Origin of the sequence: Ruminococcus flavefaciens, from assembly GCF_900143025.1 — a bacterium.
Taxonomy (GTDB): domain Bacteria; phylum Bacillota; class Clostridia; order Oscillospirales; family Ruminococcaceae; genus Ruminococcus; species Ruminococcus flavefaciens_I.
The window spans coordinates 115,343-173,013 of record NZ_FRCT01000004.1; the positions used below are offsets into that span (position 1 = coordinate 115,343).

Below are 57,671 nucleotides of genomic sequence, written 5' to 3' on the forward strand. Positions count from 1 at the left end.
AATCCATATATCTTCCTTGAAGCTTTTCTGCCAGCAAATCTGATTATTGGATGAAATTTAGTTTGAATAGAACCATTTTCCGTTTTAAAAACTGCTTCTGACCATGGCATACCATACCATGTAACAGACTTATCGATTACTGCCACAGGATTCATTGAGAAGCTATGTTCTATTGCAATAGAGCGTATGCTTAAAGGCAGTGAAGAACGTTTTTCCGCACGAATAACTACTTTAACATTGTTTTTCTTTTTCTCGTCTATTATCCGTATCAATTTCTCATAAAAGGCAGTATCGTTCATCGGTTTATCTGGAATATCAATATAAACTAATTTATTTGCTGCCGATATATCATCAAGAAAAGCATCCCCTGCATTAGCCTGTCTGTAAAACTTAAGGCAGGAATCAACATCTGTTTTGAAATATTCAAGTGAATATCCATCAACACCACTTTCAACTCTTGATTTTGATATGAGTTGCCCAAACATCAGATTTGTTTTAACACCTTTATCTATCATATACTTTGCATTTGTAACGGCTACAAATTTACCCCTTGCTCTTGTCATGGCAACATTAAATAGCTTGTTGGCATAATTGTCCTTTGTGCTTGTCAGTAGTATTCCTGGATAAGTCTGCCTGTAGCAATCGGTTGCATCATAAACAATAACGTCCTGCTCTGAGCCCTGAAACTGATGTACTGTTGCACAAGGGATAGTTCTTTTTTCACCAATCTTTTCCGCCATATCAAGTGCCATGCTGTTCAACAATCCTGCCTGAGATGTATATGGAGCAATTATACCGACGTTAAAACCGTTATTATATGCTCTTTCAGCTAAAGCAAAAGAAATAAACGCACTTAATATATTTACTCTCGAATGGTCTTTCATAGGAATACAAGTTGACATCATATAGCTTAAATCAGCTATACCATAAGCCTTCTTCAATTCTGGAACGGCTTCTTGTATTTCATCACGTTTTTCTTTTATTCCACTTGCAGTTTTTAAAAGTCCATGGTACATTGTTACACTAGCAAAATTGGCAATTTCAGGATGCATTCTATATTGAATATCTAGCATACATAGCCATTTATGTCCACAGTTTCGTTCAACAGCATCACTTATACCGCAATATCTAAAAATATCAACAGAGAGACTTTCAGAACGATCTCCTTGAACTATGGGAGGGAGCTGACAATAATCACCCATACAAACGAAATGCTTTTTTGCAAGGCTTGCACCGAAAATGATTTGAGGAATATATGACATACTTGCCTCATCGAATATTACAACATCAAATGGTATCTCGGTGAGCTTTTTATCAACAACAGCTTTGGAAACGGTTGTTGCAACAAATCTAGCTTTTTTTATGGAATCAATTTCTTTTTCAGCAAGCGCCTCTCTTATTTCGCGAATTTTCTTACTTATTTCTTTACGCTTAGGATCCGTCTTACCATACTTTTTACTTTCATTCATTAAATCCTTACGTTTTTTCACAAGTTCCGGGCATAAATAAAGAGCAAAGTTGAAAGATGATTTGAATTGACTTTCATTAATATCATTATCCTTCGGATAACCATATCTCAGGATATCACCGAGATTTGATTGAGGAAATAATTTAAACACTCTTTGTATAGCTGCATCTACAGATACATTGCTGTACGAAAGCATTAGTATTTTATTTCCTTTTTTTATGTGCTGAATTGCAATTTTAGCAAGGGTCTCGGTTTTTCCACTTCCAGGAGGTCCCCAAATGAAAGTAATTGGTTGTTTTAATGTCATATCAACCGCTGTTTCTTGACCGGTAGATAATTTAGCACCATATTCAATTTGATTGAAACCCTGAGTTACTAATGCATCAGTGATATAATTATTCTTATTCCGCAGTAAAACAAGCCTTTCGTTTAGAGTATTTAACAAACGCCAACTCTCAACAGAAAATTCCAAGCTTGATATTTCTGTGTCTTCAGAATGTCCAAGATCAGCGTCTGTTGAAATAATAACTGTAAATTCACTACAATTTTCAAGTATTCCTTTTACTTCCACTTCTCCTTGAACTGAGTCTTTTTTTAATGAGACATATAAAGTTATCTGAGTGCCATCTGGATAGTTTAATTCTGTATCTGTATCGAATTCATAAGAAAAACGAAGACCTTGTCGGCTTAAATATCGTCCATCATAGACTGTTATTCGTTTGCCACCGTTTCGACGTAAAAAGGCAACTTCTGATGCAATCTTTTGAGAATAATGATCACAAAATTCATTATACGATTTAAACCTTATAACAGGTGTATCTTTTACTACGCTTCCTTTTGTTTTTGAACGATTCATTTCACTTATTATACGATTATTTTCTCTTTGAATTCGCTCGTTTTCTTTTTTTATTTTTTCTTGTTCTATTTTGGAAGCCGTATCAAATTTGACCTTTTCAATTGCATCTGAGTTCTCAAGGGTTAAGTATGTTTTAAAGCAATCCGGATAAAGGAATTTCATTTCATTTCCATTCTCTTTAAACTTGACTATGATGATATTGCCTTGATGCCCTGTAATAACTCCGTTTTTAAAAGTTTTATGTACAACTTTCAGACCTATAAGTTCCATATCCCCATGTCCTCTCATAAGTTTTATATAAAGATAATAATGACAAGCTCGCCCTTAATAGGCGAGCTTAAGATTCATTCAATATATTGGCTAATACTTTATTACATTAACATTATATTTTCCAGCATTATATTCTTTATCCCTGCATAAATTACGGAAATGTCTTGGGTTTCCACCCTTGGTCAAACTGTTAATATGTATTAATCTCATTTTCTTTTCTTTAGCTTTATTCAATATTATGGCAACCTGTTCCTTAAAATCATGATTTTTTAATATATAATCTCCCCACGATAAAAGAAGATCGCCTCCTTTACAATGTTCAAATACCGAAGATATATACTTTAAATTAGCTTCACATATTTTTCTGTCAAATTCTATCGGTAATTTTGAAGGGCTGTTACATATTAATGGATAAGGATTAATCATTATGCACCCATCATAACCTTGTTGACGTGAAAACTTGATTAAATCATTCATAGTATTATCTGATGTATCTGCGTCGGCAGTATTAGGATTTATCCCCACACATACCAATGTCTTTTTTCCATAATTCCCTAAAACAAAACGTAAATTATTCGTTCTATCATATTCATATATAGTTGGTTTATAATCGACATATCTTCTGTTTGACATATAATTATCCTCCGTTAAGATATTTAAATACATGAGATCATATTGATTGGTATCCCAAAACGATGTCAACATTAATGTCTAATTTTAATAATCTGCTTTAAACTATTTAATATTTCTGAAATATCGCCTTCGTTACATTGTTTTCCAATGGAAACTCGAATGGTTCCCAAAGCAAATTCTTCCTTTAAATTGATTGCTTGTAGCACATGTGAAATCTCATCATTGTCACCATTACAAGCAGCCCCAGTGGATATAGCAATACCTTTAAGATCAAGCCTATGTAACATGGTCTCGCCGCTCTGATTCATAAACGATAAGCTCAACAAACCAGGAAGTATAGTATTTCCACCGTTACGAACATACTGAACTCCTGATTCGTTCATAGCTGTAATAAGCTGATTTTCTAACTCATGAATATGTTCTATATTTTCGTTTAAATGGTCACAGTTTTCCTTTAAAGCAGTTGCCATACCAACAATAGCGGCAACATTCTCAGTTCCGGCACGCAAAGCATTTTCCTGTGAGCCACCGTCCATAAACGACACAATGGATGTTCCTTGACGAATATACAAAAAACCAATGCCTTTAGGCCCATTAAACTTATGTGCTGAAGCAGACAGAAGATCTACGCCTAATTCTTGAACATCAATTGGAATATGTCCTACAGCCTGAACAGCATCAGTATGAAATATGGTTCCATGCTTATGCGCAATTCTAACAAGATCCTTTATAGGCTGAATTGTGCCAATCTCATTATTTGCAAACATAACCGACACAAGGCGAGTATTATCTGTTATATTTTGCTCTAGTGTTTCAGGTAAAACTGTTCCATCTTTATTTACAGGCAAATATATAACAGGATAGCCTAACCGTTCAATAGCTTCACAAGAGCGTAGCACTGCATGATGCTCAATCTGAGATGTGATCATCGCCCTATGCTCAGTATCAGCAAATGCCGCCCCCTTAATCGCCCAATTATCGCTTTCCGTACCTCCTGACGTGAAGAATATCTCTTCAGGTTCAGCATTAATACACCTTGCAATTAAACTCCTTGCTTCTGCAATAGCTTTTTTGGCTGATCTAGCGAACGAATATGGCTGCGAAGCATTAGCGTATTCCTCTTTCAACCATGGTAACATAGCCTCATATGCAACAGGATCCAACTTAGTTGTTGCTGCATTATCAGCGTAAATAAACTGTTTCATTTAATCACCTACGAAAACAATTTGCAACCGTCATTTATGAAGTCCTCGATTTTAGCTTGCAATTCTTCTACAGTCACATCCAGTTCTTCAGCTAAACAAGAAATACAGTAAAACGACTTTGCCTTCTGATTGATCAATTTCTTTGTCAATCCTATTTCGTTTTTGGAAAGCGGTTCCTTACCGCAAACATAGCATATTTTCTGGTTCATATCACATTGTATCCATTCCCATTATTTTGAAAGATGGCAGATCCTTACCCGCATACTCACTATCGAGCAATCCCAATTGATATTTGATCGTATCACGCATTCTTCTAGCTCGATCAAAACAATAGCGTTTAAACGCTCTTGGTGAGATATCAGAAACACTCTGAGCATTAGGAAACAAGAGTTTCAGATATGCAGTTGCTATACGTTTTACAGCTTCTGTATCTCGTGTATCTGCTCCTTCAGGAACTATAATAAACTCGTCCACAATGCTTCTATAAGTCATATCATCACGAAGCTCATGCATGATTGAGCAGAAGTATTCAGAGTTGAGAGCCCATCCGTTTACTTTAAGATCATCCTTCATTCTAGGGATATTCCAGCCCTTAATGAATCCGTGAAAACGTTCAATCAATGCAGATTCATGAAACACTTCGGGAAGCTCCGTAAACATATTGCTGTATCCATCAGCATCCATAATCTCTTTTCTGATATTTCCACAGAGAATCATACCGGCATTAGCGACGCCCTTATAATCTCCAACTGTGAAATATCCTTGTTCCAGGTAACCTTTAAGAGCTGCTCGCATCTCGTCAGTATCAGTAAATGAGATTGTTTGAACTTCATCCAATGTGACAAAATCACTTCCTGCAACTAATCCTTCACGTCGCTTTGTCTGATCGTAAAACATCTTCGCTCTACTCATTACTCCACCACTGGACAGCCAACCATAGCGACTTACATTACCAAAAAGATATGATTTTCCAGTTCCTTTCGGTGCAAGCTCTATCAGATTCAAACGCTTTTCTACAAAAGGAAGAAGCCTTGTAAGCATTGTGAGTTTCTGTTCTTCTGTTTCGTAACCAGCTGCGTTATAATCAACTGCGCCAAGAATCACATTCATCCACTCGTCAATCGTAAACTCTTTTCTTGCATCTTTATAATCTTCTAGGTCAATATTATATGGGCAGAAGTTCTTAAACGAAAGAAGTTTGATTTTTCCTTCCTTTGAACTCTTGGCTTTTGATGACTTCCGTTCATATTCAAATGAAATATCGAAATCATCAGGAGAACGATATCCAAGCTCAACCATTCCCCATATATCTCGGCCTTTTACCAAATCATCCTTGCAATCATCCCAGACATCATTCTCAATGATAGTTTCTTTGAAACTGAGTCCAAAATCTGGTAACGAAAATGATACTTCACTTGTTTTAATATCAATATTGACTGAGATCTTAGCAAGAAACTTCACTTTTTTTCCTTCGATAATGATATCATTCTTGATTGCATTCCAATCATCCTTGCGCGGAATGAATTTCTTCACAAATCTTGCAAGATCTTCTTTATCGAAATTACCATCTTCGTCTTCAAACTTTTTTAAAAGCCAGTCACGCATAAATGCTGGCAGACTTAGCGTCGAGAAAAAGTTGGTTTTCTTAAGGTCTTTAAAAACGACCATTTCATCAAAATTATCTCGCAATTTCTCTGACAATTCCATTGATTCTCTCCTTATCAAAACAGACTATCAAAGTCATCATTTACTGTTGCCGTCTTGCCTTTAACCGTAAACTTAATTGTACCAATTAGATTTTCAGAATCATAGACATCAACAGTATAGTCTTTTGCACGTTTGATATCTGTCATATCAAATGTAAAATGCTGACCATTAATAGTACTTCCAGCATATCTTTTATCATCTAAAACAACAGATATATTGTTTGAAGACGTTTCAGAAATATAAAGCGTTAAAGACACGCCTTTCCTTCTATCGAGTATTATATTATCAGGCTGAACAACTTTTATCTGAACAGATACGTTCTTCTTCAGTGTAAGTGTAATTACAGGAACAACGACTTCTTCGAGTGTTGCGCCTCCATGAACCTCTACATTTGCAGCCCTACTCTTTTTAAAACGGCCATAGTCTGACAAAACAATATAGTTGTTCTCGACAACTTTATACGGAACATCACAGCCTTCAAAGTATGCACAGCATCTACCGGAATGCTCTCCTTTTGTATCTGTCTCGTATGGAATCTCCTGTTTTTTTAATACAGCAAGGCGTGAAGCACCGTGGTCACTTGCAATTATAAATGAACGGCATTTTCGCATTGTCAATTCAATAGCCGCTGTATTGATTGCACGTTCAATAACTGACAATTCAGCTGGGATATGAATCGGATCCTCATCATTTGTAAATAAGTATCCGCCTTCCTGCTTGTGTTTTATATCATCAAGCATCTGTTCCTTGTATTTCATTTCACCCGGCCAGTTATCGAAGAACTGTTTATTGAGCTTTGTAATCGTTGGAAGATCTGAACGAGTAATATCAATATGAATGGATAATCCTTTTTTCTTAGCTAATGCCTCAATATATGACAAGTACTCAACACCAAGTGCATCTATCCAATACAAATATGCATTTTTCTTATCTTGAATAGATTGAATCGCACTGTCTCTAGTCGGAAGTTGAGCATATAGGTAACTAGAGGCATAGTCTTCAACAGTCTTCACAAACTCAGTATTGAGCTTATTTGAAACTTTTTGGAGCTTATACGCATAGACGTATTCTGTGAGTTCCTTGGATAATACCGGGCAAGTAAAGGTGTATTTCTTCAAGTACGCAGCCAGAGCCGGATAAACATATTCTATAGCATCAGATATTCCATGATGCGCCACCCACTTGACAACAGCCTTACGTTCATAAGAAGTGTTATCAGTATAACGATATATGCTTTCTTCTGGATCGACCTCGTTTGCCTTAAGGAAAACTGCAATATCCTCTTCAGGGAATTCACGTACTAATCGCTTGCGACAGTCATACATTTTGCGGAATTCAGGATCAGTATGAACAAATGAAACGATCATGGTCAGTATATTATCCTTAAAATCTTCGTAATTTACCGTTTTTTCGACCACATATCTAAGGTAGGAGTTAGCTATCTTAGACTGGTGGTACTTGCAGTAAATAAAGGCAAGCCAGTTCTTGAATTCAATACCTGTAATAGCTTCATGTAGATTATCAAAGACGCTATCATCGATATAGAATCTATCAAACAACGCATCTAAGTTTCTGCCTGCATCATTCGCTTCTTTCAGAAGACGTGACCACTGCTCGTTTGTTCCTATCTCATTTTTCAGATTAAAACCTTTGATTGTAGTATTCAATATCGCATACGCATCAAATAAACTTGTAACTGGAAACAATGATTCTTTCATATTCAATGATGTAGCAACATTAACAGTCTCACATGCACCATCCTCAAGCTTGCGGAGAAGGTATTTAATTCCTACATCCTTAACCAGCCCCGCTTCCGGGGCTATGTTCATTATTCTAGCATTAGTAATGATATTATCAGAAATATAGGCTCTATTCTGTGATCTCATCCTACTGTCATCTTCAATTATCCGACAGGCTTGTTCTGATACACCACGAAGAAGAAGAATTACTCTTGCAGTCCCGAGTGTAGTACTTTTCAGGCGACGAAGTTCCTTGTCAGCAAACATAGCTCCTTTAATTGCAAGAAATTCACCTAACCCAATCACGACAAACTTGTTGTCACGATAATCTATATCAGATGTTCTGAAATTGTCAATCAACTCATCTATACTCGGAAACTTGTCGTCTTTAAAACAGAAATCGCTCATCCGTACAACAGAAACACCTTTCTGTTTCAATTCGTCCAGAACGGAAGCATAGTCTTCGTCGCCGACAACATAGAAAAAAGGGACGCCCTTTGCAGAAGAGATATAATTCAAAACTTCATTGCAAAGCATACTACTTACCCCTTTCTGTTATTGATAATCTTTACTCCTAAGCCCATATCCTTCTTAACAATCTCTGTCAGCCATGTACGTAATTCAGAGTCATCCATATCAGCGATTTCTTTAACCACATGATCACTTCCGCCTGCATTGTACTCTTTATGTGCCAAAGCTGTAATTTGATCACGTACACGCGGATTGTCATTCCATTCATAAGCGCTTATGGCGAGATCTTCAAGATTATCTCTTACAGCGTTAAGATCTGTTAACAAGCAGCTGAAATCACCAACTATTGCCTGTGAAAATCTTTGATCTCTGAAAGAAGCATCTGCAATATCAGTAAAGAAATTCGCATTCTGTATAAACTCAAGCGCAAACTTGATATCCGACTCACTTGAGGTATTACTATTTAAGATTGAAAATGCCTTTTTCGCATCTGAATAATCAGCAGAATTCACACAAATCAGTATCGGTGTACGGAAATGCTCTGACCAAGAGCGCGGATTCTTTGTACCGCCGGCTTTTTCTTTCCAAAGAGCAAACAACTGTGCCTTCAACTGATTCTTTCTGAAATCTTCTGCCGCTTTTTTGACAATTGCATTGCTTGAAGTTGCGGTTTCAATAAACAACTCGGATTTTATTGAATGCTTGATCTCTTCGCATTCCGATTCTGTGAATCCCTCAAGATACGGTGCGTAAACATCCATGAATACTGTGAGAGAATGATTGAGAATTTCTCTGATCTCAGCACTATGATTTGTCATCTCCGTAAATATGGTTTTCATATCGTCCGGAAGAATGTCATCATAATTAGCAATTTTACGGAGTTGATTGAAGAATGATGTTAATTCCGGATACTTTGCACAGATAGACTCGCAAGAGAAACCTATAAATTTAAGAGTATCTCTCCATGCACTGAAAGCACCATTTTTTGAATGCTCGTGAACATTAAGCATGACGTTTGTCATCTTAATCACTTCATACTCAGTTGTCAGTTTTCTAAGCTCGTCCTCACCGGTATTACCGTTCCATATTGCGGAATACTCTACACTGAAAAGGTTTTTGATATCAGTAAAAACAACATCCTGAGCTCCGATCTCTTCTGTTAGAGAAAGCAGCTTATTATTTTCGAACCGCTTCAGGAATAGCTCCATGCCCTTCTTGCAGTTGTCTGTTGTCAGAAGTTCCTTCAGATTCTGTGCAGAAGACTGACGCTGAATAGCAATCTTGCCTATTCTATTTGCAATGTCATGCGCATCGTCACCCTTGCTTTGAACAAGTTCCATGTACATCTTAACAAGATCATATACACCCTGAGTATCGACATCTTCCAGACACCAAACCGGGTATGAAAGTGTTCTCATTTTCTGAAGCACCATAGAACTTGCATGACTGGGAGAAGAACACGAATTAGGCTCAATGCTCCATGCTGACTCGGTCAGTTCATAGAACGCTTTTTCCTCTTCTGTAAGACTAACAATATAGCTTTGCTTCTTTTTTGCACCGAAATTGTTGCCTATCATTTCAGATAACTTATCAGGCGTCATTGAATCCCGATGTCCTTCGGCATCCATACAGCGATATGGTTCGGAACTATACTCCTTCAGAAGGAATCCAGTAAGAAAACATGAAAGATTGCATTCAGAGAAACCAAATGTTGATTCTAGGCAGTCATAAATTGAACCGATAGAGATTTTTCCGCTCTCTTTAAAACTGTCTGCAATCATCTTATTGATTGCTTTCTTAATAATAACTATAGGTTCGTCTGAAAGTGAATCTTCACTCCAATAATCTGGGCGCTCCCAAACTTTACCAAGAACGCTTTTTTCGCAGCCAGCTATTAAGCCTTTGACATCAATACCGCCAATACCATAACGTGCTATCTTTGTTGGGGTAGAGAGTTTGAGCTGCGATTCACTCAAGCCTTTAGTGAAATCCTGAACATATCTGTATTTATTAAGAACAATTGTCTGAAGGATAGTATGTACAGCAGCTGCACCAACAGCTTTTTCACCATCCTGATTAGCATGAGTATAGACAATAAAATGTCCATCATGAATCCTGTCTTTCCATGTCTGCTCCAATACATCTTTTGCCTGTTTATTCTGTTTCTTTGACTCTTGGTTGTTGTTGCCGCTGTAATACAGAGACATGGCTGAAAACTCCACATATTTTTCATACAATTCCATTGTAAGCGGAGTTGATAGTGCATCAATAACTACAATGTTCTGATAAACAGGATCACTGATTGTACTCTTGATAAGAGAGCGAAAACTCATTGCTTCATCTTCATTCTTTGCTACGGCAAGAACTGCAAAGAAGTGCCAACTTGAATCCTTGTTTTTTAGAGCATCCATCTGCTTCTTAAAATCGGCTATTGTTACAACAGGCAGCTTACCTGATTCAACATCTACTGCATAGCGAAGCTTCAGTGGAGGTGTAAGATTGAGTGCAGAAGCCAGGGCAGGTCCCTCATAAACCAGCTTTGCAGTTGTACCTTGAGATGTACGTATCTCTTTCTTGTAGTTTTCAATTTTGACACTATCTCCTGCAAGAACAGCAGCTGAGTATGCTTTCTTATTATCAGCTATAGGGTTCTCAATCAAGATTCCCTTTGTTACAAGCCCTTTGGCAAGGCCCTTACATTCGTTTTGTAGCTCTTCGTCTCCATCAAAAACATAGCTGATATTCTGATCAGTTGGTTTAAGTATAGGCAATGCTCCGCCAAGGCGAAGATCTATCGATTGAAGAATCAGAATAGCTTTCAAGACGATTTCTTCTTTCTCTGTAAGCTGTTTCTGCTGAGAGAATGTATCAAGGATCAATCTGATATCTGATGTCAGATAGTCTCGTCCTTTCTCGTAGAAGAAGTCCCATAGCATATCAACAGTCAAAAAAGGTCTGTCGTCATAAGGACTTGTATTCTGAATAAACCATTGAAAAGCTTTTACTTCCAGATTCTTTGGAGTTTTTATAAAATCGAACATACTACGCTGATTCGACTGAAAAGCAGATGCGATATTTTTCAGCACAAGCGCAGCCATCGGATGAAGCGGAAGTATTTCCCGCATAACAGTTTCACTCTTTATACTTGCTGCTTTAACAACCGCTGAACGTGCATTATTATCATATGAATTAAGCTCGTCTGTCATAGCCTTCCAATTATCCATAGCAGCAGGCTTAACTTCAAACGCATGACCGATAAGGTCGAATGCTATATTATCAGGTAAAGTAATTTCAACCTTATCAAATCGCTGCTGCACAACTGTCCAGGGATTCGTTTTATCATTAACAGATCCATACTTCTGAGTCAAAGAAGAAAGCGGATGAGTTACAATCATAAGATAGAACGGTGCTTCCTGGCAGATAGAAACGAGTTTCTGGAATTCACCAAGTGAATCACCATTCTGGCGGAAATAATCGCTGAATTCATCCCATATAAAAACTATCTTGATATTGTTTTGCTGAATAATATCAATTATCCAGTTACGAAGCGAATCAGATGTCAGATTCAGGGCTGTGATACCCTCAGTTGCAGCAAGATCAAATATATTGCTCATAAGAGAAGATACATCTGAACTTTTTTTCAAGCTATTTACAATTTCTTCCGCAGTTGACTGTGAAAAGGTCGACTCCCACTTAGGCCTTTTAAGTAGAGCATCAACAAGATTTGCATGAATATCGTCTTCAAGCCAGGCTATAACACTTTCTTTCAGAGAATTCTCACCCTTATAAGCACAATCACTTGCATTCAGTGCATTCTTAATGCTTTCCTGAACTGCAAGGAACAGCTGTTGTGGTGTTGTGATACTACCTGAAGCATAACGATACGCTGTCAGAATACCTTGCTTCTTTTGACCAATAATCTTTTCAAGCAAAGCTGGTTCCTTTTTAAGAGGCTCGTATTTTCCCCAATATGCTCTAACTTCCTCTTCCGATACTTCTAAAAGCTTTTTAAGAGCAAAAGCACACTGAGACTTACCGGTACCATATGCACCATGAATCCAGATTGAACGGTTAGTGCTACCGCCAAGCATAGCTTCAGTATTTTTTAAAAGCGAAATAAAAGTATCATGAGGGTACGTAGTATCCCATTTTGCACCGCTGTTGATAGCGGATTCGTCAATACATGGGAAATAATCTTCATCAATATCAAAGTATTCGCAATACTTCATATACTTTGTAGCCATGGTTTAGTCCTCCCGGAAGAGATTTAATACGTCATCTGATGTTTTATCACGAAGAGTAATTGTCTTCAGATCATTTGTAAATGTTGCATTGATATATTCCGGATAAGCTGAAGACAGACCGAGCAGAATAGATTTCAACTCTTCCTCGTCATAAAGGCCGAATATCCTAATTGGACTTACGCCATCCCTATCGATGGTATCATCCATAAGGTATGACACATGGAACTCCTTATCCATATTGCATTTTTCAGCAAACTTATATAGAGCATAAAGAATTACACGATTGTCACTTACTGAACACTTCGCGCGTACCATGTCATCATCATCGGTAACATAACCAAAATTCAAGCTGGTACCGAATGGAGTGTCAGTTATTCTTTTATACGCTTTAACAATTGATTTTGCATCCTTAGGTTTAACATCTAAAGCGATAAGACGTTCTTCTATCTGATTTCGCTCATAGAAGTATCCAATATCCATATTATTGATATACCAAGCTATCTGTGGATTCTCCATTGCTAAGTTTACAAGCATTAGTCCCAGTGCTGTATCGGATTCCCAGCCAATCTCGCTTATCAGTTCAGCAAATGGTGTAAAATGATTCTTTTCATTTAACCCAGCATCTCTCAAAAAGCGTCTAAACATGTCATACATCATCGGTCCAAGCGTATGCTCTGTAAAGAAATCTTCCTTTAAATCAAAGAATGCAACAAGCCAATCACGCTTAGGTGCATGGTCGGCAAAAGAATTGAGACTTTTCATAGCTCTTCCTCCTCCTTGTGGATGACGCAGCGAATGGAATAACAAACATCCACTGTCAATCATATGGCACTGATAACAATGAATGCAATCTGTAATGGTCAGTTTTCCATCAGTAAACTTTATACAACCATTTCTACAGTTTGTTTCACAAACCTGACAAGCTGCGCAATATGCAGATTTTCTGAAAACCTGCTTGAACATCTTTGAAAACTTTGGCTTTTCAACTACGATTGAATCAGGGATTGATACAACATACCCATTTTTTGTTTCTTTAACTTGAAAATGGATTGTATCCCCCTCAAAACGAATAGAATAATCTTCTTCATTTACACTAAGCATTCCAAGTGTTTTAATCCATTCTTTCCAGTCTGTAGAAGGATTAGTAACAGTAATTGTCAAAATATGCTTTGTTGTGCTTTCAACACAACGAAATTTATTATCGCGAAGGTCTCTTCCGTTTTTACGCGCGCTCCACCCGCCATTTGTAATATATGATTCTACCTGCTTCGGATCAGTTGAATTGTATGAATCTTTTATATACGAAATGTATCTATCAATTTCTTTTTCATAGGAACAATGACGAAAATAATCACTTGCACCTCCACCCATAGGGCAAAACAAACAGCCAGCACGAGCATTTCCTTTACGGTATGTATTATTAATATAAATCTTGTTATAAAACATATAAAGCCATATTTCAGCTGATGTCCATTCAAGAATCGGATTAAAGCTGTATTGACCTTTTTGTTTTTTTCCAAAATTTTCAAACTCGTATTTGCTTCTGGCAAGGCTTTCATGTGCGCGTACTCCGACAAAATCCATTCCGATATAATCGTCTTTGCCTGTTATCTCGCGCATTTTCAATGTTTGCGGTGTACTTTTATGAACACTACAGCACCAGCGAAGAACCCTTGCAGGCGGACCGAAGATTCTCCATGAATCATGTGGATCAAAATGAGATCGTGCTGTATAAAATGGTGTTCCATCATCCGCACATTGTTGCTTTGTATATTCTACCGCTGCATATGTATCAGGAAATTCCATACCGGTATCTCCGAAGATGACGATAAAACTGCCTTTAGGTAATGCTTTCTTAACCAAATCGAGTAAAACGGCACTATCTTTTCCTCCGGAAAAAGCAACATGAAAGATATCAAGTTTCTTATTGAATTTTTCATATTCTTTAACGATCATCTTAACCGTTGAATCTTCGATGACAGTGAGCAAGTCTTTGTTTTTTTCACACATTGCTTCGATGTCAATCGGTCGAAGAATATTTCCCTTTTCACGACTATATGGAATACTGCCATCCTCTTCTATCACCGGCTGTAATTCTGGTGCATTATATAAGTCACCACCTTTTATTCTTGCAATTAAAGTGCCACGATACCAATACGCAGTAGACTCTGCCCAAAGATAAGGGATTTCTTCTTGAGGATCAAAATCCCAGTAGTTACGAAAACCAAGCAGTTCCATTTCCGGGCTGTATACCGGTCTGGGTTCTTTTGAAAAATTTGTTGGGGTTGAATTAAGTAAAATTCCTCCTGTTTGTGTATCAAAGGAATATGAATACATGAATCAAAGATCCTTTCTAAGTGTTTTCGCCATTGCCGCAACCTCATCCAGTTGCCCGAACTTACTTTTGGCGGCATATCCATTCTGAAACAGATAAGCACCTATTGTTTCGGGAGTCAATTCCAGATCTGTCTTTGCAGCAGCAATTGCAAGCATTTCTATATAGCTTTTCCCGAAATCTTTTTCGGAAATAATACCTGCATTCTTATCATTAAAATTTATCAGACATAAAGAATATCGCTTGCTATACAGATAGCAATAGCTCTCAAGCAAGTAATGGTTCCAACTTTGTCCACACATCGGGAACAATGCAAATGAAGTGATCTCCTTTATTGCACAGAAATGATCAGTAATCAGCCCCGAAAGAACCCTATCTATCTCCTCTATCGGAAACTCAACATAGCCCGGAGCTACAAACTGGTCAACATCAATTCGCACCATACTCTCATACAATGCCTGAAACACGTTCTTTCTATTTGGAACACCTGTAAGTTCAATATTCTTCTCTGATAGTTCATCAAATGTACAGCTCTCTTTTTTAGCAAGGTATTGTTTAAGCAATACTATTGAATTCAGCTCAGAGTTCTCCTTTGTTAGGATTCTTCCGTTAAGATTGTACTTTGAAGACAGTAGTCTTCCATATATTGCTGATTGGATTGTAGAAAGAGGGATCTCATAATTAGTTTCTTCCACGCTATCAATAGGTAGATCGCCCAATGACGCAAATCCCTCCTCTTCATAAGCCTTATCAACATATTCAATTATTGCGCTACATTCTTCCTCTGTCATGATCAGTTTATCATTGAGAAAATACAAGCCTTCTGATACTCTCGTAAAATTCAAACTACCAGAAATAGCTCGCCATATATTCTCAGTAGGAATATACGGTAGATTCTCACCGAGGCTATCTACTGTTCGAGTGACTGAATCTCCCCAGATTCTCTTTAATTCTGATGAAACGCATTCTTTTTCCGTTTGCTTTTTCCCATTTATCATGAAGCGCTTTGCATGATAGCATTCAGGAAATTGTTTTTGCAACAGTTCTTTCAGCATTTCTTCTGAAAGAATATGCTGCTTATTCATCCATTCTGAATGATGCTCTAACAGAGCTTCATAATAGACTACAGCATTTCCATCATTAAAGATATCCTGTACTATTTTCTGGAGCTCAACAGACAGATCTTTATTTTCTGCAAACAATTTGTCATTTATAAACGTGCCAGCAGAAAGAATCAATAATCTTAATTCATCATCTTTCTCTGGTATGCTACCAATATCCTCTTCTTCTGCAAATTTTCTAAAGCGTATCAAATCACGCATTGAATCAATTTTGAAACCGTATGAAAAACGCTTGTCAAGAAGAGCGCGAATACTGTTTAAAATGTCATCGGAACAATCTTTGACAGTCTGACTTTCTTCAGCATGATTATCAATACTGGTATCAGCATGATTATCCGTTCCATTATTTCTTTGAAACGAATCATCAAACATTGTTTTAGCTGTACCAAGAATTCTCTGATACTTCTCCTGATTATGCTGATAATAATTTATCATAATACGGAAAAGTTTTGAGGTGTTCTTTATTCCAGTTTTACCTCCAGTAAACAAATATCGTAATTCTTCAAAACGCATGCTGATGCCATTCTCATTGCGATAGGTATCATCAATATCGATTCCTTGGTTGACAGCATACTGACGAAACATTGATGATATATCATAAACAGCTTGTTTCTTTGTGATTTGGCCGTTCTCTATACGCCAATATGCATCAATCAAAAGAGCAACTTCAAATGAGCTCCAAATAGGTTGTCGCATACTATCATTCCCTTCAAGCTAGAATCCTGTCATTTGCTAATATGTTAGCGCAAAAGCACCCTATATTTTAACACAAATCCGCAAAAAAGTCAACGAAATAGCCTGTTTAACATTTTTAATTCCCGCTGTTTTCATGCCATTTCTAAATCGACAACTGCTTTAAATAGAAAAGCCAAACGCAAAGAATTATCTTATTCTAACAAGACGAGATTATATGCAAAATACAGCAAAAAAATTTAAAATCAATTGACTTTTTTGTGACTCTTAATTGAATTATATCACACGACAAATCATATTTCTATGTTAAATTGTAAATAATTAGTTTTGATGGTAAAAAAGAAGAGCCGCCCGAAGGCGGTACCGAAATATCAATCATCAAAAAGTTTATCTGCCACGTCAAGATCAAGAAGATAATACTTCCGACCTTTCTGGCGGTTTTCAATCAGAAAAGTATCGGGTATAAGTTTAAGCCTGCTCCGTACAGTATTCTCTGAGAGTTAAAAAGATAAGAATGTGTGTTCATAGAAAGTTTACGAATCCAGCCGCACATTTTACCTTCATCATACGTTAAAGCCTATAAGACTAAAGTACAATTATCTCTTGCATTCAGCGAGATATCGCTGTATAATGAAATAAAGCAGTTATATACTGTAAATCAGAAGAATGGCAGGTGAATATTATGAAATTCAAGAAGATAGCTGCTGCAATTGCCGCTGCTGCAACCGCAATTATCCCTTTTTCTGCAGATAATGCAGATGTGAGCAATACATCAAAAGTATATGCAGAAGAATTCATGACAGAAAGCTCTATTCCTGACTGGATACCCACAACCTTTGAGGAAGCTGTCAGCTTCCGCAATAAGTACGGTGCAACTCACATCGGTTCGGGAAATGAAAGCAATCTGATCTGTCTTGTTTTCAAAGAGCAGTATCGCAGCCAAGCAAGGTATGAGATAAAAACTTCAGGAGCATTGGTAACCGAATACTGCCATGATGTATTTGTTAATGAAGACATCGATGTTGCATATGAAGTTGTGGTATATAAAAGCGCATGGAAAACGCCGCCTGATTTCAAGGTCAAATTCAGTCGTGATTCTGTATTGCAGCAGGAATACTCCTTTACAAGTTTCGGAACGCAGGCTGTAGAAACCGATATCTACGGCTGGCTTCCCGACTGCATCGAGGAATACATGGAGTATGAAAGTATTAATTCCTGTATATCAGCAAAAGACAATTATGTTGTATTCTGCCTTGATACTGATATCGGTACAGGGCATTACTGGATCCTTAACCGTGAAAGTGATTATGATAGTACTGTCATATCGTCTCTGTGCTCAACAGATTGCAGTGAGGAAACAACCGAACCCCTGGACGGCGGTACAAAACATGAGATCCGGGTATTTCAGGCTGAAAAAGACGGGTATGCAAAGATAGCGTATGACTATACCGAAAATTACTTTATTTCCAATTCACCCACTGCAATAGAAAAGACATTACTTGCCGACTGTGTGGTTATAGATGATGCACAGACCGTACTGCTTAAGGGAAATATGAGATATACACTTGTTGACTATGATACCGGCAAGCCTATTTCTGTTCCCGAAGATGACGCTCCTTATATATGGACAAATGTAAGCTATGACACACCTGAAGGCGAGTGCATTATGAACCGTCAGCCATTCTGGCTTTATACAAATCCGGCAATTGACAAGAGCACAGGTTTTCACCTTGACGCAGATAATTTTTCATTCGGATTGAGTGATCCGCCAAAAGGATATTTGATCCCTGAAACGGCCGATCCTCATCCGAGATATGAAAATGGCAGAATAATCCCTGAAGATTATATGACCGTCACAAAATACGACAATGGAACTGCCGATGTTGTAATAAAACTAAAAAGCCGTAAAAAGACCACATCATATTCAACAACTATCACTCTGTATGATAAGGATACAGGTGAACTGATCGGTATTCCTGAATGTGATGATGCGTTCCGCATTATGAAGGTCACTGCAAGCGGTAAAACAGAGTATTATGGTATAACGTCAAACCCCTGTACAGTCGATGATATAAACGTATACGATCCCGACAGCTATTATTACATCATATCTGATATGGCCGGAGGCGGCTATTGCGAACCTGAGTTTGAAGTCGTAAATGAAGGGAACAACAAGGTCGAACTGTCATGCAAACTGGAATGGGTACCGAACGGTGATGTCAACGGAGACGGCTGTCTCACTGTTTCAGATGCTTTGATAATGCAAAAGTGGCTTCTTTCTGCATCAGATATCACACTTTTCAACTGGAGAGCAGTTGATTTCTGCCGTGATAACAAGATAGATATATTTGACTTAATAATGATGCGAAAAGAACTCATAAATCGGAATGCTACAGAATATTTAGAACCTGATCAGCGCAGTTTCGGCGGACCAATACGTACTGTTACAGATTGTCTGAGATTATATCTTGGCCCGGATGAGAGCTATGAGAATGTAGCAATTATTTATAAAGGTACTCATCTCTCAGAATTAGGATATCAGGATAATAACGATAAATGGATATTTACCGAATACTGCGGTCAATATGGCTGGATCAGAACAGTAGAAGACGATGGCAAAACTCCGACGATCGTTTACGAGGTATACATGGATAAGCCAGTCATCTATCTCTACCCCGAGAAAGAGACCGACGTTCACGTTGAGCTTGAACTGACTTCTTCAGACCTTTATACGACCTACCCAAGGTACAACAACGGCTGGGACGTAACAGCATATCCTAACGGCACACTCCTGAACAAGGTTGATGGTACACATCATAAGTATTTGTTCTGGGACGCAGTAAACTGCCGTACAAGATTCGACTTCTCGAAGGGCTTCTGCGTCGCAGGCAGCGATACAGAGAGTTTCCTCAAGGAAAAGCTCTCATATATGGGACTGACCGAAGATGAAATGAACGAGTTCATAGTATACTGGCTGCCTTTAATGGAGCATAACAGGTATAATCTCATTTCTTTCCAGAGCGATGCCTATACTGATTCTGCCAAACTGAACATAACACCTGCACCTGACAGCTTACTGCGTGTATTTATGGCATATGTTCCGTTGGATGAGGCAATTGATATCGAACCGCAGCAGTTATCGACCTTTGAGCGAACAGGTTTTACAGTCGTTGAATGGGGCGGCAGCAAGATACAATTAGAAATCATATAAAATGAAATTCCGCCCGTCATGGGCGGAATTCTTTATAGTTATACTGAGGATACATATATACACATCATCAGTTACAGTATCTTCTTTCACAGTATAGGATATAGTATCAAACAACTGATCTTCACATTACAGGAAGACACTTTATATTCATTATATACAACATTAATGACATACACTTGTACATTACCACAAAACAGCAAATCTGGTATATTGTTAACAAAATATCCTTTAATGCATCGAATTAAAATGTTATAATTGTCTTATATGATAAATACCATGACGATGAAGTTTAATTTAGTATATAAGGCTATCCTTTTCATCTCGCATTTAATTCATTAAATATCTGAACAGGAGGTTTCTTATTATGGCAGGTAGTCAACCACCGAAATTGATTATACTTGACATTCTTCATATTTTACAAAAGCACTCAGACATTGATCACAGACTCTCTCAACAGCAGATACAAGATCTTATAGAATCAGAATATGGAATGAATGTCGCTCAAAAGACCGTTAAACGCAATCTTTCAAAGTTGATCGAATTTGGTTTTCCCATAAGATATCGTGGCAGCGAACATGAAAATGATACTATAATCCGTAAAGGTAAAAACGGAAAAAGCGAAGTGATATTGACAGATTGGTATTATGTTCATGAGTTTATGGATGGAGAATTGCGTCTGCTTATCGACAATGTGCTTGCTTCTGACGGAATTTCACAGAAAGAACGCCTCAGCCTAATAGGTCGTCTTGAAGGCTTATCAAGCAAGTCTTTTCTCTCTACTATCAAGAATACAGATATGGAGATTTGCGATAAGGTAATAAACAGAGAGATTTATATTACACTCGAAAACATTGGAAGTGCTATCGCAGACGGAAAACAAGCATCCTTCCACTACTGTGATTGCGGGATAGATGGTAAGCTGAAATATAAACTTGACAGTAGCGGTAAAAAGAAGCTTTATAACGTCAATCCATATCAGATAGTATCCAGGAACGGCCACTCGTATCTGATATGTAATCTTCCGGAGCACGATGATCTTACACATTTCCGTATTGATCGTATCAAGGACTGCACCAAGAACGATGAGCCTGCAACTCAACTGAGAACGTTGAAAGGCTTTTCGGCAGGTATCAGGCTTTCCGATTACATAAAAACGCATCCGAATCTGTGGAGCGGTACTCCCGTACATATCACATTTCAATGCAAACAGTATATGATGAACGATGTTGCGGATAGTTTTGGCACGAATAACAGGATTGAAACGCTGCCTGACGATATGATGATAGTTCACGTTGAAGCAAGCGAAGCCTCAATGCTACACTGGGCAATACAATTTGCAGACGCAGTAGAGGTACTTTCACCTAAAAACTTGCGTGAACAAATAGCCGAAACACTAAGAAATGCTCTCAGCAAGTACGAAAAATAAGTAAGTCAATAATGTCACATACGATGTGATATAATAATAAGGAGGAAAATTATGAGTACAACTTTTTTATCAGAAGATATGACAAGATACTATGAGGATATGTGGATTGCTCACCAGTTGGAAGCGTTGTCAAATGGAAAATATCGTTTCCTCAATAATTTAGAATTTGGAAACTATAAAAACGAATTTTGGAGTATTATTTCTGCTGATGAATGGTCTAATATCAGTTTCCATTTTGAATTGAATTGGAAAAGAGGACTACCAATAACAAATGTATCAAAAATCAATATACCTATTCATTTGGAAACCAAAAAAGGTCATGAAGAATTATATCGTAAGGCAAGAGAATGCTTTGAAGCGCAGGGTTATAGCTTTATTGGTGAAAAAGAAGGAGCTATTCTTGCGTCAGACAATTCTAAATTTCATGAGTCGATAACTCCTGACTTTTCTTCCGAAGAAGCGGCAAAGGCGACTATTCGTGAAATAATCAAGATTCTAGATTCAGAGTCTTATCAAAAGTGTGCTCATATCATAAATGAGTTTATCCGTGAGCAACAGAATAAAAATTGATATTATAATTAGGCTATAGGACATAAGGCAGTAACGCCCTATGTCCTTTGCTATAATATGAAATAGAAAAAGCACGAAAATAATTATTATACCATGCAGGCACAAGTTCATTTATACTCATCCTCCTTTGATATAATATAATCACAGTAAAAACATAGGCACTTCACAGAGCACATATACATTCTGCACATTTTGAGTACTGTCAATCTGTGCAAAAAGGAGATTTTTCTATTCACCCCTCTGAATCTTCGGGTTTCAAATTTTTGAGTAGTATAATGAAGAAAACCAAAACCATGACTTTCTTTCAGGAGGTAACATATGGATTATTATACAAGACCGGCATGGGTAGAGGTATGTCAGAAATTCTTCGAGGCTTATGTCGAGTTCCGAGTTGAGGGTACCGAAAAAAACAGAATAGAACACAACTGTCGTCAAATAGAAATTGCTTTTTTTGACTGTAATGATTTAATTTCAGTCGAAATGTATTGCCCAAACATTATGAGAAGTGTGAGCGGATGCTATGACGGCTCAGCTCAAAATACAGAAAAACTGATAAGAATGATACTTTGGCTCGCACTTGATGTCGAGGAACTGGAAATTTTCAATATAGAAGCGATCGAATCTAAAGAAGAATATAGTGAGTTATGGGATATACTTGTAGAAAAGTATTGTCGTTGCTATGAGGATACCATTGAGGAGCGTTGGAAAGGAGCAGGCGAAGAAAGCTTTATATTCAAACTTCATGATCGTCAAATCAATGTATACTTTTATCCTCATGGTATGTGGGAGGATAACGGATGGATCTGTGTAAATCTTTACTGCCTTGACACAGGATTTAACATCTCAACGATTGTTGACCAGACAGATGATGATACTGAGTATCTTATCAGCTTGATACAGGACATGACCTTAGAACCAAAGATCATCAATTTTAGTATTACAGATTCCGTAAGAGAGCATGATCTTATCAGAGAAGCGTTAGTAGGCAGGCAGACAGAGAATGGGCTAAATCGATTAAGACATCCTTTTTCAAATCCGAGCTTAATTTGGAACAGTGATGTGTTTGTGGATCGATACTTAACTCTTCATAACAGGGATATCAAAGTACAATATGAGAACAAGTGCAATCACATAGTAATTATCCTTAGTTGCCTCACAACAGGTAAATCTTGTTCTTTAGCGCTTTCCAAGCATAGCAATAGCAAGGAGATAGATGATGTTTGCGAGGAAATGATCTACAAGATACAGGAACTCGCATGGGAAGTTGTTTAACTGGTGTTGGGGCGGAAACGCCCCATCCTCTATGATATAATATAATTACAGAAGAGAAAAACACATATTCATTGTCTAATTTTAGACAGGAGGTATAGTTTATGGCGATAAGACCAGTTTATTCTACATCAAACGGTAAGGTCATCAAAAACGAGTACGAGTTTCAATGGTTCGCAGGCTTTTCTTTGGCTCAGAAGCAAAGATCCATTGTCGCACTGCATAATGCAGTAAAAACAGCCAATAAGAAAGCAACTCCTCTGGAAATAAGTACAAAGGGGATAATTGACCTTGGCGTTAAGCTGAGTGCTTTCAATCTTAAGCTTAACGGATACACATTAGAGAATATTTTCCAGAGTTCAAAAGTTTTTTCAAACGGAGGTCCATATCGTGATTTGTTGGACGTTAGTCCCAAAGAATCAAAAAGAGACGATAGACTTCATATTTCAGGAGCTCTTTTGGGTTTCAATTATTCTGGTATAGATTTTCCGCTTGAGCCCAAAACCGTTTTCTACGACTATATTTATATCAATGCCGTTAAACAAACACTCCTTCCCGAAGAAATCGAAAAAATCAAAGGGTATACTCATTTTACGGATATCGAATTCAATCCTCAAAGGAGCATCAACACTCAAGCGAAATCGGTAGCAATTATCCGTCTTATGCTTGAGCTTTATAACGAGATACCTTCTTTTGACGTTTCAGACTTTATACGTTTCCATAGCGAAGTGGTAAAGTGCTAATGGCATATACGACATAGAGCGGTTTTGACCTATGCCCTGTGATATAATATAATCACAGAAGAAAAACGTATTCATTGAGCTGTTTTTAAGTCAGGAGGTAAGTATATGTATCAGTACACTTGCGATGCGAAATACTGTGCGACTTGTGCCTGCTGGTCAGGAAGAAGAATTGTTTGTGACCGTTGGGGGTCGAGGTTAGAGGTCATAAGCCCTATGGATACAGGGAAATGTCAGAATCAAAATTCAGGATATCGGGGACAGACAAAACAGGCGAACGGAGGATGCTCTGCATTTGTAAAATACGGAGCGCTGAAGTAACCGCCTTCAGTTAATAAGTATAATAAGGCTATTTTCAAGGAGGAAATACTTATGTTAATTACATCCGCAAAAGCAGCGAAGATGCTGCGTCAGCTTAACGACGAACTGCGTACATTACAGGTTCGTGAGGGAAAAACAAAGACCTTTGTTGCTGCGCTTCAGGAGGACATCGAATCTGTTCGTCCAAAGTATAACTTCAAGGAAATGCGTGATGCTCAGGCAGAAGTTGAGAGGAAGATACGCAAACTCAAGCACGCATTAAATATATTCAACACAACAACTGTTGTTCCAGAATTTGATATGACCATCGACGAGATGCTCGTATTTCTTCCGCAACTCAACAAACAGTGCTCTTTACTTAGCGGAATGAGGGACGCTATGCCCAAAGTCCGCGTAAGTTCAGGCTATTCCGGTAACAGTGCGATTCTCGATTACCAATATACCAATTACGATATAGAGGAAGCCAACAAGCGTTATATCGAACTGTCCGATATGCTTGCCAAGGCTCAGACAGCACTCGATCTCATTAACAGTACCGTAGAATTTGAGATAGACATCTAAAGTGTTTTCCGTTTACAGTTCTTACACTTGCCTTTTGAATATGAACGGTTAATGTTCATGTTCAGTGTTATAGTTTATAGTTATTATTATCAGTTATTGGTTTAGGTCAGTGTTCAATGTTTCTGACTTTAATTGATGAATGATAACAGGTGTGGGAACTGTAATAAAAACTTTTTTGTCAGCGGAAGTTCGGTTTCAGGCTGGCAGATTATAAATCACAACTTAAAACACACATTTGTTTTTCGGGAGGTATGTTTATGTTAAATTACGAGGTTTCAAAAAAAGGCTACGAGCAGTTCAAAAAGGATCTCAAAACCAACAACGAAGCTTTCCATTGGTTCAAGAGCGAGTTGGATTTTCTAGACAGCTTCAAAATAAAAGTAGATTGTGAGACAGCATTGCAACAGATAAAAACAATAAACTCAAAGTATTCCACACACTTGTCTTTTGGAAAATCAGAATTGGCAGACGAGAGCAGAGAACTTGCAGCCTTCATAGCTAGCAAGAGTTTTCAATCAAGAATAGGAACCAAAGATATAGATGTTGCAGCAGCTCTTGTTATCGATTTAGCAAAGGCTGCTAAAACAAGAGGACGATTTCTCCTATCATTTGCTTCGAAGTATTGTCATCATTGTTATCCAAATATGTTTCCGATTTACGACAGCATAAACGCAATATACTTAAAGGAGAATTATTCCTATAAAGATAAAAAGGACTACGGCGAGTACATAGATGCCTATAGTCGATTCTGCCAAAAAATAGATGTTAATTTAGTAACTGTCTCCAACAGGTACGAAGGCTTCTATGTCGATAAGTTTATAAACAACATTGACAAAAATACGAAGTAACACACAAAATCTGTCTGCTTTAGAAGAGACAAATGCGCAATAACGTTAAATTCTTCGGCTGCCTCATAGGCGGGGTAGCCGGTGATGCACTGGGATATGCAGTGGAATTTCTGCATAAAGGTCAGTTTTTTATATAAATGCTGATAAGCCAACAACGCCATATATGTGCTGTGCACGGAACGGAGATTTGTTATGAGAGTATACGAAGGTTATGGAACTGGTCATCCTGTTTACACGATTAACGGAAATGAGGTCTATCAGTGCTATGGTACTGGACGTCCTGTCTACACAATTAGTGGAAATCAAATATACCAAGGTTCTGGAACGGAACATCCAGTTTTTACAATAAGAGGTAATCAGTTATATCATGGCTATGGTACAGGGCATCCAGTCTATACAATTAAGAACAATCAGGTTTTTCAGGGATATGGAACAGGCCATCCTGTATACACAATAAGGGATTATTGATAAGGAGGTCGAATTATGCAGGAAAATAAGAAGGGCAGCAGATTCACATTTGACAGCTTTGAGGTCAACAAAACAAACAGCCAAGCTTTTGATAAAGCGAAGCAGTTTGCCGAAAATACTGACTCAAAGCCGCTTGCAATATTCGGCGGCACAGCAACAGGCAAGACTCATCTGCTATATGCTGTTAAAAATGCGATTGAGCAGAATGCGTATGAGCTTAATGTGATTCTTACAACAACAACGGATATGGTTTCCTCTCTTACAAATATAATCAGCAATGGCGGTTCAGCAGAGAAGTTCCGTGAGAAATATTTGCAGGCAGATGTTCTTCTTGTAGATGATATACAGGAACTTGCAGGAAAGGAGAAAACGCAGGACGAGCTTATACTTCTTTTCAATGCGTTTTACGAATCTAGCAAGCGTTTCATGATGACCTTCTCACAGAAAGAAGCACATGATGGACTTAAAAAACGTTTGTTTAGTCGTGTTTTCTGGGGTGATTTTGCAGAAATCACAACTGCGTATATTAACAAGCTGATTTAAATTGAAAATATAGATAATCAATCGAGGGCTTTGTAGAGAAAATATGGAGGGTTTCGATGACCGTAACTGTATATTCAAGAGAAGTAATCGAGCGTATTATAGCAGAAGGATCATTTCCAGCTAATACTGTTGTAATCAGCTTCTACGATCCTGCTATTAAGCGTATCGACAAGGACTATACCCATGTGGATTACAGCGGAGTGTGCAAGAACGTATTCTATAGCGAGCTTGAGGATCTTGATCTTGAGGTTCTCAAACGCAAGGGATATACATACGATATTTATTTCCCAGAGGCAGATGATATGGCTATGTTCATTGTAAAAGCCTACAATAGCGGTAAGGATATCATCTGTCAGTGCGAATACGGTCAGAGCAGAAGCGCAGGCTGTGCTGCGGCTATTCTGGAATACTTCTATCACACTGGCATTTCGATTTTTTCGAATTATAATTACTATCCTAACCAAGTCGTATATCACAAAGTGTACGATGCCATAGAAAGGCAGAGACGCTATTACGATAATAAATACTATTTTGCTGCAGATGCAGATGTAATAAAAAAGAACATTGAAAAACTTAAGCTTCCTGACACACTTCTTGACGGTTATCAGCCGGAAAACAGTCATTCAGTGGTAGATTTCAAGATAGAAATCGAAAGGCATTTATCAAAGCAGAATATGCTTTACCATACTCAGGAAGAGATTTTAAATGCCGTGAAAAAAAGCAAACAGCCTATATATGCTTCATTTAGTGTATCTAAGCTTCGTTACTTGTATTTCGCATTGAATCCTGATGGAGTCGGTACACGTTTCAGATATGGCTACGAGGAGATAACGGTTTACATTTATTTCAACAAGTATTACTTCAATAATACAGATCATAAGTTGCCTGTACATCGCCGAAGAGCAGAGAGTAATAACGCATTCATATTAGGTTCAAGAGGTCATTTCAACTCCTTATCATTTTTTGGAAAACTGTCATGGGACAGTGAAAGGAAAATGATAGATGCAGTTCCATTTATTATTACAAATCTCAAATGATTTATTCTGTTATCAAAATATACGTAAAAGAACACCGCCACAGAAGGCGGTGCTTTCATTATGAATCTTCAAAAATTTTATCAGCCGCATCAAGGTCAAGAAGATAATACTTCCTACCTCTCTGGCGGTTTTCAATAAGCAAATTAGCAGGAATAAGCTTTAACCTGCTTCGCACAGTGTTCTCTGACAATTGCAACTCATTAAGAAGCTCTTCACGAGAGATACCGATATTGGAGAAGAGAGCTGCCTGGATAAGCAGTTCGTACATATGAGAGATATCAGTCTTTTCAGCATTTGGTAAGCTAACGATACGCTGGCAATAGTAATCCCACTTAAACTTCTTATCTTCAAGAGTCTCCAGCAACTGTTGTAACGATATCTCAACTAAATTCAAAAACATCTCCACAAACGGCGTTAGTTCTGCCTTGTTATGCGGATCATTACATACTTCAAAAGCCTTATAGTACTTGGATATGTTTTCTTTTATCGTATATGATAATCTGAATCCTATCAGAGGATTGAGTTGTCTTGAAAGAAGATAGCTGCTGATGAAACGACTCGTTCTACCGTTTCCGTCATAGAATGGATGAATGTACCCGAACAGGTAATGAAATACCGATATTCTGATGAAAATGTCGATATCATCATCATTCAGCACATTCAGACTCTGGTTCATTGAATCGATTATCTTACTTTCGGGCGATATTCCTTTATGGATAACCTTCTGAGTAGCTGACTGAACTTCGACACCTGAACGACGGAACAATTCACCATCAGGCAGATTATCAGGATCAGTTGCCTTTATCTCTTCATAGAAGATATCGTCATAGACCTTGCGTATATCCTGACAGGACTTAAAAGACATTGTGTGATCATCTTCAAGAGCTGCATACTTAGCAACAAGACCAACGAACCTGTTGCGTTTATCACGAGTTGATAGATCCTGAAGAATTTCACCGATCTCTTTTCTGGTACTGTGAACACCTTCTATGTTGTTGGTCAGGAGTATTTCATCAATAAGACATTTGGATGTGAACTGAGATATTACAAGCTGAGGCAGTGTATTGGTCAATGATTCAACACCTTTATCCAAACGCTCAATCGATATTATCTGTTTGTATATCTCAGGGGTCTGACAAATGAATGCAGCATTCTCTCCGATATTTACAGATAGGTGAATAGTATCAGCATCATTATATCTGTTATCGTACTCTGTCTTATACTCTTTAGCTCCCATATGGAATAAGACTTTTAACGTTTTCCTTGACATATATCTCATCTCCTTACTGCCTGTAGTGAGTATTATTGAACACTCTGAATCAAATATGCATTGAGTATGTATATGAATAATCCACTGTGCAAAACGCAAATACATATCACTTTTGAGTTTTACACCTTGATTATATCACATCTAAGCGCAAAAGTCAATAAGAAACGGAGATTCCCCAATGACGAAGAGGCCATAATAATTCTTACTAATTTTCAAAATAGGACATCCTTGCCAAGCAGTTCGATAATGTATATATCATCGAATGGGATCGTCGTCTTAACGGCCTTCAACAACCAATACTTAGGATTGATTTCATTTTGAAGAAGAGCTATTTTTAGATCTCAAACTCACCTTATATTCATTTCTTATCAATGAATATGCTATAATATTGCATATTGTTTCACTAACATTTTGAGAATCCATATACATCAATTCATCTGACGGAAGAGAACCAAGGTAGATCATACCGTCTTTCACAAGCGAATACTAAATTGATATCATAAATTTGCTTTTTGATTTGTTTGAAAAAAGAATATGGTCGTGTTAGAATATATATGATTATTTGAATTCTTGATATATATATTATTCTTATGAAGCAATTTCATTAATAAAATTATATGAAAGGAAGAATAGTATGAAAGCGAATTATCATACGCATACATATCGTTGTAAGCACGGTAAAGGTACAGATAGAGAGTTTATAGAACAGGCTATTGCAAGCGGGTTAAAGGTGCTCGGTTTCTCAGATCATTGTCCTTGGGTATATGACAATGATTATGAATCTCCTATAAGAATGCAGCCGTCAGATCTTGATGATTATTTCTCATCGCTTCTCTCGCTCAAAAAAGAATATGAAAAGGATATTACTATATACATAGGCTTTGAATCTGAATATATTCCTGAGCTCATGGAGAAGCAGGATCAGTTGCTATCAGGTTATCCTGTTGATTATATGATCCTCGGTCAGCATTATAACGAGCCTGAATACAATTCCCACTATAACGGACACGGCACAAACAGCTTGAAACAGTTTACGCGATACATAGACCTGATTATCGAAGGTATGGACTCAGGACGATATAAGTATGTAGCCCACCCTGATCTATTATATTATGCTGGTGAAGAATCCACAAGAGTAGAACAGTACACGCGATTATGCAAGTATTTCAAGGAGCATGAGCTTCCAATAGAAATCAACCTTATAGGACTCAAAAATGGACTTCATTATCCGTCTGACAGGCTTCTTAGAATAGCTCATGAAGTAGTAAATACAGCTATTATCGGCATAGACGCACATACCCCGAATCTTATAGGTGATATAGCTTCAATAGAGCTTGGAAATACTGTAGCTGAGAATTACGGTATAGAACTTATTGATTATCTCCCAGGACTTGAGCCTAAAATATAAAAATAACAGGAGGGATCACCCTCCTGTTTCTTTTTTATTATTATATGAATCTTTAATATGTTTTTCCAAAACGAATGCCGCCACGAAGGCGGCATAGTAAATATATGCATTTAATTACAGTCTTTATCGGATTATGATATGACTATTATTTTGTTTTTATGTATTCTTCTAATGCTGCAACATTTTCTTTTGTTGTCGATACATAAGCATAGTATGCTAGAATATTTGACACATCAACCGCATTTATTGCACCGTCATTATTCACATCGGCTGGCTTTTTCTGCTGCTGATTATAATCGCCGTCCTTATCTGTGAATATAAGCGCGTAATAAGCAAGAACAGATAATACGTCAACAGCATTAATCTGTTTATCTCCATTTACGTCACCTAATAAGAACTGATCGTCCACTGTATATACAGCCTTTATTTTTACAGTCAATCCCTGAGGATAGTTTCACAGCCATTTACCGTTAGCGAAGGTAATTTTAAGGGTATTGAACACTATATTTCCCTGAGACACATTATTGTCCAGAGTGACATTGTATGATCCGCTGCTTATCTTACTTTAATAGCGCAAATATTCCGTCCAATGGACGGAATATTTGTAATTATTATTGATTAGGATCAAGAGTATTTATTATTTTGAGAAGATATTTTTGTATTTTCAATGCATCATTTCCTGTAAGGCCTTTAGTCGATATATCGACATCTGCCTGTAGCATTCCTTTCTGTGTTATAGCACTGGGTGATGTTCCGCCATATCCATATTTATTTGGATTGGCAATTGATTGCATAATCAGTACTGCATCTGACAGATCAACTTCGTCATCGCAATTTGCATCGCCAAAAAACATTATAGTTGAAACATAGTCAGCTGATGCTGTAAAATAACCTGGGCTACCTTTTTCGTCAACGCATGCATATTGAGTATTGATTATTTCAGGGTTATACTTTGTTCCATTTCCACCAATTAATGAATTGCAGCCATTAAATAAAACAGTATTAACAATTTTCGATGTAATCTTCCATTTGTTAGATACTATTATCTTTTTGAGATCTGAACAGAAGTTGAACATTCTATCTGCATTTATTAATGATGAAATATTAAAACTTGTTAGGTCTAATGAAGTAAGGTTACTGCAATTATAAAACATTGTCTCCATATTTATAACATTTGATGTATCAAAGCTGTTGATATTCAATGAAGTTAGGTGATTACAGTTTGCAAACATACTTCCCATATCAGTTACTCGTGAAGTATTAAAGTTTTTCAGATCAAGTGATGTAAGACTATAGCATTGAGCAAACATACTGTTCATATTGTTAACATTCGAAGTATCGAATTTGCTTAGATCAAGATTAATAAGTTTATCGCATCCAAAGAACATTTGCTTCATATTTGTAACATTTGAAGTATCAAAATTACTGATATTAATTGATGAAATCATCGGACAGTTAATGAACATACTACACATATTTGTTACTTTTGAAGTATTGAAGCTGCTAAGATATACTGATGAAAGGTTGTTGCAGTTATCAAACATTTCTGCCATTTTAGTAACGTTTGAAGTATCAAAACTTCTTAGATCTAATGTTTTCACTTTAGTACAGTATAGGAACATATCGCTCATATCCGTTACCTGTGATGTATCTGCATTTTCAAGTTCAAATGTTTCGGCGGAAAGTGAAGAAAATAGGCCTTTACTGTTTTCAGGGAATATTGTTGTTTTTTCGGTAACAACTTTCTTGACTTTGTTATTGTTTCTATATGGTTTTATATCATCAACAGTTATAGCTCCTTTGAGTGTCAATATACCTGTTCCTTCGTCAAACTCGACATTATTCTTTCCTTTTGATACAGTTACCCTGAGGATAACAGTATCATCATCACTATTTGATACGAAAATCATTGCGCTGCCGATAGTTCTTGCAGTTATTACTCCTGATTTAGAAACTGTTGCAATGCTCTTATCACTTGACTCATAAGTCAAGTTAGATTGATTTGCGGTAATAGCAAACTGTTCTCCTACCGTAAGAGAAATACTGTTTTCTTCAAGTTCGAGAGGCGGCAGTGTTGAAGTTGTTGATATTTTTGATGTAATTGTAGTTGTTGATGTTGTCGTAGTTTTCTTGCTAGTTGTCGTGGTTGATTTTGATGTTGTCGTAGTTTTCTTACTAGTTGTCGTGGTTGGTTTTGATGTTGTTGTAGTTTTCTTACTAGTTGTCGTGGTTGGTTTTGATGTTGTTGTAGTTTTCTTACTAGTTGTCGTGGTTGGTTTTGATGTTGTTGTAGTTTTCTTACTAGTTACTGTTGAAGTGGTTGTTATTTTGGTTGTAGTAGTTGTTATTTTTAATGGATCTTTTTCTTCTATTTTGGTGAATTGATCTTTATATCCGCATATTTGTGTCGAATTACTGTTATTTGATGTTACTGTTCCTGAATTAGAACATCCATAAAAATTTGAAGATGATGTACTTCCGCATATACAGCCTACATTGGTTTCAACAGTTACTGTTGGTTTACCTTTATTAGCGGTGTTTAAGCGATAACATTTTTTTAGATTATAGTATGTATTGCCGTAATTATTAGTATATGTTGAAATAGTTTCTCCTGTTTCATAATTTATCGAAGGGGTTGCTCCTTCTTTTATTTTATTTTTGCAAATAATAGTTCCAGAATTTTTACAAGAATAAAAATTCACAATTTGAGCATTACCACATATACCTCCAACATATAGTTTTGAATCAACGTTGTCATAGCGTAGATAGCATTCATAATATATTTTTTTATTTACGCTGTCTATAGTTTCAACATTACTCGTATATACGACGGTTTTAGATTGAAGTGGAGTCGCAGTTGCATTAATACTTCCATTTGTATATGTACATTCTCTTATAGTGGCACTTGACGAATAACCGCATATTCCTCCCACATACATTGCTGAGAAATGGCGATCTGTAGAACGTGTTATATTAACGGAAGAGCTACAGTTTAAAAGCATTCCTCCAGTTTGTTTACCACATATTCCACCGATATATATGTTATCATACGGGTAACTCATGCCATTTTGAGATGCAGGAGTATTGCATGTGATATAGCCGCTGACATTACAATTGAACATATTTCCATTACTTTCGTTTGCTATTATTCCAATTAATGGAGTTTTGGATGAATCCTGGGAGGTTATGTTCGAATTGAACGATATTTTTTCGATAGTACCGCTATTCTTTTTTATAAATGGATTTTTTAATCCTGATATAGAATGATTCATTCCGTTGATAATTCCTTCAAAAGTATCCATTGAGTTTAAGCTATAATTGCTGAAACTAAAGTTATTTTGGAGGTAAAAAGTTTTGTTTTTAAATGTGTCACCAGATATATTTAAATTCACAAGACCTGCAAGCTGTTCTGCTGTATTTATTTGAAATTCTGTTTTTGTATTGTCATACCACGAAGTATCATAATTTCCGCTCCACACTTTGGTGGTATTAGAACTATCATCAGCTGAACCAACTAAAATTAATGTGTTTTTCGTAAAGGTATTGCTTATGCTTCCAATCATACATATGCAAGCAGTAAAACCAGCTAATAGCTTATTAAATTTCATATTTTCATCCCCTTTTTCGAAGCATGTTTTTTATTACTTTTACAAATATAATTTAATAATATAAAGAATTCTTCTTTATATTATTATAATAACATTTTATTTGCACATATATGAGAATAATTTGTTAATATTGCTTTGCCGAAGAAGAATTTGTAACAATCCATAAATAAGTGCACTACCATTTGTATATTTTTTCTTATAATACGCCCTACGCGCTGTATCTAAGCATTAAAATATACATATTGTAGATGTTTACATAAAAACCTTTTGTAACTCAAATTCAGAATATAAGACAATAAATTATAAAAATGATGTTAGTTATTATGATAAAAGATTCCACTAATTTAATGAAAAGCTGCTTGGCAATGATATGTATTCAATCATTGCCAAATTACTTTCTTATTTATTGATAAATTCTTGATCTGTTATGCTATTCTTTCTCGGATAAAAGTAACGTTTAAATACTTTTTTCTTTGCAGTGTAAAATTCACTATCATCATTATTACTTTGAGAGTACTTTTCTTCTTCTATATCCTTTTGAATTTCAATGATCAGTTCAGTTGTTTTTTGAGTTATATCTGCAACACGTTGAGCGATCTTATAATTGATTTTGTTTGTAGAATGAAGCATTTTTCCTGTCTCGTAGTTCGTGGTACAAATACAAGTGTGAGTATGATAATCTGATTGTTTCGTCTTTTTTCTGTGACCTCCAGTAAGAAACTGATTTTTTCCTTTAAACGGCTCTAATGCTCTATCAGTTATTTCCATAGCAGTTTCAGCATTTGGTGCAGTATCTCTGGTTAATGATATCATGTAATGAATCATTTGATTCTTTCCTTCATTGCCATAATACTTAGCCGTAGAGCTAATTTGCATTGCGGCTGTGTCAGGATCTCTTTCTACAACTCCATATCCCCTTACTCCAACGCTATCCTCATTATCAATATAATGCATAGCGTTTCTGATATATTCTTTGTTAGCTCCTGCGTGAGTTATCACTTTGATAATTTGTTTTTCCATAATTTATTTACCTCCTCCTGTGCTTCTTTGATTGGTTTACAAGAACCTGTTTTCACCCCTTCAAGTGATTTGTTAATGATCGTTTGTATTGTTGCCAGAATATCGGGGGTAAGACTGTTGTCAACGTGTCTTAAACGATCAATCGCTTCCTTCGAGAAAGAAGTATCTTTTTTGGCTGCTTCCCTCTCGATATCAGCATAGATGTCGTTGGGAATTCTGATAGTCTTTGCTGTCGTTCTTGATTTCATTGGTTATTCCTCCAGTTAGTATTGATTTAGAATTGTTACAAACCAACTGAATACATTGCATCTATAGGTATATATAATATAATAAATATTGATTATAGAATAATACAAAGGAAATATATTATATAATATATTTATATAATTATTTATTGCAGGTATTTAAGTCGATTTGTCATACATTCTTACTGCATAGTACAATTTCTCAAAAAAATATCCTCTCGATACTGAGAGGATAAAATAACTATTCAAAAAACGACAGCTGTCCGTCTATCCAGCTTATCTGTTTTGCCTGATGAATAACTTCACCTTCATGAAGTTCACCGACAATAAACTGTGAAGATGGATTATGAATTCGATTGTTTCGTATTACATTTTCCCTGTTTGAATTAGCATAACAATATCGACAGAAATGTCCACAGGTATCATATGCACCAATATCCGTGCCAAGAACGCAGCTACATTCAGTACGCTGTGATTTCTTTTTTGGTATATTGAGGGAGTAACCAATTGCAGCCTCAAATGTCTCTTTGGTCATACAGCCATTACAGTCCACACCGTATTTAGCAAGATCATTTCCTTCAGCACAGCTTTTTATCGTTATACCATAACGCTGTCCTATCTCTGCAAAAGCCTTTCCGATAGCTATTCGTTCCTGTGGAGTGACAGTTCTGACCTGAGGAAAATTGCGGAGGACTTTCTCATACAAGTCAATGAAGCTGATAACACATACTCTAGTATAACCAGAAAGTGTATTACACATATTCTGAAAGTCCGAAATATGACGTTCAATGGTATATGTGCTATCAATAAATATGGGATCATATCTCCAACCAATACAGTTAACACCTACATTCTTCGAAAGTGCAATAAAATCCTGCATAACTTGTTCCTTCGATGGAACGTTCGGTTCAACGTCCTTTCCATATGGAGTTATTGTCACGAACCAGTATTGATTAAAACGCTGTAGCTCATCTATATGCTTTAGCATCGGAGCAGGATTTTTAGTACAGAAGGCTATGCAGTCTACAACATCAGGATTTAGCTCATATCGCGTGATCCAGTCCTGACGATATGGATTTCGTACCAGAACATATCCCTCACGTATCCTGTTCATGAACCACTCAGAGTAAAACGCAGGGATATCAGTCCTCATTCCTGTATTTATTATCATAATTCTCCTTTTTAGACAGTAATACAATGATTATTACTGCATTAATCCGTTATTTAAACATCATTGCCGTCCGTAATGGACGGTAATAAAGAAGTGCATATGTTTTTTAGTGCCCTTTTTCTATATTATATGAGCTACAAATAGCATAGTCAAGAGTAAATTCCTATTATTTTGATTTTCTATATGTATATAATTATTATGATAATAATTATTATCATAATAAAAGCTTTTATTTTTTTCTCAGTTTATAGCCTGCTCCGTATTTTTTCTCTTTCAATATATATATTATTATGATGACAAGACTTTTGTCACCAATATTTTATAAGGAAGGAGAAATAAGCCATGTTCAATAACGAACGCTATTTGACATGCGGTGTTGACAGTACTATCCCATTGGAACTGCAGCTGTTTCTGTGGGAGTGCGTAGAGCATATGCCTGCTCCGAAAGACTACTTACAGGTGTTCGAGCTTAGTCCATCGGGTTCTATGCAGTCTATTGTTCACAGCTCAGAAGAACCTGAATATCGAAAGGTGTACATGATACCGTCGGATACACCTATCACAGAGAAGCTGTATATCATTGATGACGATGATCATAGTACCATGCTACTTGCAAGTGAATATTAAAACTTATGCCAGCCCTTCGTGGGCTGGCTCTTTTCATTATTCGGAGGTTATAAACAATGGAAGAAAACAATAACGTCATGTATTGCTCGCATTGTGGAGCAGTTATAGGCGAAGATGAGGATTATGAAACTATTGACGGCGATATAGTCTGCGCAGACTGTGTTGAAAACCATACTACTACCTGCGACAGATGCGGACGAATAATCTGGACAAACGAATCATATGGAGATGACTATACAACTCTATGCAGCAACTGCTATCACAACCACTATACTCGCTGTTCTTGCTGTGATACGCTCCTTCACGAAGATGATGCTTATCATCTGGACGGTTATGATTATTGCAGCGATTGTTATCATGATGAAGTGGACAAATGCCGCAGTATTCATGACTACGGGTATAAGCCAGAGCCTATCTTCTATGGCGATGGTTCCAGATATTTCGGTGTAGAGCTTGAGATAGACGGAGCAGGTAAAGACTCTGATAACGCAGACGAGATACTTGCTGTTGCAAATAAAGATAATGAGCATATCTACATCAAAGGTGACGGCTCTTTAGATGACGGAATGGAACTTGTATCTCACCCTATGTCTCTTGAATATCACAAGAACTATTGTTGGGATGATATCATGAAAAAGGCAATATATCTTGGATACAGAAGTCATCAGACAAGTACATGCGGACTTCATGTTCATGTAAACAGAAACTGTTTCGGAGAAAATCGTGATACACAAGACGAAGTTATCAGTCGTATACTGTACTTCATTGAACATCACTGGAATGAGATGCTGAAATTCAGTCGCCGTACAGAATACAGTATGAACCGTTGGGCCGCTCGATATGGATTTGAGAAGACAGGTCGTGAGATACTGGACAAGGCTAAAAAAGGAAATAACGGCAGGTATGCAGCTGTAAACCTTATGAACTACGCAACAATAGAATTCCGCCTTTTCAGAGGCACTTTGAAGTATAATACGCTTATTGCTGTATTGGAACTGGTCGATGCAATATGTGATATTGCTATTACTCATACAGACGAAGGATTGTCAAATATGTCATGGAGTGACTTTGTGGACACAATAAAGCAGCCAGAGCTTATACAATACTTAAAAGAGCGTAAGCTTTACGTAAACGATGATATCAATACAGAGGAGGATATTTAAATGAAACTTACAGATTTGATAAAAACTATACCGTCAGGAAGTCCTGTCGCAGAGATACTGAAAATAGCTTTGTTGATAGCAGGAACAGTATTTGTTGATATGATAAGTGATGTAGTAAAGGATAGTTTAAATGCTAAAGAATATACAAAGATTATTGATGTTCTTGATAAGGAGGCAGAATAATTATGTGTGCATTGTTTGGCTGGCTTGATTATAAAGGAATCGTCCCGTATAGGGTATTGAGGAAACTCACTCAGGCACTGGCAAATGCTGCTGAAGAACGCGGTACTGATGCAGCTGGTATCAGCTATGTGAAAGACGGCAAAGTCATTATCTTCAAAAGACCGAAGGTCGCGCATAAGATACACTTCAACGCTCCTGACGGTACAAAAGCCGTCATGGGGCATACTCGGCTTGCTACTCAGGGCGATAAGAAGCAGAATTACAACAATCATCCATTTGCAGGTCACGCTGATAAGGAGTTTGCTTTCGCACATAATGGTGTTTTATGGAATGACAAAGAGCTTCGTAAGGACGGTACTATTCCTAATTCATATATAGATACCGACAGCTACATCGGCGTACAGCTGATAGAGAAGCAAGGTAAGCTAGACTTTGACAGCTTACAGTATATGGCTGAGACTGTTGAGGGTAATTTCACATTCACTGTACTTGATCAGTTCAATAACCTATACATTATAAAAGGAAGCAACCCGATGTATCTGTTGCACTTTGAGAGCATAGGACTGTATGTATATGCAAGTACAGAAACTATCATGAAGAAGGCTTTAAAACAGATGGGACTTCACAAGTTCGAGTCCAAGAGTGTAGATACTGAGGAAGGCGATATACTCCGCATTGACAGGAACGGTAAAATCACAAGATCACACTTCGAGCCTAAAATTTACCGTTCAAAATATGTGAGCTGGTATGATTATGATGATTCTCCTTATTACAACATGCATGAGGAAATCTTACTTGCATACTGCGGTTGTTATGGAGTTGATAGCTCGGACGTTGAGTTACTTCTTGATTACGGTTATACCTGCGATGAGATAGAAGATATGCTTGCTGATCAAAGCCTGCTCCAGGAAGCACTCAAAGACGTGAAATACATATGCGGTGAAGACATCTATGAGAGTTGCTATGGGGGTGTATTTTGAAGTTTCAAAAAGTACACTTTATGATACACTCGAAAAACGACTAAAAAAGCGTTCCAAAAAGTGGTATTTTGACTTTTGAAACGTTCCGAAAGTCGCCACCACTTTTTGGAACAGTTAGGTGGTAAAATGGACAATCGTATATATGGATATGCTCGTGTTTCCACACGGGAACAAAACGAAGACAGACAAATTGAAGCCCTCACCAAGTTCGGAGTTCCTGAGCAGAACATCATTATTGACAAAGCCTCAGGCAAGGATACTGAAAGAGAAGGATACCAGTATCTCAAACGACAGATACTTCGCAAGGGGGATACACTGGTCATCAAGGAGCTGGACCGACTGAGCAGGAACAAGTCCGACATCAAACGCGAGCTTGAAGAGTTCAAATTATCTGGAGTGCGTGTGAAGATACTCGATATACCAACAACGCTTACTGACTTTCCACCGGATCAGGAATGGGTAATGGATATGATAAATGCTATTCTCATTGAAGTACTCGGTGCTATCGCAGAAAACGAGCGTAAGAAGATAAGATCTCGACAGCGTGAAGGCATCGAAGCTGCAAAAAAGAAAAACGTCCGCTTCGGTCGTCCGTCAAAGCCTTTGCCAGATAATTGGCGTGAAGTTCTTGCGGAAGTCCGTTGCGGAAACAAAAAGCCTGTAGAAGCTATGCGGGAGCTTGGTATCTCCAAATCGTGCTACTACAGGCTTTATAATAAACTTACACCTATATCTAGAGAGGTGACTACTGATGGTAAAAAACGGTAACGGTGAAGGGAGCATCTACAAGGATAAAAATGGACGCTGGCGTGGAGTTGTAACTCTATACTGTGACCATGGAGTTCCTAAACGAAAATACTTCTATGGAAAAACAAAACACGAAGTTACAGAAAAGGTCAATAAAACTTTGGCAGATCTTCGCGATTATAACTACACTGAGCCCTGCAAGACAACATTTTATGAATGGATGCGGTTGTGGTACGATACTTACTGTGAAGGAGCATTAAAACCGTCCAGTCTTATTAACTATGAAACTTATATTGAAAAGCATATTAAACCAACAATCGGTAACATCAAACTATGCGAACTAACACCATTGCGATTACAAACCTTTTATCAGGAAAAATTCAAAAACGGTCGGCTTGATGGGAAAGGTGGTTTGAGCCCTAAAACGATGAGAAATTTCCATGCGATGATTCACACTGGACTTGATAGAGCTTATAAGCTTGGATATATTCCACGTAATATAGCTGATCTTGTATCTCCACCAAGATCGGTGAAAATTGAACGTCTATACTTTACTGTCGAAGAGCAGAAAGAACTACAAAAGCACCTTGATGGTGAACGCATAGGTATGGCTGTATTGCTTGATCTCTATACAGGCTTGCGTAAGGGAGAATTGTTGGGACTCCCCTGGAAAAATGTGCATATTGATCTTAACGGAGAAAGCTACATACGTATTACTCAAAGCCTTAACCGCATCAAAAACCCAGATAAGAACGGACAATTTAAAACTATTCTTGAAATAGGCACACCTAAAACCTCTTACTCGGTCCGAACTATACCGCTGCTGCCTGAGATTGCTGAAAAGCTTTCAGCATACCATGAGGAGCAGGCTAAGACGATAAAAGAAAAAGGACTTCCTGATCTGGGACTTGTATTCATAACACCAAACGGCCTCCCTATAGATCCTAGTAACTTCGGTGACTTATTCAGAAATCTGCTGATACGTCATAATATTCGTGTTATCAATTTTCACGGAATAAGGCACACATTTGCTACACGCAGTCTGGAGAGTGGTATGGATATAAAAACGCTCAGTCGGCTGCTCGGACATAGTTCTATTCAGATAAGCCTTGATCTGTATGCACATGTCACGGATCAGCTCCAGGCTGAACATATCGCTAACTTGCGTAATTTCTTGAAATGATTGTCTACAGCTCGCCCTTCATGGGCGAGTTTTTCTTTTTATTAGAGGAAAAACGTGGACACTCGGACACTCGAAATAATATAGCCGTTTATGAGATGAAAAAAAGCACCTGTCTGTTTGGACAAGTGCTTTGTACATATTCATTTGATAATTATTGTTGCCATGACTAATAGTTTGCCTTTAGAAGAATCAGTTACACATCCGCACACTTTTTGTGCTTCCGTCATCAGCTTCTTGCTTTAAAATCATCGCTATGAGATTCTTAGCTAATGCTTCACAGTGAGAATCTATATCATAAATATTATCTATTATGCCGCTATATTCTTTTTGCAAGAAATCCATATCATCAAGATGAAGAAATTCCTTGCGTAATAATTCAGCCCTATTATCGACAGTTTCTTTGTATTGTTGCATATTAACATTGGTAATCTCATCTATTAATTGTTCTGTAAAAGGTATGTTTTCTTTTAGCATGTCAGAGAAAATTCCTTCAATTTTTAATAAATACTTAGAGAAAGACCAGCCACAAAACTCAGAATGCAATAACATATATCTTCTATTCTGGAACTCTAATAAGAAACTATCATTCTGAAATACTTCTGTCATTTCATCACTTGAAAGCTTTCCGTAACAAAGATTCTGCATTTTACAGAATAGAGGAATATATTCCTTCAATTCAGTTTTCATCTTTTGAAGTTTTTTATCAATTTTATCCTGACTTAACTGATAAACATAGTTTTTCTGTTTTATTGGAAATTCTTGTTCATATAACTCTTGAAGAATATTGGAAAGCTCATCTCTGATTGTGTATATATCTTTTTCTTCTCCTTGTTCTTTTAGTTCTTTTTCATTTAACTCTGTCTGTATATCAAGGTCATATTCTTGATTCTCTACGTCTCCCAATGGTGCGCAGTATAGATGTATGTTACGAATATCATAAAATCCATCCCATATGTCTTCGTATTTTTCATATTCTTCTGGTAGGGTATACCTTCTCTTGCATATATTATTATCATCATAATAATACATGTCATTTGATATGAGAGTTATTGCTTTAAGTACAGGGAGTCTCAAATCAAGGGATCTAAGATTAACTCTTCGATTTAAGAACCTCAATTCATGCGAACCATATATCATAGAGACAGATATATCCCTAATTCTTTTGATAAACATTGTGTAGTAATTGGCGGGATGGTCATGATACTTTGTTGCCAATAATATCAATACTCTTTTAAGTTCATCTTTAAAATCCTTAATAATATCAACAAAGGCTATTCCGTTTTCAATATCGAAACAATGCATCAACACTTGATACTCATGACCTGATAAGTTATCTAGGGCATAAGTATAGGTTTCTGTTATTATTTCAACATTCGCTGTACTAATACCCGTATCTTTTGATTTTCCATCACGAAAAACATCCTCAAGTTCAAGTTTTAATAACAATAACAAAAGACCTTTAATCTCATGACGGAATATAATTGCATTATTTTTTGAATTGGTAAGTCCATGATATAGTTTTTTACCATCAAAATACGTATTTTCTATACGATTAATACATTTTGATACCGTATTAAGCGAAAAACCAAATAAAGTCTTCCCTTCTTTATTATCCGAGACTTCTTTAAAAGTATAATCTATTGTTTGTTTCATTTTTTTCCTCCTTAACAAAATAGACATAAAAAGTCACACATTTTATTTTGGCTATTTGTGTGAAGCAAAATCCGGAAAAATTTAGATATGATACAATAATACTACCGACGTCGGAAACTTGAAAATTGAATAGGAGCTGATATTGTATGGATAAAACCACGCATTGTTTCAACGTTGCGGAGGTTTCCGAACAGACCGGGCTTTCTATATCCTTGGTAAGGAAACTGACCCGTAAAGATGAGATACCACACATAAAAATTGGTCGGAGAATCTTATATCCGGCAGATGCTCTTGTTGGGTGGTTGAATAAGAACACTGTTGGCGGTACTACTCCTGATAAGGGCGGTGCTGCTAATGGCTAAGGCAGCAAACGGGGAAGGCTCCAAGTGTAAGCTCAAAACCGGCAAGTGGAGAGGAACATTTTTCGTTCCTTTGCCTGACGGAACTAAGAAGCGGATTTACCGCCAGTTTCGCACCCGTAAAGAAGCGGACGAATGGCTTTCTAAGATCAAATTGGAAATCAGTGCCGGCAAACCGGTGCTGTGCTCCGACCAGACTTTCGGTGATTATATTCAGCAGTGGCTTGAAAAGTTCGGCTCAATGGCTATCCGCGAGAGCACACACATGAACTATGAGGGATATGTTCGTCATATCCAGCGTCACAAGCTCAAGGACGTTAAGCTCAAGTACTTGACAACAGATGACTTGCAAGAATTCGTTATATTCCTACAAAATGCTGGTCATTTGGACACGGCAGAACAACAGCTCAGCGCTAAGACAATAAGGAATATAATGCATATGGTACATAAGGCTTTGGATCACGCAGTTGGCAGACAGCTAATCTATCATAACCCTGCTGATTTCGTTGAACTTCCCCGTGTCATTACGCCCGATATAAGAGTACTTACTGAAGAAGAGATAGGCAAATTCGCTACCGCAATGCAAGGAGATTCGCTCCAAATAGCGCTTGTGTTGATGCTGTTTTGTGGCTTGAGACTGGGCGAAGCCTGTGCTCTTACACATGAAGACGTGCGCTGTAATGACGGGATACACTACATCAATATTACGAAATCCCTTAACCGTGTTGCAAACTTCACGGCTAAAGACGATGAGCCGAAAACTGTACTCCGGATTCAGGAAACTAAAACATCTAAAGGAAAGAGACAGGTACCACTGTTACCCGAGATCGCTGATAAAGTGATTTCTCATATGTACTGGCAAAAGGAGCAGGCTGAGAAGTCCTACGATATGTACGAGGAGAATCCTTGGCTCATAGCCAATGATCTCGGTCATTACATTGATCCCGGTACAGTAAGGAAGAAGCTCAAAGCAGTTGCTGAAAGCATCGGTATCAACAACTTCCACCCCCACTGTCTCAGGCACACTTATGCCAGTCAGGCAGTGAAGGCTGGTGTACCGCTCACATACCTGAGCGACATTCTCGGTCACGAGAGCACTGCATTCACGGCCAAGGTATATGTATCGCTCGATCTTGAAGGTCGGGCCAAGGCTCAGGCAGCAATGACTGAACTTGTAAAAAACACCTTAAAAAAATAATTATTTGGGGGCTATATGCCCCCAGGAAAGGAATATAACAATGTTTGAGTTATTAGTAATCACGATGTTCCTCTCAGGAATATCATTGATAATCATATCTGACAAGGATGTATCCTCACAGTTAACAAAAGAACTTATCAACAGGGGAACTATAAAGTTCTGTGGCACTACGCCATATATATGGCTTAAAACCCACTGGCAGAAAATCTCACGTAAATCGCTCCCGACCTTGATCCGTAATATGATTTCGCCGGAAGATCGCACCAAAGTCAAAAATAGTCATATCGTAGAGGTCATTAAACGTATCAGCGATGATATAAATCTCCAAATCGATGTTGACGGTGCTTTTTGGAGACAGCAGAATCTCCTCAATTTTCATAATTGTGTTTTGGATATCCTCACAGGAAAAATCATAACGGATCGTAGCAAATATTTATTTAACTATGTTGTCGATGCTGACTTCATGCCACGCTGCACACTCAATGATGCTCCAAATTTTAAGAACTTTGTTGAAAGATCAATAGGCAAAGAGAACTATGAATGCTTCCTTGCCTCGACTGGATATGCAATCTCGTCTCTTACTGCTGCCAAAGTTGCATTTTTTTACGTAGGACCCCACGACGGTGGGAAGTCAACTGCCGCAAGATTGGTTGCAAGCGCATTTTCTCCCGAGCTTGTTTCTAATGTAAGCTTCAGCCAGCTTACCGATTCACACTACACGATCATGCTCTTGGGCAAAAGATTAAACGCATCCTTTGACAACAGTCCGAAACCAATGAGTCATGAGGATGTATTTAAGTCCATAACATCCTGTGAGGAGATAATGGGCCGCGAACTTTATGAGACCCCCGTTGTATTCAGACCAACCGTAAAGCTCTTATATGCATCTAACTATCCTTTCAGTTTTAAACATCCCGACGAGGCAATTTATAGAAGAATGATAATCCTTCCATTTGAAAACTCTGTCCCGAAAAAAGAGCAGAATCCTCACTTGTTCGAAAAGCTTCGTGAGGAGAGAAACGTCATCTTTTCTCTTGCCGCGATGTCATTGAAGGAACTCGTAGACTCGAATTATGATTTTAAGATGTCTGCAAAGGGTAAGGCATACATAACAAGCAGAATCACAGAACTGCATTCAGTTGAGGACTTTCTCAGCGACAGAACAACCTGTGACAAGGCAGGTGCATGCTCAGCAGCTGTTCTTTACAATAACTACCTGGAGTGGTGCAGAGAAAATGCTCTGACACCCGTTGACAAAGAGAAGTTTAAGGAGCACGTCCTTGGCTTCACCCCTTACATATTCTACAAGAAAATTGGCCCACGCCAGAAGCGCCTTTGGGGATACAGCGGCATTAGATTAAAATCCACAGAAGAGCTCAATGCTCCTGATGATGAAAAAGAGGTAAAGTAAAATGAATTACAAAGCTATCGGCTATAAGCCCCGTGATGATTGGGTTTAGTAGTAAATAAGTAATATGTCTATACTGTGTTAGCAGGATTCGACGCCGTATATACAAATGGAAAATACCAAAAATATATCTCAAAGGAGTAAAGTCATGAAAATCACTGATATGTTAAAATTGAATTCCAAGAGCGAAGCGAACTCTTCAGCAGGGACAAACTATAATAATATAATCCCCCCTAGCTCGACTTGTTCCGCAAAGGACATTCTTGTTAAGTACGAGGATGTTTCGAAAGAATTATCCGATAAGGTGAAAACAGAGAAAAAGAGCAATCACTCAAATAAAGATAGTAAGGAAGAAAAGCCATACGACATCTTCACGATGAAAATGTATGGTGATGAGAAGTCAACTCTCGAAGCTCTTTCCAAGGCAGCAAACACAGATAAGAGCAGTTTTGTCCGCAAAAGATTATTCTCGGACAAGAAGATTATCATCCTTGATAAGGCTAATTATATCAGCAGATCCTTGATTGAAATTTCTGATACGCTGAGAACCACAAAACTCGATGATCCTGATTCAAGGGAAATGCTTATGAAGATTTTCGAAAAACTATGCGATATTGCCAACGCGCACGTTGCAATCTGTAAGGAATTGACCATTTTCAAAGAATCAACAGGAGAAGAGGCATGAACACCATCGTTAAAGACATATACGTTAAATCCTGTGTGTTCTCAGACGTAATTGAGATGCACGCATATCTTTCTGATCCTCTGAAAATAAAAGATAAAAGCAATATCGAAGGGTTAGGATTCTTTTCGGATAATTATCTTGACGAATTTTACGCCATTAAAGCAGCTAATCAGCAGATGAATACGACAATGTTCAGACAGATAACTATTTCGATTTCCCCTGTAGGTAATACTTGTACTGACAAGGAATATATGAAGATAGGTAAAGAGATAGCTGAGTATTACTACAAAAAAGGCTATCAGATCATATGGTATCTGCATAAGGATACTCCGAGACATCACCTGCACCTGTTACTCAATTCAGTCAACTTCAGGACGGGAAAGATTTTCAAGCAGTCATTGAAGGGTTTGAACCGTTTCAAGGTCCACTGCAATCATATACTGCATGAACACAACCTTGAACAAATACAAATGAGCGTTGAAGATATGCTGGATATAACTCCTCACGAGCTTAGTGAGGGCTTCGAGATCTTTGAAATTTTTGACGAGGTAATTGCAGATAACGCCACAGTGTTTGAGGAGCTTTTCGATGAAAAAAATACTTCGGATGATGAGTACTACTCCGCATATGACCTCACCAATCTGGGCATGACAACATGCCCTTCCACAGTATATTATACCTCAGCTACATATGAAGAAACAATAATACCTGAGCCTAAAAGTACTCTCCAGGAGGGAAATACAATGGATTATACAATTGAAAAAAAGGAAGTCCCTGCGTTAAAGACTTCAAGCCTCCCAAGCGAGGTTTTAGAAAATACATGCCTTGTTATAGATGCAAGCAAGAACGTCAATTTTACTGTTCCCAGTAACTGCGATGAAGATAAGCTGAAGGACATAATAAACAGCGTTGAGCCCATACCAGAACATGACAGAGCGACTAACGCAAAAATAGGCATCGCATCTATTGCAGAGCTTCAGAAACGCGGCATTGACCTTCCAGTGTATGTTGATACTTCGACCAATATAAACATAGAATTTGACGATGTGATGTCCTCCGACATATTTGATACAACATTCACTGAGAAATAATCTTCTTGAGCACCCCTCGTGGGTGCTTTTTTTTTATCTCTATCATTTCTGCTTATTTTCATTATATACCTCAATTCCTATACCGTCAAGCATAAAATGAATTGATTTATAAGTCAGAATAATGTATAATGATCATAGAAGGAACATTATCTTTCATAAGCGTAATATCACAAGCAAGGAGGCAGCAACATGGTAAAGTATATATTCAAGTACTGGTACGAATAGGGAGCAAGCGGTGACTGCTTGTGGGCTGCTGATAAAGTTACAGAAGAAAAATACGGTTACAATCCTGCTATTGAGAGTCTATCGCTAAGCCAATTCTTATAAGCCCTAGTCAAAAACTGCCTATGAATAGAATCGGCTTTTTCTTGTCCGACAAGCTTTATCAGCTCCATGTAGTTCTCATGATCTCCCATTTGCATGATACATTCCTGAGCGTGTCCCTTATATTTGCTATGAACTGGTAGCTTTCCTTTATGAAACAGGCAATATGCATGATGAAGCTTTAAACTGGGATTATCCGCCTGATTCACCAGATCCTGAAATATGGACTCCTGAAAAAGAAGCCGAATTTGATAAGCGAGCTCATGAAGGCTATGAGCGTATTTGTCAAGAGCTCGGAAAGGATTACGAAATAATATACGATGTATAAATCCAAGGAGAAAAATAAGGACGACAAGTATCTTCTGATAGAAAAGTATCACTTACAACATGAAAACAATGCCTGGTATTCTGACAGAGAAAACTCACATAAACATCTTATATTAAAGGATGCATTCTTTGAAAGAACAGACATTATAGGTCTCCTGTTCAGGATCAATAAACTCTGTATGGCCAAAGTAAAGTATTTCCGTGCTAACATAGATAAGTTTGAACCATTAAAGTATCATTATAAGGACGGATTTATTTCTGTACCTCTTTTGGATGCTTACTTTCTGAGGCACAGAGCCTCAGGTTACATTCTTGATTTTCGATATTTGCAAACGATTACTGTATACGATGATTTTGTAGCACCATGTAATGAACTTGATGCCTTTGAGAATAAATGAAGAAAAAAGTAAGCACCCTCACGGGTGCTGTTCTAAAATTATCTGTATTTGTATTCTATAGAGGATAGTTTTTTGTTAACCGCAGTTAACAAACTCCGCAATATCGTTCTAAAACTCTAAAAAACTCTCAGTGAATCTCGGCGATATATAGAGCAAAACTAAACCGCGTTGATGTACGGTTGATGTATTTTACTCATTTTGGCATAAAAAATAAGCACTTTCGAATACTCGAAAGTGCCTATATTACGTTGGTTGCGGCGGCTGGATTTGAACCAACGACCTTCGGGTTATGAGCCCGACGAGCTACCTAGCTGCTCCACACCGCGATATAGAGTGCAGTATCATCTGCGACTTAATTATTATATCACGAATGCAAGCAAATGTCAACAGCAAATCAAATATTTTTTTATTTTAACTATAATTTGTTTTTTCAAAGCTGTGTTTCCATTTCGATACAGGTCCATATTTCGCCCAAAAAAGGGAGCTGCCCCGAACTGCCCATTTGAGTAAAACCGGCAGAAGAATAGCAGTTAAGAGCTGCGGTATTATTTTCAAAGACACCTAATGTAAGCTTCTGAGCCTTAAAAACCTCAGAAGCATATTTTTTAGCAAGGCTCACCAATTCGCAGCCCATTCCTTTTCCGCGGACTGACTTCCTCAGAATAACGAACCCAAGCCGCATAATGCTCTTGTCCTCATCAGGATACCTGAGAATGAAGTGTCCAACAGGCGAATCATTTTCGTCTGTTGCAGTAAACGGAAAGAAACTGCCGCCTTTCACGCCCTCAGCATACTGCTCAACGATATCGTTTGCAGAAATCGGGAAACTCTCATACCTGTCAGCACACCAGCATCTGAACTCTCTCTCATCGGAGATCCAGCTGACGATATGTTCAGCATCGGCTGGAATAAACTCTCTTAGCCTCATATCATCACCTCACAGCCACTGGATAAAGGCAGTCTTATCGGAACTGTTATAGCCTGCCTTCTCATAAAAATTCAGAGTCCCCTGCTGTTTCGAGCCTGTAAGGAGCATCATTTTATAGCAATTATGACTTAAAGCAATTTCGCGTGCATAGTCAAGGCAGGCAGAAGCAAGACCTTTTCTTCTGAACTTTGCAGAAGTCACAACATTTTCGATAAAGGCATATGGACGCTGACCGCGTGTAAGATTAGGAATTATGACGCAGACACAGGACGCAGCAATAACGCCGTCCACATCTGCAACTATGATATGATGGTCTTTGTCATCAAGAATACGTTTCCAGACAGCCATGACCTTTTCATCTTTTTCGGGGAACGGATTATCGTGGAGCTCCATATACAGCTTCATAAGTCCGTCAAAATCATTTTCGGTAATTTCTCTTATCACAGCAAACGCCTCCTTTTAAATAATTATACCATAAGCAGTGAGAAAGTCAATAAAAAAGCAGACCTCCCGAAAGAGGTCTGCATCGTATGTGATAGCAGCTTTTTGATCAAAGCTTCTTAACTTTCTGATCCATCTGATAAGCTGATAAACCTGTGTAAACAGAAAGATCTGAGATCTTACCCTGAGCGCAAGCCTTGATAGCTCTTGCATCTTCATCTGTTACCCAACCGTCGTTATTAACGTCAGCAGCCATCATAGCTCTGAGAGTTCTGATAGATGTTGAAGCAGGGTTATCGAAATCAACAGTCTGAGCATATGAACGAATATCAATGTTATGAGCTGTGATAAGAGAATTTACCTTGTTGTAATCAGCGTTTGTGATACCGTCATAATTAAAGTTCTTGAACTGTGTTGTGTTATAGCCGCCTGTAGCATCACCAACTACAACTGCCTCATATGTGATTCTTTCATTTGCTGAATTACCATTAGCGTCCTTAGCCCAAAGCTTGAGAGCTGTATCACTTACAAGGTAACTCTCAAAAATATCACCATATGTTGTCTTATATGTTTCATTGTAGAGGAGCTCTCTTGTCTGGTAAGATGTTGTATTCTTCTTCCAGTTTACATTTTCTGTATTGTATGTCTGTCCGCCTGAGCCGTTTGGCTTGCCGTCAAAATCGCCTGTAAGGCTCATCTTTGTTCTTGTAACGTGTGTAAGACCCTTCTTTGTAGTTCTTGTGATGCTTGTTGTCTTAACATTAGAGTGATCCCACTTTACAAAAAAACCTACTCTAAAAGTTCTGTAGTCCTGTGCTGCGCTTGCAGAAAATGCATTTGCCATTGGGAGTGCGCACATAACTGCTGCTGAGATAGTTACTGCCATTTTTTTAAGTGTTTTTTTCATTTTGGGTACGTCCTTTCTGAATAAAAAATAGTAATATTATGAGGATTTCGTCCTCATACATATATTATATCACGCACCGATATCAACTGCTGATTTGTTGCGCAAAGGCAACAAAAGTTTGTGTTTTTTCGCTAAAATTAGAGCTATTTTGCTTTTATATATTTACTATATAAAAAATATATACCTGCACAATTTTGCACTTCTCAGTTGTTGTACCGAGCTAAAAAATAGTAAAATAAAAAGCAGACCTCCCGAAAGAGGTCTGCACCGTATGAGCAATAATATTTTTAAGCTTTATATAGTCAGGTCAGATTAGCGGCCCATTGAGAAGCCAACCTGCTTCTCGCTGAAGCTGTTGATAAGGCTAACGTTGTACTTGAGAACGAGGTTAGCATCGTAGTCGTTTACATAGCCGTTTCCGTCTACGTCAGCAGCCTTTAAGAATCTGTGGATGTTGCTGATACCTGAGTAGTTGCCTACTGCATACTGACGGATAAGAACAGCGTCGCTTACGTCTACAGCACCTGTGTTGTTAGCATCACCAACGAGAACGATGTCCTCTAATACGTTCTGGTCGAAATCCTCCCAGTAATCGAAGTGACCCTGTCTGTAATCGCTGAATGCCCAGATTGTCTTTGTGAATGTGTTCTTGAAGTTGCTTGCTGTAACAGATGAATTAGCTGTATCATATGTCTCGATTGCAGCTAAACCGTTGAACTGCTTGAGCTGCTCAGAATCGATGAAGAGGCAGCTTCTGCCAGTCTGTGGAACAGTGTGATCAAATTCACTCTCAGGAACTACAGCCTTATAGCCCTTGAATGTGATGTTGTTCTTGTAAGCGGCCTTGAAAACTCTGTCGTACTCAAACTCGTAGAGGTCCTTGTTGCCAGCCTTGATTGTGATGTAAGTTCTGAATGTCTTTGTCTTTGATGCTGCGTTTGCAGTAAGTGAACCTGCCATTGGGAGTGCACACATAACTGCTGCTGAAATTGCTGCTGTGATTTTCTTAAGTGACTTTTTCATTTTTAGTAAGTCCTTTCTGAATAAAATATAGTAATTATCTGAAGACCGTGTGTCTTCATGTAATTATTATACTGCTCATTTGTTGCTGCTGCTCATTTGTTGCGCTGGGTTAACAGCATTTTGTAAACACTTCCAAAAAAATATCCCTTTAGCATTTTTGTATACGTTTTTATGCACAAAAGATGAACATTTCTACAACCAAAAGTGTTCAAAACACCAATTTCATAAAGATATCAGCCCTCTCATTGGCGTTATATCGGTCAATATACACAAATCCAAGACGTTCGTAAAGCCTAACCGCTTTATCATAAGTTGACATGGTATCCAGCTTAATTTCGCGGAATCCACTGTTTTTTGCAAAATCCACCGCAATTTTTGCAAGGTGATACCCCAGTCTCTTACCGTGATATTTTTCGTAAAGATAAAGACCTTTAAGCTCGCACTCATCATCACTGAGCTTTTTCACAGCAGAAGTACCTATAAGCTTATTGTCATCAAAAAGGCACCAGAACCCGATAAAATTATTTTTAACGTCCGCAAACGAACGATGTCTCCCCTCAGGCTCAAAAACCTTTTCAGCCTCAGGAAAAACAGCAGTAAAAAAATCAATTACGTCCTGCTGCATATCCTCCGAAAATTCCTTCAGTTCAATCATTTTTTATCCTTTCTCCGCCGAAAGCATGGATAGTTCTTGTACCCGCCTTACAGCTTCCGCCCTGCACAGACCCTTTGGGTATAAAAAGCTCATCGCCCGCATGAAGGACAGTAGCCTTACCGTTTATAGTAACGGTGTACTCCCCCTCCACACAGATCATATATTCATCATAATCGTGAACGTGTTCCTTTGAGACTCTGTCTGCTTTGCAGGTCCAGAACGCCATCTGACTGCCGTCGGGAGCGGTATAGTAATAGCCCTCGATATCGGGAGTATTCTGCTGTGCAGCAGGTATTTTGTTTTCAATTCTTTTCATAAATCCAGGGAAATCCATAGTATCAAGCTCCTTTCTTCCGAGTAATAAAAACGCATGGGACACTACACTTAGCGTCCCATTAATATGATAAAAGCAAATTCACGATCATCATAGCAGTGCCGACCATACGCAGGAGACTCAACCCTCATTGTCCCGCAATGCCTAAGCTGCCGCTAAAAAAGTCTAAAGGCTCAATTCGCAGCCGCCGACAGGGCGGACCGACAGCACATAACAGCTTCCTGCGCCGAAAAATCTCTCCATTTCCTTTGCATAGTCATCGGCAAGATAATTCGGCACAAATGCCTGTATTGTACCTGCAAAACCTCCGCCGTGAACCCTTACTGCTCCCGAACCGTTGAGGAAACGCTTACTGAGCATTATCGTAAGCGGTATCTGCTGTGCCTGAGGATCCTGACACGAATACAGGTTCTGCAAAAGCTCTGCCGAGGAAGTCCCCGACTGATCCACCAGCTCGAAGAACCACTCTGTGTCACGGTCAATAAGAGCTTTCGCCTCGTCCACAGCCCTTGTATTTTCAGCAAAGAAATGAGCAGCTCTCAGCAGTTCCCTGTCCGTACATTTTTTGCGCAGTTCGGGCAGCTTATCATAAAACTCCTCCTCATCTGCATCTCGGAGATACTCACACCCCAAAGCCTGTGCAACGTGTTTCATTTCCTCGGATATAGCGCTGTAATCCGCTGTAAGGTCAGCGTGGCTGCCCTTTGTATCGGTAATGCAGACCGAATAGCCTGCTTTTTCAAAATCAAAATCCACAGAGGTGATAAAAGGCTCCTCGGGGTCTGCAAAATCAATTGCCACAAAGCCGCCAACTGCGCAGACCATCTGATCCATAAGTCCGCTCGCCTTGCCGAAGTAGACATTTTCCGCAAATTTACCTATTTTAGCTATCTCAACAGCACTTGCTCTGCCCTCATTATAGCCCTCATTGATTATTGTACCTATCATAACTTCAAACGCCGCCGAGGACGAAAGACCGCTTCCACTGAGAACCTCCGATGTAAAATAGGCATCAAAGCCGCTTATTTTCACACCCATTTCCGCAAATTTCGCTGCAATACCGCGTACAAGCGCAGCCGAAGTCCCCTTTTCCGCATCATTGACCTCATAGGACGAAAGCGCTATCTCATCTGCTGCATAGCCCTCGGACTTTATCCTTATTACGCCGTCCTCGTGAAATCTGACTATGCCTATAATATCGAGACTTACCGCCGCCGCAAGTACGCAGCCGTGCTGATGATCGGTGTGATTTCCGCCCACCTCAGTCCTTCCCGAAGCCGAAAAAACGCGGATATCCTCACATTCGGGATAAAGCCTCGAAAAATTTTCCGCCGCACTCAGATAACGTGCTCTGTTCCTGAGAACAGCCTTTTCGGAGGAACCATAGAGCATTTTAAGCTGTTCATCGAAGCTTCCTCCTGACAGTCCGCTGATAAGATCGTATATTTTCATAACATCATCTCCTTTAAGCTATCATTTAAGTAAACTCTCCCGTTTTGAAAACAGGTATTTCTTTATTACAGGTCTTGCATCTCTCATTTTCACAGGCAGCCCGTGACCGCAGGCAAGCCACTGAGGAGATATATCAAGTATCTTTTCCAGTGACTTAGCCATAGCCTTCAGCGAAGCGGCATGAGGAGTAATATCAGGCTTGCCCCACATTGCAGTAAAGGCATCTCCGCAGTACAACACGCCATTTGAAAGCACTCCAACAGACCCGAGAGTATGCCCTGCCAGCATAACAACATCAGCATCAAAACCAAGCTCACGAAGAGCGCCTGTATTATGGCTGCTGAGCAGTATATCGGGAGTGTAAGGCTTCGTGCTGAAAAGCTTCATTCTTCCGCACACATTCTGCTGGATATTCCTAAGTTTGTAACGCCTGAGCGTTGCATGGACAGGCTGTCTGCCGTAATGTCCGATAAGCTCCCTGTCCCGCTCTCCGAGAAGTATCTCCGCATTGAAGCTTTTACGCAGTCTTTCCGCATTGCTGTCATGGTCCACATGAGCGTGAGTCAGCAGTATATAGCGGATATCAAAATGCGAAAGGTACTCCGCAAGAGCCTTGTACATAAAGGGTATACCTGTATCAATAAGCAGGTCGCCCTCCCTGCCTCTGAGCACATAGCAGGTCACGGGAGAGCCCAATATTTCCGCACAAAAGTAATGTATGCCGCCGAATTTCATATTATGTTCAGTAGTGTATTTCATAGCGTTCCCCTCCGTTTTCTTTAATTATACAACATATGCCGCCCATAGTCTATAAGATTATGTAAATAAATGAGCAGAAAATATGCATTTTATATACGGTACACCTGCAAAAGCAATAGCTTAATTTTTAATTTGCCTCTTGACATTTTTGTAAAAGCATGGTATAATTTAATCAGGCGATTAAGTCACTCTTAATTAAAGGAGTTCATTATGGCGGATATTAAGATCATCGGAGACAGCTTGCCCTCGATCCCGTGGCAGGAAAAGCCCGAAAAATGCACCTCTCCAGTGTGGAGACACAGCGAAAATCCCATTATCAGGCGAAACCCGCTTCCGAATGTTGCAAGGATATTCAACAGTGCCGTAATGCCTTACGGCGGCGGATATATAGGTGTTTTCCGCGGCGAACAGAAAAACGGTATCCCCCATATCTACCTCGGAAGGAGCAATGACGCCATTCATTGGGAATTCGACGAAGAAAAGATCCCGTTCACAAATGAAAAAGGCGAGCCCTTCATGCCAATTTACGCTTATGATCCGCGGCTTGTAAAAGTTGAGGACACATATTATATAATGTGGTGTCAGGACGCATTTGGTCCTACAATAGGCATTGCGAAAACTACCGATTTCAAAACCTTCACAAGACTCGAAAACCCCTTCCTTCCTTACAACCGCAACGCGGTACTTTTCCCTCGCAGAATAAACGGTAATTTCGTAATGCTTTCTCGCCCCTGTGACAACGGTCATACGGCTTTCGGCGATATCTTTCTCACAGAGAGCAAGGATATGGAGTTCTGGGGACGTCACCGTCATGTCATGGGTCGCTGCGAGAACTGGTGGGAAAGCCTGAAAATAGGCGGAGGAGCTGCCCCAATAGAAACAGACAAGGGCTGGCTCATTTTCTACCACGGAGTAGTAAACACCTGCAACGGCTATGTTTACAGCATAGGCGCAGCAATACTCGATATAAACGAGCCCTCAAAGGTGCTGCACCGCTGCTCCAATTATATCCTCACTCCCGAGGAATGGTACGAAGAACAGGGCTTTGTGCCTAATGTCTGCTTCCCCTGTGCTACCCTCACAGATGCTGATACAGGACGCATCGCTATATATTACGGCTGTGCAGACAGCTACGTCGGAGTTGCCTTCACTACAGTTCAGGAAATATACGATTATATCCTGAAATATGACAAACTCCAGCCCGAGGACGCCGCATCAGGCATCCGATAAGGTACTTTATCAACGCTTACATCTTAAATCACTCACTTTCATGCAAAGGGACTGCAAACGCACTTATTATTCCGGTCACCTATGCAGACTATCGGGGAAAAGCTTTCTGAAAAAAGCTTCTTCCCCGCCCCCCTTTCCAAAGATTTTCAGTTGCTTTTTCACATATAAAATACACCCTGCAATTTTGCAGGGCTTTTTTGTGCCTTTGTCAGCTTCTTACTTCGTCATTTTTACTAAGGGGTATTCCGTCAAATTGATGAAAAACGTATAAATCTGTTGTCATTATGCACAAATTAGCACGTTAAAAATTGTCTGCTATGCGTTATCCTTGCGAAATTCACTGTCCTATTCCGCATTTTCGCAAAAAATACTTGCAGTTTTTTGTGAAATGTGATAAAATATAGTGATACTTGAAAATGACAATAAAAAATAGAGACTACTATTTAAAAGGAGAAACATATGGCAAAGATCAAGGCTGCCGTGATTTTTGGCGGCACCTCACGCGAACATGACCTTTCTCTCGCATCTGCTGCGGAAGTTATACAGAACATTCCCAGAGACAAATACGAGGTCATTTGCATCGGAATAACCCGCAAGGGCAGGTGGCTCTACTTCCCCGGGGATCCTGCTGATATAGCAGCAGGCACATGGGATCAGGATCCTGACTGCACCTCTGCTCTTATATCCCCCGATCCGCTGCACAGAGGAATAATCACTATCGAAAACGGAGAGACCTCTGTCAAAAAGATAGACGTAGTATTTCCGATACTTATGGGAAAACGCGGCGGCGACGGCACTATACAGGGACTTCTCGATCTGTCGGGTATCCCCTACGTCGGAAGCGGCGTTCTTGCTTCCGCTTCATGTATGGACAAATCACACACACACATGGTAATGGACGATTACGATATAAAAACCGCAAAGTGGCAGCTCATAACCCAGCGTGAGATAAATCAGCTGGACGAAAGATGTGCCGAAATAGCTGAAAAACTTGGATTTCCAATGGTGGTCAAGCCAGCAAACAGCGGCAGCAACGCAGGCACCAGCTTTGCAGAAAACGCTCAGCAGCTCATAAGCGCAGTGAAGCTTGCTTTTTCCAGCGATAACAAGGTTGTCGTAGAAAAGTACGTAAAGGCACGCAAGCTCGAAGCAGCAGTA

General features: G+C 38.5%; 49 protein-coding genes and 1 tRNA gene (2 of these 50 running past the window's edge). 26 read left to right on the forward strand and 24 right to left on the reverse strand.

Translation table 11 applies throughout. The features are described 5' to 3' along the window. The 8 genes from BUB28_RS05685 to BUB28_RS05725 all read right to left on the reverse strand — a co-directional run. Positions 1-2,594: the 5' portion of an AAA domain-containing protein gene (locus tag BUB28_RS05685; RefSeq protein WP_072949682.1), read on the reverse strand. The gene continues 376 nt to the left of window position 1, outside the view; the window shows 2,594 of its 2,970 coding nt (coding positions 1-2,594); the start codon lies at positions 2,592-2,594; its stop codon lies off the left edge, out of view. Between the two features lie 90 nt (positions 2,595-2,684). Further along, positions 2,685-3,227 (reverse strand): DUF1643 domain-containing protein, encoded by a 543-nt coding sequence (locus BUB28_RS05690; RefSeq protein WP_072949684.1) that lies wholly within the window; start codon positions 3,225-3,227, stop codon positions 2,685-2,687. A gap of 71 nt (positions 3,228-3,298) precedes the next feature. Continuing rightward, on the reverse strand, positions 3,299-4,432 hold the full coding sequence (locus tag BUB28_RS05695; protein ID WP_072949686.1) for a cysteine desulfurase family protein: 1,134 nt from the start codon (positions 4,430-4,432) through the stop codon (positions 3,299-3,301). 210 nt (positions 4,433-4,642) lie between these two features. Then, positions 4,643-6,139, reverse strand: coding sequence for a BREX system Lon protease-like protein BrxL (gene brxL, locus BUB28_RS05705; protein ID WP_072949690.1), 1,497 nt, complete (start codon positions 6,137-6,139; stop codon positions 4,643-4,645). 14 nt (positions 6,140-6,153) lie between these two features. Continuing rightward, on the reverse strand, positions 6,154-8,415 hold the full coding sequence (pglZ, locus tag BUB28_RS05710) for a BREX-4 system phosphatase PglZ (RefSeq protein ID WP_072949691.1): 2,262 nt from the start codon (positions 8,413-8,415) through the stop codon (positions 6,154-6,156). A 5-nt stretch (positions 8,416-8,420) separates the two neighbouring features. Beyond that, entirely contained in the window at positions 8,421-12,593 is a 4,173-nt protein-coding gene (locus BUB28_RS05715) for a hypothetical protein (RefSeq protein WP_072949693.1), read from the reverse strand. 3 nt (positions 12,594-12,596) lie between these two features. Further along, positions 12,597-14,930, reverse strand: a complete 2,334-nt coding sequence (locus tag BUB28_RS05720; protein WP_072949695.1) for a phosphoadenosine phosphosulfate reductase domain-containing protein — start codon at positions 14,928-14,930, stop codon at positions 12,597-12,599. A 3-nt stretch (positions 14,931-14,933) separates the two neighbouring features. Beyond that, positions 14,934-16,745, reverse strand: coding sequence for a hypothetical protein (locus BUB28_RS05725; protein ID WP_072949697.1), 1,812 nt, complete (start codon positions 16,743-16,745; stop codon positions 14,934-14,936). 679 nt (positions 16,746-17,424) lie between these two features. Between BUB28_RS05725 and BUB28_RS16710 the strand changes: the two genes are divergently transcribed. From BUB28_RS16710 to BUB28_RS05780, 10 genes are all read left to right on the forward strand, one after another. Beyond that, positions 17,425-19,953 (forward strand): dockerin type I repeat-containing protein, encoded by a 2,529-nt coding sequence (locus BUB28_RS16710; RefSeq protein ID WP_139277518.1) that lies wholly within the window; start codon positions 17,425-17,427, stop codon positions 19,951-19,953. A 658-nt stretch (positions 19,954-20,611) separates the two neighbouring features. Further along, positions 20,612-21,379, forward strand: coding sequence for a helix-turn-helix transcriptional regulator (locus tag BUB28_RS05735; RefSeq protein ID WP_207647084.1), 768 nt, complete (start codon positions 20,612-20,614; stop codon positions 21,377-21,379). 51 nt (positions 21,380-21,430) lie between these two features. Then, positions 21,431-21,949, forward strand: coding sequence for a hypothetical protein (locus tag BUB28_RS05740; RefSeq protein ID WP_072949700.1), 519 nt, complete (start codon positions 21,431-21,433; stop codon positions 21,947-21,949). Positions 21,950-22,267: 318 nt separating this feature from the next. Next, positions 22,268-23,221 carry a hypothetical protein gene (locus tag BUB28_RS05745; protein ID WP_072949701.1) on the forward strand — a complete coding sequence of 318 codons (954 nt, stop codon included), beginning with the start codon at positions 22,268-22,270 and terminating at the stop codon, positions 23,219-23,221. Between the two features lie 101 nt (positions 23,222-23,322). Further along, a complete protein-coding gene (locus BUB28_RS05750; protein ID WP_072949703.1) occupies positions 23,323-23,961 on the forward strand; it encodes a DarT1-associated NADAR antitoxin family protein in 639 nt (212 codons plus the stop codon). Between the two features lie 369 nt (positions 23,962-24,330). Further along, complete coding sequence (locus BUB28_RS05760; RefSeq protein ID WP_072949707.1) at positions 24,331-24,840, forward strand: hypothetical protein; 510 nt, start codon at positions 24,331-24,333, stop codon at positions 24,838-24,840. A gap of 257 nt (positions 24,841-25,097) precedes the next feature. After that, complete coding sequence (locus tag BUB28_RS05765; protein WP_072949709.1) at positions 25,098-25,688, forward strand: hypothetical protein; 591 nt, start codon at positions 25,098-25,100, stop codon at positions 25,686-25,688. A 192-nt stretch (positions 25,689-25,880) separates the two neighbouring features. After that, positions 25,881-26,156: a hypothetical protein gene (locus BUB28_RS05770; protein ID WP_072949710.1), complete on the forward strand. Its 276-nt coding sequence runs from the start codon at positions 25,881-25,883 to the stop codon at positions 26,154-26,156. Positions 26,157-26,171: 15 nt separating this feature from the next. Further along, entirely contained in the window at positions 26,172-26,699 is a 528-nt protein-coding gene (locus BUB28_RS05775; RefSeq protein WP_072949712.1) for a DnaA/Hda family protein, read from the forward strand. A 56-nt stretch (positions 26,700-26,755) separates the two neighbouring features. Then, positions 26,756-27,736, forward strand: coding sequence for a hypothetical protein (locus tag BUB28_RS05780; protein ID WP_072949714.1), 981 nt, complete (start codon positions 26,756-26,758; stop codon positions 27,734-27,736). Between the two features lie 58 nt (positions 27,737-27,794). Here the strand turns inward: BUB28_RS05780 and BUB28_RS05785 are convergent, their stop codons facing one another. Then, positions 27,795-29,006 (reverse strand): Fic family protein, encoded by a 1,212-nt coding sequence (locus tag BUB28_RS05785; RefSeq protein WP_072949716.1) that lies wholly within the window; start codon positions 29,004-29,006, stop codon positions 27,795-27,797. Between the two features lie 634 nt (positions 29,007-29,640). On the opposite strand from BUB28_RS05785, the gene BUB28_RS05790 reads away from it, so the two are divergent. Continuing rightward, on the forward strand, positions 29,641-30,414 hold the full coding sequence (locus BUB28_RS05790; protein WP_072949718.1) for a histidinol-phosphatase: 774 nt from the start codon (positions 29,641-29,643) through the stop codon (positions 30,412-30,414). A 145-nt stretch (positions 30,415-30,559) separates the two neighbouring features. Here the strand turns inward: BUB28_RS05790 and BUB28_RS05795 are convergent, their stop codons facing one another. From BUB28_RS05795 to BUB28_RS05815, 5 genes are all read right to left on the reverse strand, one after another. After that, a complete protein-coding gene (locus BUB28_RS05795) occupies positions 30,560-30,853 on the reverse strand; it encodes a dockerin type I domain-containing protein (RefSeq protein WP_175460887.1) in 294 nt (97 codons plus the stop codon). Between the two features lie 172 nt (positions 30,854-31,025). After that, positions 31,026-34,022: a BspA family leucine-rich repeat surface protein gene (locus tag BUB28_RS05800; protein ID WP_072949721.1), complete on the reverse strand. Its 2,997-nt coding sequence runs from the start codon at positions 34,020-34,022 to the stop codon at positions 31,026-31,028. Positions 34,023-34,421: 399 nt separating this feature from the next. Continuing rightward, positions 34,422-35,042, reverse strand: coding sequence for a relaxase/mobilization nuclease domain-containing protein (locus tag BUB28_RS05805; protein ID WP_072949723.1), 621 nt, complete (start codon positions 35,040-35,042; stop codon positions 34,422-34,424). Next, positions 35,018-35,290 (reverse strand): hypothetical protein, encoded by a 273-nt coding sequence (locus BUB28_RS05810; RefSeq protein WP_072949725.1) that lies wholly within the window; start codon positions 35,288-35,290, stop codon positions 35,018-35,020. Before BUB28_RS05810 ends, BUB28_RS05805 begins: the two co-directional genes overlap by 25 nt. A gap of 238 nt (positions 35,291-35,528) precedes the next feature. Beyond that, on the reverse strand, positions 35,529-36,458 hold the full coding sequence (locus BUB28_RS05815; protein ID WP_072949726.1) for a DUF1848 domain-containing protein: 930 nt from the start codon (positions 36,456-36,458) through the stop codon (positions 35,529-35,531). A 342-nt stretch (positions 36,459-36,800) separates the two neighbouring features. Here BUB28_RS05815 and BUB28_RS05820 point away from each other — a divergent pair, with 342 nt between their 5' ends. The 6 genes from BUB28_RS05820 to BUB28_RS05845 all read left to right on the forward strand — a co-directional run bounded on the left by BUB28_RS05820 (position 36,801) and on the right by BUB28_RS05845 (position 41,341). Beyond that, entirely contained in the window at positions 36,801-37,085 is a 285-nt protein-coding gene (locus tag BUB28_RS05820) for a DUF960 domain-containing protein (protein ID WP_072949728.1), read from the forward strand. 56 nt (positions 37,086-37,141) lie between these two features. After that, a complete protein-coding gene (locus tag BUB28_RS05825; RefSeq protein WP_072949730.1) occupies positions 37,142-38,248 on the forward strand; it encodes an amidoligase family protein in 1,107 nt (368 codons plus the stop codon). Further along, complete coding sequence (locus tag BUB28_RS05830; RefSeq protein ID WP_072949732.1) at positions 38,249-38,431, forward strand: hypothetical protein; 183 nt, start codon at positions 38,249-38,251, stop codon at positions 38,429-38,431. A gap of 2 nt (positions 38,432-38,433) precedes the next feature. Next, entirely contained in the window at positions 38,434-39,411 is a 978-nt protein-coding gene (locus BUB28_RS05835; protein WP_072949734.1) for a class II glutamine amidotransferase, read from the forward strand. Positions 39,412-39,537: 126 nt separating this feature from the next. Further along, complete coding sequence (locus BUB28_RS05840; RefSeq protein WP_072949736.1) at positions 39,538-40,179, forward strand: recombinase family protein; 642 nt, start codon at positions 39,538-39,540, stop codon at positions 40,177-40,179. Further along, positions 40,163-41,341 (forward strand): site-specific integrase, encoded by a 1,179-nt coding sequence (locus BUB28_RS05845; protein ID WP_072949738.1) that lies wholly within the window; start codon positions 40,163-40,165, stop codon positions 41,339-41,341. Before BUB28_RS05840 ends, BUB28_RS05845 begins: the two co-directional genes overlap by 17 nt. A 189-nt stretch (positions 41,342-41,530) precedes the next feature. Here BUB28_RS05845 and BUB28_RS05850 read toward each other — a convergent pair whose 3' ends face one another. Further along, positions 41,531-42,994 (reverse strand): hypothetical protein, encoded by a 1,464-nt coding sequence (locus BUB28_RS05850; protein WP_072949740.1) that lies wholly within the window; start codon positions 42,992-42,994, stop codon positions 41,531-41,533. A gap of 146 nt (positions 42,995-43,140) precedes the next feature. Between BUB28_RS05850 and BUB28_RS05855 the strand changes: the two genes are divergently transcribed. The 7 genes from BUB28_RS05855 to BUB28_RS05880 all read left to right on the forward strand — a co-directional run bounded on the left by BUB28_RS05855 (position 43,141) and on the right by BUB28_RS05880 (position 48,784). Then, positions 43,141-43,356 carry a helix-turn-helix domain-containing protein gene (locus BUB28_RS05855; RefSeq protein WP_072949741.1) on the forward strand — a complete coding sequence of 72 codons (216 nt, stop codon included), beginning with the start codon at positions 43,141-43,143 and terminating at the stop codon, positions 43,354-43,356. Then, the gene (locus BUB28_RS05860; protein WP_072949743.1) at positions 43,349-44,551 is read left to right on the forward strand and encodes a tyrosine-type recombinase/integrase; all 1,203 of its coding nucleotides are present in this window, start codon (positions 43,349-43,351) and stop codon (positions 44,549-44,551) included. The genes BUB28_RS05855 and BUB28_RS05860 overlap by 8 nt, the downstream gene beginning before the upstream one ends. 40 nt (positions 44,552-44,591) lie before the next feature. After that, positions 44,592-45,962: a DNA primase family protein gene (locus BUB28_RS05865; RefSeq protein WP_072949744.1), complete on the forward strand. Its 1,371-nt coding sequence runs from the start codon at positions 44,592-44,594 to the stop codon at positions 45,960-45,962. A 145-nt stretch (positions 45,963-46,107) separates the two neighbouring features. Then, entirely contained in the window at positions 46,108-46,644 is a 537-nt protein-coding gene (locus BUB28_RS05870) for a hypothetical protein (RefSeq protein WP_072949746.1), read from the forward strand. Continuing rightward, on the forward strand, positions 46,641-47,735 hold the full coding sequence (locus BUB28_RS05875) for a relaxase/mobilization nuclease domain-containing protein (RefSeq protein ID WP_072949748.1): 1,095 nt from the start codon (positions 46,641-46,643) through the stop codon (positions 47,733-47,735). Before BUB28_RS05870 ends, BUB28_RS05875 begins: the two co-directional genes overlap by 4 nt. 490 nt (positions 47,736-48,225) lie before the next feature. Further along, complete coding sequence (locus tag BUB28_RS16990) at positions 48,226-48,387, forward strand: hypothetical protein (protein WP_175547806.1); 162 nt, start codon at positions 48,226-48,228, stop codon at positions 48,385-48,387. After that, positions 48,380-48,784, forward strand: a complete 405-nt coding sequence (locus BUB28_RS05880; protein ID WP_072949749.1) for a hypothetical protein — start codon at positions 48,380-48,382, stop codon at positions 48,782-48,784. The genes BUB28_RS16990 and BUB28_RS05880 overlap by 8 nt, the downstream gene beginning before the upstream one ends. A 249-nt stretch (positions 48,785-49,033) precedes the next feature. Here the strand turns inward: BUB28_RS05880 and BUB28_RS05885 are convergent. From BUB28_RS05885 to BUB28_RS05925, 9 genes are all read right to left on the reverse strand, one after another. Then, positions 49,034-49,110, reverse strand: a tRNA-Met gene (locus BUB28_RS05885). 104 nt (positions 49,111-49,214) lie between these two features. Continuing rightward, positions 49,215-49,712, reverse strand: coding sequence for a GNAT family N-acetyltransferase (locus BUB28_RS05890; RefSeq protein ID WP_072949751.1), 498 nt, complete (start codon positions 49,710-49,712; stop codon positions 49,215-49,217). A gap of 9 nt (positions 49,713-49,721) precedes the next feature. Next, the gene (locus BUB28_RS05895) at positions 49,722-50,156 is read right to left on the reverse strand and encodes a GNAT family N-acetyltransferase (RefSeq protein WP_072949752.1); all 435 of its coding nucleotides are present in this window, start codon (positions 50,154-50,156) and stop codon (positions 49,722-49,724) included. Positions 50,157-50,262: 106 nt separating this feature from the next. Continuing rightward, the gene (locus BUB28_RS05900; RefSeq protein ID WP_072949754.1) at positions 50,263-51,060 is read right to left on the reverse strand and encodes a hypothetical protein; all 798 of its coding nucleotides are present in this window, start codon (positions 51,058-51,060) and stop codon (positions 50,263-50,265) included. Between the two features lie 312 nt (positions 51,061-51,372). Next, positions 51,373-52,083 carry a dockerin type I repeat-containing protein gene (locus BUB28_RS05905; RefSeq protein WP_072949756.1) on the reverse strand — a complete coding sequence of 237 codons (711 nt, stop codon included), beginning with the start codon at positions 52,081-52,083 and terminating at the stop codon, positions 51,373-51,375. 208 nt (positions 52,084-52,291) lie between these two features. Then, on the reverse strand, positions 52,292-52,738 hold the full coding sequence (locus BUB28_RS05910; RefSeq protein ID WP_072949763.1) for a GNAT family N-acetyltransferase: 447 nt from the start codon (positions 52,736-52,738) through the stop codon (positions 52,292-52,294). Further along, positions 52,731-53,054, reverse strand: coding sequence for a cupin domain-containing protein (locus tag BUB28_RS05915; RefSeq protein ID WP_242939944.1), 324 nt, complete (start codon positions 53,052-53,054; stop codon positions 52,731-52,733). Before BUB28_RS05915 ends, BUB28_RS05910 begins: the two co-directional genes overlap by 8 nt. Positions 53,055-53,237: 183 nt before the next feature. After that, positions 53,238-54,524 (reverse strand): galactokinase, encoded by a 1,287-nt coding sequence (locus BUB28_RS05920; RefSeq protein WP_072949767.1) that lies wholly within the window; start codon positions 54,522-54,524, stop codon positions 53,238-53,240. A gap of 21 nt (positions 54,525-54,545) precedes the next feature. Then, positions 54,546-55,283 carry an MBL fold metallo-hydrolase gene (locus BUB28_RS05925; protein WP_072949769.1) on the reverse strand — a complete coding sequence of 246 codons (738 nt, stop codon included), beginning with the start codon at positions 55,281-55,283 and terminating at the stop codon, positions 54,546-54,548. Between the two features lie 210 nt (positions 55,284-55,493). On the opposite strand from BUB28_RS05925, the gene BUB28_RS05930 reads away from it, so the two are divergent. Both BUB28_RS05930 and BUB28_RS05935 read left to right on the forward strand, forming a co-directional pair. Beyond that, positions 55,494-56,513: a glycoside hydrolase family 130 protein gene (locus BUB28_RS05930; RefSeq protein ID WP_072949770.1), complete on the forward strand. Its 1,020-nt coding sequence runs from the start codon at positions 55,494-55,496 to the stop codon at positions 56,511-56,513. 459 nt (positions 56,514-56,972) lie between these two features. Beyond that, positions 56,973-57,671 carry the 5' portion of a D-alanine--D-alanine ligase family protein gene (locus BUB28_RS05935; protein WP_072949772.1) on the forward strand. Its footprint extends 375 nt past the window's final position, so 699 of the gene's 1,074 nt are visible here — the first part of the coding sequence; its start codon is at positions 56,973-56,975; the stop codon falls past the right edge of the window.

What these genes read in the sequence shown, in the direction of transcription:
- BUB28_RS05690 (WP_072949684.1), bottom strand. Translation starts at nt 3,227, where the DNA reads ATGTCAAACAGAAGATATGTCGATTATAAACCAACTATATATGAATAT.
- BUB28_RS05695 (WP_072949686.1), bottom strand. Translation starts at nt 4,432, where the DNA reads ATGAAACAGTTTATTTACGCTGATAATGCAGCAACAACTAAGTTGGAT.
- brxL (WP_072949690.1), bottom strand. Translation starts at nt 6,139, where the DNA reads ATGGAATTGTCAGAGAAATTGCGAGATAATTTTGATGAAATGGTCGTT.
- pglZ (WP_072949691.1), bottom strand. Translation starts at nt 8,415, where the DNA reads ATGCTTTGCAATGAAGTTTTGAATTATATCTCTTCTGCAAAGGGCGTC.
- BUB28_RS05715 (WP_072949693.1), bottom strand. Translation starts at nt 12,593, where the DNA reads ATGGCTACAAAGTATATGAAGTATTGCGAATACTTTGATATTGATGAA.
- BUB28_RS05720 (WP_072949695.1), bottom strand. Translation starts at nt 14,930, where the DNA reads ATGTATTCATATTCCTTTGATACACAAACAGGAGGAATTTTACTTAAT.
- BUB28_RS05725 (WP_072949697.1), bottom strand. Translation starts at nt 16,745, where the DNA reads ATGCGACAACCTATTTGGAGCTCATTTGAAGTTGCTCTTTTGATTGAT.
- BUB28_RS16710 (WP_139277518.1), top strand. Translation starts at nt 17,425, where the DNA reads ATGAAATTCAAGAAGATAGCTGCTGCAATTGCCGCTGCTGCAACCGCA.
- BUB28_RS05735 (WP_207647084.1), top strand. Translation starts at nt 20,612, where the DNA reads ATGGATGGAGAATTGCGTCTGCTTATCGACAATGTGCTTGCTTCTGAC.
- BUB28_RS05740 (WP_072949700.1), top strand. Translation starts at nt 21,431, where the DNA reads ATGAGTACAACTTTTTTATCAGAAGATATGACAAGATACTATGAGGAT.
- BUB28_RS05745 (WP_072949701.1), top strand. Translation starts at nt 22,268, where the DNA reads ATGGATTATTATACAAGACCGGCATGGGTAGAGGTATGTCAGAAATTC.
- BUB28_RS05750 (WP_072949703.1), top strand. Translation starts at nt 23,323, where the DNA reads ATGGCGATAAGACCAGTTTATTCTACATCAAACGGTAAGGTCATCAAA.
- BUB28_RS05760 (WP_072949707.1), top strand. Translation starts at nt 24,331, where the DNA reads ATGTTAATTACATCCGCAAAAGCAGCGAAGATGCTGCGTCAGCTTAAC.
- BUB28_RS05765 (WP_072949709.1), top strand. Translation starts at nt 25,098, where the DNA reads ATGTTAAATTACGAGGTTTCAAAAAAAGGCTACGAGCAGTTCAAAAAG.
- BUB28_RS05770 (WP_072949710.1), top strand. Translation starts at nt 25,881, where the DNA reads ATGAGAGTATACGAAGGTTATGGAACTGGTCATCCTGTTTACACGATT.
- BUB28_RS05775 (WP_072949712.1), top strand. Translation starts at nt 26,172, where the DNA reads ATGCAGGAAAATAAGAAGGGCAGCAGATTCACATTTGACAGCTTTGAG.
- BUB28_RS05780 (WP_072949714.1), top strand. Translation starts at nt 26,756, where the DNA reads ATGACCGTAACTGTATATTCAAGAGAAGTAATCGAGCGTATTATAGCA.
- BUB28_RS05785 (WP_072949716.1), bottom strand. Translation starts at nt 29,006, where the DNA reads ATGTCAAGGAAAACGTTAAAAGTCTTATTCCATATGGGAGCTAAAGAG.
- BUB28_RS05790 (WP_072949718.1), top strand. Translation starts at nt 29,641, where the DNA reads ATGAAAGCGAATTATCATACGCATACATATCGTTGTAAGCACGGTAAA.
- BUB28_RS05800 (WP_072949721.1), bottom strand. Translation starts at nt 34,022, where the DNA reads ATGAAATTTAATAAGCTATTAGCTGGTTTTACTGCTTGCATATGTATG.
- BUB28_RS05805 (WP_072949723.1), bottom strand. Translation starts at nt 35,042, where the DNA reads ATGGAAAAACAAATTATCAAAGTGATAACTCACGCAGGAGCTAACAAA.
- BUB28_RS05810 (WP_072949725.1), bottom strand. Translation starts at nt 35,290, where the DNA reads ATGAAATCAAGAACGACAGCAAAGACTATCAGAATTCCCAACGACATC.
- BUB28_RS05815 (WP_072949726.1), bottom strand. Translation starts at nt 36,458, where the DNA reads ATGATAATAAATACAGGAATGAGGACTGATATCCCTGCGTTTTACTCT.
- BUB28_RS05820 (WP_072949728.1), top strand. Translation starts at nt 36,801, where the DNA reads ATGTTCAATAACGAACGCTATTTGACATGCGGTGTTGACAGTACTATC.
- BUB28_RS05825 (WP_072949730.1), top strand. Translation starts at nt 37,142, where the DNA reads ATGGAAGAAAACAATAACGTCATGTATTGCTCGCATTGTGGAGCAGTT.
- BUB28_RS05830 (WP_072949732.1), top strand. Translation starts at nt 38,249, where the DNA reads ATGAAACTTACAGATTTGATAAAAACTATACCGTCAGGAAGTCCTGTC.
- BUB28_RS05835 (WP_072949734.1), top strand. Translation starts at nt 38,434, where the DNA reads ATGTGTGCATTGTTTGGCTGGCTTGATTATAAAGGAATCGTCCCGTAT.
- BUB28_RS05840 (WP_072949736.1), top strand. Translation starts at nt 39,538, where the DNA reads ATGGACAATCGTATATATGGATATGCTCGTGTTTCCACACGGGAACAA.
- BUB28_RS05845 (WP_072949738.1), top strand. Translation starts at nt 40,163, where the DNA reads ATGGTAAAAAACGGTAACGGTGAAGGGAGCATCTACAAGGATAAAAAT.
- BUB28_RS05850 (WP_072949740.1), bottom strand. Translation starts at nt 42,994, where the DNA reads ATGAAACAAACAATAGATTATACTTTTAAAGAAGTCTCGGATAATAAA.
- BUB28_RS05855 (WP_072949741.1), top strand. Translation starts at nt 43,141, where the DNA reads ATGGATAAAACCACGCATTGTTTCAACGTTGCGGAGGTTTCCGAACAG.
- BUB28_RS05860 (WP_072949743.1), top strand. Translation starts at nt 43,349, where the DNA reads ATGGCTAAGGCAGCAAACGGGGAAGGCTCCAAGTGTAAGCTCAAAACC.
- BUB28_RS05865 (WP_072949744.1), top strand. Translation starts at nt 44,592, where the DNA reads ATGTTTGAGTTATTAGTAATCACGATGTTCCTCTCAGGAATATCATTG.
- BUB28_RS05870 (WP_072949746.1), top strand. Translation starts at nt 46,108, where the DNA reads ATGAAAATCACTGATATGTTAAAATTGAATTCCAAGAGCGAAGCGAAC.
- BUB28_RS05875 (WP_072949748.1), top strand. Translation starts at nt 46,641, where the DNA reads ATGAACACCATCGTTAAAGACATATACGTTAAATCCTGTGTGTTCTCA.
- BUB28_RS16990 (WP_175547806.1), top strand. Translation starts at nt 48,226, where the DNA reads ATGCATGATGAAGCTTTAAACTGGGATTATCCGCCTGATTCACCAGAT.
- BUB28_RS05880 (WP_072949749.1), top strand. Translation starts at nt 48,380, where the DNA reads ATGTATAAATCCAAGGAGAAAAATAAGGACGACAAGTATCTTCTGATA.
- BUB28_RS05890 (WP_072949751.1), bottom strand. Translation starts at nt 49,712, where the DNA reads ATGAGGCTAAGAGAGTTTATTCCAGCCGATGCTGAACATATCGTCAGC.
- BUB28_RS05900 (WP_072949754.1), bottom strand. Translation starts at nt 51,060, where the DNA reads ATGAAAAAAACACTTAAAAAAATGGCAGTAACTATCTCAGCAGCAGTT.
- BUB28_RS05905 (WP_072949756.1), bottom strand. Translation starts at nt 52,083, where the DNA reads ATGAAAAAGTCACTTAAGAAAATCACAGCAGCAATTTCAGCAGCAGTT.
- BUB28_RS05910 (WP_072949763.1), bottom strand. Translation starts at nt 52,738, where the DNA reads ATGATTGAACTGAAGGAATTTTCGGAGGATATGCAGCAGGACGTAATT.
- BUB28_RS05915 (WP_242939944.1), bottom strand. Translation starts at nt 53,054, where the DNA reads ATGAAAAGAATTGAAAACAAAATACCTGCTGCACAGCAGAATACTCCC.
- BUB28_RS05920 (WP_072949767.1), bottom strand. Translation starts at nt 54,524, where the DNA reads ATGAAAATATACGATCTTATCAGCGGACTGTCAGGAGGAAGCTTCGAT.
- BUB28_RS05925 (WP_072949769.1), bottom strand. Translation starts at nt 55,283, where the DNA reads ATGAAATACACTACTGAACATAATATGAAATTCGGCGGCATACATTAC.
- BUB28_RS05930 (WP_072949770.1), top strand. Translation starts at nt 55,494, where the DNA reads ATGGCGGATATTAAGATCATCGGAGACAGCTTGCCCTCGATCCCGTGG.